The organism is Microbacterium sp. 16-032 (genome assembly GCF_041079455.1).
GTDB classification, from domain to species: Bacteria; Actinomycetota; Actinomycetes; order Actinomycetales; family Microbacteriaceae; genus Microbacterium; species Microbacterium testaceum_A.
On the sequence record NZ_JBFYGQ010000001.1, the window covers coordinates 682,266 to 738,857 of the forward strand.

At 70.2% G+C, this 56,592-nt stretch carries 53 protein-coding genes and 1 pseudogene (2 of these 54 running past the window's edge); 28 read left to right on the forward strand and 26 right to left on the reverse strand.

Annotated features, from left to right (window positions below):
• The 6 genes from AB6V31_RS03110 to AB6V31_RS03135 form a co-directional block, all read left to right on the forward strand.
• Positions 1–1,217, forward strand: the 3' portion of a protein-coding gene (locus AB6V31_RS03110) for a glycosyltransferase family 2 protein (RefSeq protein WP_103207194.1). It extends 136 nt beyond the left edge of the window; only the last 1,217 of its 1,353 coding nucleotides appear in the window; the start codon falls outside the window, past its left edge; the stop codon is at positions 1,215–1,217.
• A 17-nt stretch (positions 1,218–1,234) separates the two neighbouring features.
• Positions 1,235–1,936 (forward strand): hypothetical protein, encoded by a 702-nt coding sequence (locus AB6V31_RS03115; protein WP_369363979.1) that lies wholly within the window; start codon positions 1,235–1,237, stop codon positions 1,934–1,936.
• Positions 1,937–2,074: 138 nt separating this feature from the next.
• Complete coding sequence (locus tag AB6V31_RS03120; RefSeq protein ID WP_369364125.1) at positions 2,075–3,067, forward strand: Lrp/AsnC family transcriptional regulator; 993 nt, start codon at positions 2,075–2,077, stop codon at positions 3,065–3,067.
• 125 nt (positions 3,068–3,192) lie between these two features.
• The gene (gene wecB / locus AB6V31_RS03125; protein ID WP_369363981.1) at positions 3,193–4,362 is read left to right on the forward strand and encodes a non-hydrolyzing UDP-N-acetylglucosamine 2-epimerase; all 1,170 of its coding nucleotides are present in this window, start codon (positions 3,193–3,195) and stop codon (positions 4,360–4,362) included.
• A gap of 162 nt (positions 4,363–4,524) precedes the next feature.
• On the forward strand, positions 4,525–4,863 hold the full coding sequence (locus AB6V31_RS03130) for an ArsR/SmtB family transcription factor (RefSeq protein WP_369363983.1): 339 nt from the start codon (positions 4,525–4,527) through the stop codon (positions 4,861–4,863).
• A gap of 18 nt (positions 4,864–4,881) precedes the next feature.
• Positions 4,882–5,856, forward strand: coding sequence for an SRPBCC domain-containing protein (locus AB6V31_RS03135; RefSeq protein WP_369363985.1), 975 nt, complete (start codon positions 4,882–4,884; stop codon positions 5,854–5,856).
• Between the two features lie 192 nt (positions 5,857–6,048).
• Here AB6V31_RS03135 and AB6V31_RS03140 read toward each other — a convergent pair whose 3' ends face one another.
• From AB6V31_RS03140 to AB6V31_RS03150, 3 genes are all read right to left on the reverse strand, one after another.
• Positions 6,049–6,492 carry a hypothetical protein gene (locus AB6V31_RS03140; protein ID WP_056225365.1) on the reverse strand — a complete coding sequence of 148 codons (444 nt, stop codon included), beginning with the start codon at positions 6,490–6,492 and terminating at the stop codon, positions 6,049–6,051.
• Between the two features lie 141 nt (positions 6,493–6,633).
• Complete coding sequence (sufU, locus tag AB6V31_RS03145) at positions 6,634–7,089, reverse strand: Fe-S cluster assembly sulfur transfer protein SufU (RefSeq protein ID WP_369363987.1); 456 nt, start codon at positions 7,087–7,089, stop codon at positions 6,634–6,636.
• On the reverse strand, positions 7,086–8,327 hold the full coding sequence (locus AB6V31_RS03150) for an aminotransferase class V-fold PLP-dependent enzyme (RefSeq protein WP_369363989.1): 1,242 nt from the start codon (positions 8,325–8,327) through the stop codon (positions 7,086–7,088). The genes sufU and AB6V31_RS03150 overlap by 4 nt, the downstream gene beginning before the upstream one ends.
• 152 nt (positions 8,328–8,479) lie before the next feature.
• Between AB6V31_RS03150 and AB6V31_RS03155 the strand changes: the two genes are divergently transcribed.
• Positions 8,480–8,956 (forward strand): hypothetical protein, encoded by a 477-nt coding sequence (locus tag AB6V31_RS03155; RefSeq protein WP_369363991.1) that lies wholly within the window; start codon positions 8,480–8,482, stop codon positions 8,954–8,956.
• 262 nt (positions 8,957–9,218) lie between these two features.
• Here AB6V31_RS03155 and AB6V31_RS03160 read toward each other — a convergent pair whose 3' ends face one another.
• The 7 genes from AB6V31_RS03160 to AB6V31_RS03190 form a co-directional block, all read right to left on the reverse strand.
• A complete protein-coding gene (locus AB6V31_RS03160; protein WP_369363992.1) occupies positions 9,219–9,890 on the reverse strand; it encodes a response regulator in 672 nt (223 codons plus the stop codon).
• The gene (locus AB6V31_RS03165; protein ID WP_369363994.1) at positions 9,887–12,409 is read right to left on the reverse strand and encodes a DUF4118 domain-containing protein; all 2,523 of its coding nucleotides are present in this window, start codon (positions 12,407–12,409) and stop codon (positions 9,887–9,889) included. Before AB6V31_RS03165 ends, AB6V31_RS03160 begins: the two co-directional genes overlap by 4 nt.
• A gap of 119 nt (positions 12,410–12,528) precedes the next feature.
• Positions 12,529–13,119 carry a K(+)-transporting ATPase subunit C gene (gene kdpC, locus AB6V31_RS03170; RefSeq protein ID WP_369363996.1) on the reverse strand — a complete coding sequence of 197 codons (591 nt, stop codon included), beginning with the start codon at positions 13,117–13,119 and terminating at the stop codon, positions 12,529–12,531.
• 11 nt (positions 13,120–13,130) lie between these two features.
• A complete protein-coding gene (kdpB, locus tag AB6V31_RS03175) occupies positions 13,131–15,269 on the reverse strand; it encodes a potassium-transporting ATPase subunit KdpB (RefSeq protein WP_369363998.1) in 2,139 nt (712 codons plus the stop codon).
• On the reverse strand, positions 15,269–16,954 hold the full coding sequence (gene kdpA, locus AB6V31_RS03180) for a potassium-transporting ATPase subunit KdpA (protein ID WP_369364000.1): 1,686 nt from the start codon (positions 16,952–16,954) through the stop codon (positions 15,269–15,271). The genes kdpB and kdpA overlap by 1 nt, the downstream gene beginning before the upstream one ends.
• A 3-nt stretch (positions 16,955–16,957) precedes the next feature.
• Positions 16,958–17,047 carry a K(+)-transporting ATPase subunit F gene (gene kdpF, locus AB6V31_RS03185; protein ID WP_082450303.1) on the reverse strand — a complete coding sequence of 30 codons (90 nt, stop codon included), beginning with the start codon at positions 17,045–17,047 and terminating at the stop codon, positions 16,958–16,960.
• Positions 17,044–17,184, reverse strand: coding sequence for a hypothetical protein (locus tag AB6V31_RS03190; protein ID WP_200914118.1), 141 nt, complete (start codon positions 17,182–17,184; stop codon positions 17,044–17,046). The genes kdpF and AB6V31_RS03190 overlap by 4 nt, the downstream gene beginning before the upstream one ends.
• A 397-nt stretch (positions 17,185–17,581) precedes the next feature.
• Between AB6V31_RS03190 and arfB the strand changes: the two genes are divergently transcribed.
• Positions 17,582–18,019 (forward strand): alternative ribosome rescue aminoacyl-tRNA hydrolase ArfB, encoded by a 438-nt coding sequence (arfB, locus tag AB6V31_RS03195; RefSeq protein WP_056225390.1) that lies wholly within the window; start codon positions 17,582–17,584, stop codon positions 18,017–18,019.
• A gap of 104 nt (positions 18,020–18,123) precedes the next feature.
• On the opposite strand, the gene AB6V31_RS03200 is transcribed toward arfB, so the two are convergent.
• The 3 genes from AB6V31_RS03200 to AB6V31_RS03210 all read right to left on the reverse strand — a co-directional run bounded on the left by AB6V31_RS03200 (position 18,124) and on the right by AB6V31_RS03210 (position 21,746).
• Complete coding sequence (locus AB6V31_RS03200; protein WP_369364003.1) at positions 18,124–18,489, reverse strand: PLD nuclease N-terminal domain-containing protein; 366 nt, start codon at positions 18,487–18,489, stop codon at positions 18,124–18,126.
• Between the two features lie 203 nt (positions 18,490–18,692).
• Positions 18,693–20,786: an APC family permease gene (locus AB6V31_RS03205; protein WP_056225395.1), complete on the reverse strand. Its 2,094-nt coding sequence runs from the start codon at positions 20,784–20,786 to the stop codon at positions 18,693–18,695.
• A gap of 111 nt (positions 20,787–20,897) precedes the next feature.
• Entirely contained in the window at positions 20,898–21,746 is an 849-nt protein-coding gene (locus AB6V31_RS03210; RefSeq protein WP_369364005.1) for a serine hydrolase domain-containing protein, read from the reverse strand.
• Positions 21,747–21,790: 44 nt separating this feature from the next.
• Between AB6V31_RS03210 and AB6V31_RS03215 the strand changes: the two genes are divergently transcribed.
• The 4 genes and pseudogenes from AB6V31_RS03215 to AB6V31_RS03230 all read left to right on the forward strand — a co-directional run.
• Complete coding sequence (locus AB6V31_RS03215; protein ID WP_369364006.1) at positions 21,791–22,882, forward strand: VanZ family protein; 1,092 nt, start codon at positions 21,791–21,793, stop codon at positions 22,880–22,882.
• Between the two features lie 211 nt (positions 22,883–23,093).
• Entirely contained in the window at positions 23,094–23,444 is a 351-nt protein-coding gene (locus tag AB6V31_RS03220; RefSeq protein ID WP_369364008.1) for a DUF4190 domain-containing protein, read from the forward strand.
• 82 nt (positions 23,445–23,526) lie between these two features.
• The gene (locus tag AB6V31_RS03225) at positions 23,527–23,760 is read left to right on the forward strand and encodes a hypothetical protein (protein WP_056225407.1); all 234 of its coding nucleotides are present in this window, start codon (positions 23,527–23,529) and stop codon (positions 23,758–23,760) included.
• Between the two features lie 50 nt (positions 23,761–23,810).
• Positions 23,811–23,975: pseudogene (locus AB6V31_RS03230) on the forward strand (hypothetical protein); the annotation flags it as partial.
• A 32-nt stretch (positions 23,976–24,007) separates the two neighbouring features.
• Here AB6V31_RS03230 and AB6V31_RS03235 read toward each other — a convergent pair.
• The gene (locus AB6V31_RS03235) at positions 24,008–24,652 is read right to left on the reverse strand and encodes a GNAT family N-acetyltransferase (protein WP_369364009.1); all 645 of its coding nucleotides are present in this window, start codon (positions 24,650–24,652) and stop codon (positions 24,008–24,010) included.
• A 289-nt stretch (positions 24,653–24,941) separates the two neighbouring features.
• Here AB6V31_RS03235 and AB6V31_RS03240 point away from each other — a divergent pair, with 289 nt between their 5' ends.
• From AB6V31_RS03240 to AB6V31_RS03250, 3 genes are all read left to right on the forward strand, one after another.
• The gene (locus AB6V31_RS03240; RefSeq protein WP_369364011.1) at positions 24,942–25,532 is read left to right on the forward strand and encodes a hypothetical protein; all 591 of its coding nucleotides are present in this window, start codon (positions 24,942–24,944) and stop codon (positions 25,530–25,532) included.
• A gap of 67 nt (positions 25,533–25,599) precedes the next feature.
• On the forward strand, positions 25,600–26,343 hold the full coding sequence (locus tag AB6V31_RS03245) for a YcnI family protein (protein ID WP_369364012.1): 744 nt from the start codon (positions 25,600–25,602) through the stop codon (positions 26,341–26,343).
• A gap of 2 nt (positions 26,344–26,345) precedes the next feature.
• A complete protein-coding gene (locus AB6V31_RS03250) occupies positions 26,346–26,954 on the forward strand; it encodes a copper resistance protein CopC (protein ID WP_369364014.1) in 609 nt (202 codons plus the stop codon).
• A gap of 153 nt (positions 26,955–27,107) precedes the next feature.
• Here the strand turns inward: AB6V31_RS03250 and AB6V31_RS03255 are convergent, their stop codons facing one another.
• From AB6V31_RS03255 to AB6V31_RS03265, 3 genes are all read right to left on the reverse strand, one after another.
• Positions 27,108–27,980, reverse strand: coding sequence for a neutral zinc metallopeptidase (locus tag AB6V31_RS03255; RefSeq protein WP_369364016.1), 873 nt, complete (start codon positions 27,978–27,980; stop codon positions 27,108–27,110).
• Between the two features lie 127 nt (positions 27,981–28,107).
• A complete protein-coding gene (locus AB6V31_RS03260; RefSeq protein ID WP_369364018.1) occupies positions 28,108–28,608 on the reverse strand; it encodes a hypothetical protein in 501 nt (166 codons plus the stop codon).
• A gap of 97 nt (positions 28,609–28,705) precedes the next feature.
• A complete protein-coding gene (locus tag AB6V31_RS03265; RefSeq protein ID WP_074696260.1) occupies positions 28,706–29,920 on the reverse strand; it encodes an amidohydrolase in 1,215 nt (404 codons plus the stop codon).
• Positions 29,921–30,010: 90 nt separating this feature from the next.
• Here AB6V31_RS03265 and AB6V31_RS03270 point away from each other — a divergent pair, with 90 nt between their 5' ends.
• Positions 30,011–31,204, forward strand: coding sequence for an NAD(P)/FAD-dependent oxidoreductase (locus AB6V31_RS03270; RefSeq protein WP_369364020.1), 1,194 nt, complete (start codon positions 30,011–30,013; stop codon positions 31,202–31,204).
• A gap of 142 nt (positions 31,205–31,346) precedes the next feature.
• On the forward strand, positions 31,347–32,573 hold the full coding sequence (locus tag AB6V31_RS03275; protein ID WP_369364022.1) for a septum formation family protein: 1,227 nt from the start codon (positions 31,347–31,349) through the stop codon (positions 32,571–32,573).
• A 446-nt stretch (positions 32,574–33,019) separates the two neighbouring features.
• Here the strand turns inward: AB6V31_RS03275 and AB6V31_RS03280 are convergent, their stop codons facing one another.
• A complete protein-coding gene (locus tag AB6V31_RS03280) occupies positions 33,020–33,631 on the reverse strand; it encodes a response regulator (RefSeq protein WP_369364024.1) in 612 nt (203 codons plus the stop codon).
• Here AB6V31_RS03280 and AB6V31_RS03285 point away from each other — a divergent pair.
• Together AB6V31_RS03285 and AB6V31_RS03290 are read left to right on the forward strand one after the other, a co-directional pair.
• A complete protein-coding gene (locus tag AB6V31_RS03285; protein ID WP_369364026.1) occupies positions 33,512–35,029 on the forward strand; it encodes a sensor histidine kinase in 1,518 nt (505 codons plus the stop codon). The genes AB6V31_RS03280 and AB6V31_RS03285 overlap by 120 nt on opposite strands.
• A 190-nt stretch (positions 35,030–35,219) precedes the next feature.
• Complete coding sequence (locus AB6V31_RS03290; RefSeq protein WP_369364028.1) at positions 35,220–35,558, forward strand: Lsr2 family protein; 339 nt, start codon at positions 35,220–35,222, stop codon at positions 35,556–35,558.
• A 39-nt stretch (positions 35,559–35,597) separates the two neighbouring features.
• Here the strand turns inward: AB6V31_RS03290 and AB6V31_RS03295 are convergent, their stop codons facing one another.
• On the reverse strand, positions 35,598–35,741 hold the full coding sequence (locus tag AB6V31_RS03295) for a hypothetical protein (RefSeq protein ID WP_369364030.1): 144 nt from the start codon (positions 35,739–35,741) through the stop codon (positions 35,598–35,600).
• 335 nt (positions 35,742–36,076) lie between these two features.
• Positions 36,077–36,502 (reverse strand): hypothetical protein, encoded by a 426-nt coding sequence (locus tag AB6V31_RS03300; RefSeq protein ID WP_369364032.1) that lies wholly within the window; start codon positions 36,500–36,502, stop codon positions 36,077–36,079.
• Positions 36,503–36,637: 135 nt separating this feature from the next.
• Here AB6V31_RS03300 and AB6V31_RS03305 point away from each other — a divergent pair, with 135 nt between their 5' ends.
• From AB6V31_RS03305 to AB6V31_RS03320, 4 genes are all read left to right on the forward strand, one after another.
• A complete protein-coding gene (locus AB6V31_RS03305; protein ID WP_369364034.1) occupies positions 36,638–37,933 on the forward strand; it encodes an RNA polymerase sigma factor in 1,296 nt (431 codons plus the stop codon).
• Positions 37,934–38,036: 103 nt separating this feature from the next.
• The gene (locus tag AB6V31_RS03310) at positions 38,037–40,049 is read left to right on the forward strand and encodes a beta strand repeat-containing protein (RefSeq protein ID WP_369364036.1); all 2,013 of its coding nucleotides are present in this window, start codon (positions 38,037–38,039) and stop codon (positions 40,047–40,049) included.
• 97 nt (positions 40,050–40,146) lie between these two features.
• A complete protein-coding gene (locus tag AB6V31_RS03315; protein WP_369364038.1) occupies positions 40,147–42,231 on the forward strand; it encodes a hypothetical protein in 2,085 nt (694 codons plus the stop codon).
• A gap of 173 nt (positions 42,232–42,404) precedes the next feature.
• Positions 42,405–42,992, forward strand: a complete 588-nt coding sequence (locus tag AB6V31_RS03320) for a hypothetical protein (protein ID WP_369364040.1) — start codon at positions 42,405–42,407, stop codon at positions 42,990–42,992.
• Here AB6V31_RS03320 and AB6V31_RS03325 read toward each other — a convergent pair.
• Positions 42,982–44,043: a LacI family DNA-binding transcriptional regulator gene (locus AB6V31_RS03325; RefSeq protein ID WP_369364042.1), complete on the reverse strand. Its 1,062-nt coding sequence runs from the start codon at positions 44,041–44,043 to the stop codon at positions 42,982–42,984. The genes AB6V31_RS03320 and AB6V31_RS03325 overlap by 11 nt on opposite strands.
• A gap of 26 nt (positions 44,044–44,069) precedes the next feature.
• Positions 44,070–45,749 carry a glycoside hydrolase family 13 protein gene (locus tag AB6V31_RS03330; RefSeq protein WP_369364044.1) on the reverse strand — a complete coding sequence of 560 codons (1,680 nt, stop codon included), beginning with the start codon at positions 45,747–45,749 and terminating at the stop codon, positions 44,070–44,072.
• Positions 45,750–45,925: 176 nt separating this feature from the next.
• On the opposite strand from AB6V31_RS03330, the gene AB6V31_RS03335 reads away from it, so the two are divergent.
• The gene (locus AB6V31_RS03335; RefSeq protein WP_056225473.1) at positions 45,926–46,450 is read left to right on the forward strand and encodes an adenine phosphoribosyltransferase; all 525 of its coding nucleotides are present in this window, start codon (positions 45,926–45,928) and stop codon (positions 46,448–46,450) included.
• Between the two features lie 165 nt (positions 46,451–46,615).
• On the forward strand, positions 46,616–47,473 hold the full coding sequence (locus AB6V31_RS03340; protein ID WP_369364045.1) for a PhzF family phenazine biosynthesis protein: 858 nt from the start codon (positions 46,616–46,618) through the stop codon (positions 47,471–47,473).
• A 6-nt stretch (positions 47,474–47,479) separates the two neighbouring features.
• Here the strand turns inward: AB6V31_RS03340 and AB6V31_RS03345 are convergent, their stop codons facing one another.
• From AB6V31_RS03345 to AB6V31_RS03360, 4 genes are all read right to left on the reverse strand, one after another.
• Positions 47,480–48,196, reverse strand: coding sequence for a GNAT family N-acetyltransferase (locus tag AB6V31_RS03345; RefSeq protein ID WP_143017947.1), 717 nt, complete (start codon positions 48,194–48,196; stop codon positions 47,480–47,482).
• 67 nt (positions 48,197–48,263) lie between these two features.
• Entirely contained in the window at positions 48,264–50,141 is a 1,878-nt protein-coding gene (locus AB6V31_RS03350) for an FAD/NAD(P)-binding protein (protein WP_369364047.1), read from the reverse strand.
• Complete coding sequence (locus AB6V31_RS03355; RefSeq protein ID WP_369364049.1) at positions 50,138–51,490, reverse strand: NtaA/DmoA family FMN-dependent monooxygenase; 1,353 nt, start codon at positions 51,488–51,490, stop codon at positions 50,138–50,140. The genes AB6V31_RS03350 and AB6V31_RS03355 overlap by 4 nt, the downstream gene beginning before the upstream one ends.
• Positions 51,487–52,668: an LLM class flavin-dependent oxidoreductase gene (locus AB6V31_RS03360; protein ID WP_074696225.1), complete on the reverse strand. Its 1,182-nt coding sequence runs from the start codon at positions 52,666–52,668 to the stop codon at positions 51,487–51,489. Before AB6V31_RS03360 ends, AB6V31_RS03355 begins: the two co-directional genes overlap by 4 nt.
• Before the next feature lie 273 nt (positions 52,669–52,941).
• On the opposite strand from AB6V31_RS03360, the gene AB6V31_RS03365 reads away from it, so the two are divergent.
• The 3 genes in view from AB6V31_RS03365 to AB6V31_RS03375 are tightly spaced (at most 43 nt apart) and all read left to right on the forward strand, a layout consistent with a single transcriptional unit that may run on beyond the window.
• Entirely contained in the window at positions 52,942–54,357 is a 1,416-nt protein-coding gene (locus AB6V31_RS03365) for an FAD-binding oxidoreductase (RefSeq protein ID WP_369364051.1), read from the forward strand.
• A 27-nt stretch (positions 54,358–54,384) separates the two neighbouring features.
• Positions 54,385–56,037: an ABC transporter substrate-binding protein gene (locus AB6V31_RS03370; RefSeq protein ID WP_369364052.1), complete on the forward strand. Its 1,653-nt coding sequence runs from the start codon at positions 54,385–54,387 to the stop codon at positions 56,035–56,037.
• A gap of 43 nt (positions 56,038–56,080) precedes the next feature.
• Positions 56,081–56,592 carry the 5' portion of an ABC transporter permease gene (locus AB6V31_RS03375; protein WP_074696219.1) on the forward strand. Its footprint extends 505 nt past the window's final position, so the window shows 512 of its 1,017 coding nt (coding positions 1–512); the start codon lies at positions 56,081–56,083; the stop codon falls past the right edge of the window.

Below are 56,592 nucleotides of genomic sequence, written 5' to 3' on the forward strand. Positions count from 1 at the left end.
TCGTGCCGTGCCGCGACGAAGAGGCAGTGATCGCAACGACCATCCGTCGTCAGCGCGAGCGATTTCCCCACGCCCACCTCTGGGTCGTCGACGACGACAGCGACGATGAGACCGCATCGATCGTCCTCGATCATGCGGCGACCGACGACCATGTGCACCTGGTACGGCGATTCCGCCCGGACGCGCGTACCGGGAAAGGCGACGCTCTCAACAGCGCCTATGCCGCCCTCAACGACTGGATCACCCCCGGTGCGGACCGGGAGCGTGTGATCGTGTGCGTCGTGGATGCCGACGGGGAGATGGCATCCACCGCCCTCACCGCGGTCGCGTCGGACTCCTGTTTCGGCAACCCTCGAGTGGGCGCCGCGCAGATCACCGTGTGGATGAAGAACCGAGACGACCCCCGGCCGTACCCGCACAAGGGGCGCGCCGCGAATGCTCTGGCCAGATACCTCATCCGGATGCAGGACATCGAATTCCGTACGATCATCCCCGCGATGCAGTCGCTGCGCACACGCACCGGCACCGTCGGACTCGGCGGAAACGGGCAGTTCACGCGCCTGTCCGTCCTGGATGCCATCGCTGAGCAGTTCGGGCGACCCTGGCACGGCGCGTTGCTCGAAGACTACGAGCTCGGCCTGCACGTGCTCTTCGCCGGATATGAGAACCGGCACGTGCACTCGACATACGTGGCGCAAGAAGCCTTGCCGAGCTTGCGCCGACTCATCGTGCAGCGTTCGCGTTGGTCCCAAGGGAACATCCAGTGCGTCAAATACCTGGCCGAGATCATCCGCTCGCCTCACTTCGACTCCGGTGGAGTTCTGGAGAGCATCTACTATCTCTTCCTGCCGTTCATCCAACTGCTCGGTGTCGTCGTCTTCGGAGCACTCTGGGGCCTTCTCGTCACGTCGTTCGTCACGACGCCGGCCAGTTTCACGGTCGACTGGACGTTCCTCGGCCTGTCTATCGCCCTCTGGTTCGTCTTCGGCCTGTCGCCGTTCTTCATCTGGGCCGTGCTCTACAAGCTCCGCTGCGAGCCTGACTCGAGCTGGCCCGTGACGCTCGCGCGCGGCTTCGGGCTCTGGGTCTTCGTGCTGTACATCTTCGTCTCGACCGCGCGCGCCTTCTGGCGGGTCGTGCGAGGCAAGAACGGGTGGGCCAAGACCCGCCGCAACGCTGAGCTTCACGTCGTCGGACCGACGGCGAAAGACCACTGACCGAAACGGAGCCCCCGGTGACGATGTCCGACGCTGACACCACCCCGCCCGCAACCACATCGCGTGCGACCACACCCTCTCGAAACCACCGGAGCGGTCGAACGCTGCTCCGGCCGCGTCTCACGGTCGCCCTCCTCCATCTGCTCACGCTCGTCATCGATGTGACGATCGTCGGAGCCGGTGCCGCATTGCTCTGGCAATTCGCCGGAACGACGGTCGTCGACGGTCCGTTCTGGCTGCGGGTGTGCGTATTCCTTCTGCTGACCGCGCTCTTCGGAGTGCGATCCATCAGCCAACGTGCACTTCGCGATCGATTGAGCGACCGCTACCTCGCGCGCTTCCGCGCGGCGAGCGTGCAGTGGGTCACCCACACCGCGCTTCTCGTCGCCGGAGCGCTGATCTGGGCGCAGACGCACAACTACTTCATCGGCTGGGTGGTGTGCTTCGCGGCATCCGTCATGGCTGTCGGCTACTTCTGGATGCTGGTGTCGTGCCTGGCCGTCGAACAGACGTTGTCGATGATCGTCCAGCGCTTGATGGGGATGCTCGTCGGCGTCGTGGGATTGATCGTGACCGCTCCCGTTCACGCCTGGGCGAACGGGATCATCGAATCGATCGTGGTTCTGATCACCGGGGCGGTCCTCCTGGCGGCGATCACCCTCTTCTGGGGGACGGCCCTCGCTGAGGACACGGCGATCGAGAGGGAGGGCACGTCCTGACTCCCGTGATTCGGGGTGCCCGCCTGCACCTGACCCCGACGCGCGTCTCGAGGGGATGAGGCCCCGGGGCGTGTCGCCCCTGATGGACAGCCCCCACAGGACCCCCCGTTGAACCGCCCACCGATGCCGGAACCGATCATGCCCGACGAGATCGACCTCGCGATCTTCCACGCCCTTGAGATCTCTCCCCGAGCCTCATGGACCAGGGTGGGAGCCGCTGTGGGTATCGATCCTGCCACTGCTGCCCGGCGGTGGGAGGCGATGCGGGAGTCCGGCCGGGCCTATGTGACTTCCTATCCCCTGCTGACCCGGGAAACGAATGCCGCGTTCATTTCCGTGCGATGCGGCGCCGACCGTGTGCGTTCCGTGGCCACGGCGATCGCGGAAGACGCGCACGCGGTGTACGTGGACATCGTCAGCGGCGGGAGCGACATCCTTGTCCTCGCGGGCGCGGCGTCCTCCGCTGCGTTGGCGGCCTTCGTCCTGGACCGGCTCCCCGCCATCGCGGGGGTCGACGCGGTGGTCTCGCAACCGGTCGTCGCCGTCCACGTCGAGAGCGGCTTCGCCGCCCCCGGTGTGCTTCCGCGAGGTGCTCGAGAGCTTCTGAAGGGAGATCGCCGCGGAACCCTCAGGCCCTCGGTCGGACGCGTCGATGACCTCGATTGGCTCATCTGCCTCGAACTCTCCCGTGACGGCCGCGCCTCCGTCGCTGACATCGCGCGTGCGACAGGTGCCTCATCGTCCACGGTCGCGCGGCGATTGGGCAGGCTCGTCACCGAGGGCGCTCTCCGCGTGCGGGCGAAACTCGTGCCCTCGGCGAGACCTCGCAGTCCCGTCGTCTGGCTGGGCATGCGCGTTCCGCCCGCCGCCGTCTCTGAGACGGTCCGTGACATCGCTCGACTCACGGGTGTGAACAACGTGAGCCTGGTGGCCGGCGCGCACAACCTCCTGACGAAAGTCACCCTCCCGCATCTGGCGGCACTGGAGGCCTTCGAAGCCAAGATCCACCAGTCGAACCCGGACATCCTGGTCGCCAGCCGAAGGGTGGTCTTGGAGCAGGTGCGGCACCTCTCGCGGATCTTCGACGCTCGCGGAGATGTCGCCAAGATCGTGTCGATCGATCATCGGTAGTCGCACGTCGATCCGCGTCATGGCGGCGCTTCTTCAGGCTCCACTCTTCAGCGCCCCTTCCAGGCGCGTCATGACGAATCGGACGGAGACATGAGGATGATCAGGATCGAAACGGGAGTCGAGCAGTGAGCCTCGCGAGCAGAGTCGCGGTCGTCTACGGCACGCGCCCCGAGATCATCAAGCTGGCGCCCGTCATCACAGAGCTGGGCGACGACGCCCTCGTCATCGATTCCGGCCAGCACTACGACCACGAACTCTCCGGCCAATACCGCGAGGTGTTCGGCATCGGAGAACCCGACATCCGCGTGGACGGGGTCGGGGGGAAGTCGCGGGGAGAACAGATCTCCCGCATGCTGGGCGAGCTCACCGCGGTCTTCGAGGAGCGGCGGCCGGGGGCGGTCCTTGTCCAAGGAGACACGAACACCGTCTCGGCCGCGGCACAAGCGGCGAACTATCTCGGGATCCCCATCGGTCACGTCGAGGCCGGGCTCCGGTCCTACGACCGTGCGATGCCCGAGGAGATCAACCGACTCCTGGCCGGTGCCCTCTCCGACGTGCACTTCGCTCCCACGCGGCGCAGCGCGGTGAACCTCATCAACGAGGGTGTCGACAGGGAACGCGTCATGGTGACCGGGAACACCATCGTGGAAGCCACGCATCGGGCCGCTCGTCGTAGCGCCGCCCCGGTGGCTTCCTGGTTCCCGCGCGGGATCCTCCCGCCGGCCTTCGCCATCGCGACGATCCACCGCCCAGAGAACACGGACTCCGCTCCGGCGCTCGCCCGCGTCCTTCGTGGCCTGCACGGTCTCTCGATGCCGGTGCTGTTCTTCGTCCACCCCCGCACACGCGCTGCGATCGAGCGGTTCGGGCTCGAGCGTGAGACGAACGGTCTCATCCTGCACCCATCCCCTGCGTCGACGGACTTCCTGCACGTGCTCTCGGCCGCGGCCGTCGCGGTGTCCGACTCGGGCGGTGTGCAGGAGGAGGCGACGGTCTTGAAGGTGCCGGTCGCCGTCGTCCGCAACAGCACTGAGCGACCCGAGGCGGTTGAGGCGGGGTGGGCGACATTGATTCGCCCGGGAGTCGACATCGCCGCAGCCGTGGAGCACTTCCTGCGCTCCGAGCGGCCGGATCCCTCGCTCCCCACTCCATACGGAGACGGACAGGCCAGCGTCCGCATCGCGGCGGTGGCGAGAATGCTTGCGTCCGGACGCGCACCAGCGGAGGCGATCACGCTGGCGGCCCGGCACTCGTCGACACCCGGTACTTCGGTCGAGCTGGACGCCACACCCTGACCAGCGCCGGCATCCATTCGATATCGCCTCCGCGATGAACCGGGCGGGCCTGCGTCGCGGAAGGCGTCTTCCCGCTCACGCGAGACGCTCAGCGCGTCCTCACCCCCGGACGAGGAGCGCCGCTCTTGCCACCCCACCCCCGAACCGCTAACGTACAACCAAATGGTTGAACAAAAGAGCGACGCCGACATCGACCGGGTGTTCCACGCCCTCGCCGATGCCACGCGGCGCGACATCGTGCGGCGCACGCTCGTCTCCGAGCAATCGGTGTCGGACCTCGCCGCGGGATACGCGATGTCGTTCGCGGCGGTGTCGAAGCACATCGCCGTGCTCGCCGAGGCACGGCTGATCACCAAGCGTGCGGAGGGGAGGGTGCGACTCGTGCGTGCCGACCCCGCTGCCCTGGCCCGGGCGCAAGAGCTGCTGAGGTCGTACGAAGACCTCTGGCGCGGCCGTATCGACCGGCTCGACGCGATGCTCGCCGAACCCACCGAGAACTGAACCGACGAAGGAGCCGTCATGCCCGTCACATCCGTCGAGAGCGACGCCGAAGCGCTCACTATGACCCTGGTCGCCGACTTCCCCGTGGGCGCCGAACGGTTATGGACGGTCTTCACCGACCCGCGGCAGCTCGAACGCTTCTGGGGTCCCCCCGGATGGCCGGCGACGTTCGCATCGTTCGCCTTCGAGGTCAGCGGTCGCGCCCGATACTCGATGACCAGCGCGAGCGGCGAGATCGCACGCGGGAGCTGGGAGTTCCTCGGCATCGACGCTCCGCGCGGCTTCGAGGTCGTCGACTCGTTCGTCGACGAGGACGGCGAGGCGATCCCCGGCATGCCCGCGATGCGCATGACCTTCGCGTTCGACGAGACCGAGGGCGGCTCGCGGCTGACGAACGTGACGTACTTCGACTCCCTCGAGGGTCTCGAAACGGTGCTCGCCATGGGCGCCGTCGAGGGGTCGACCCTCGCCATCAACCAGCTCGACGCGGTGCTGCAGGGGCTACGGGAGTTCGCGCAGGGCAAGGGCACGCAGCTCGAGATCCTCGACAACCAGCACGTGCGCATCACGCGGCTCATCGACGGGCCGCGCGAGCTCGTCTGGCGGGCCCACGTCGACCCCGAGCTGATGCGGCAGTGGATGCTCGGGCCCGACGGATGGCGCATGACCCACCGCGAGGTCGACCGGCGCGAGGGCGGCGCGTACCGCATCGCGTGGGAGCCCGAACCCGGCACCGAGGGGGAGCCCTTCGGATTCGACGGTGAGATCGTGCTGCTCGACGAGCCGCGCCGCATGGTGCAGACCGAGCACATGACCGGCACCGACTACCCCTCGACGATCAACGACCTGTCCCTCTACGAAGAAGACGGGGCGACGCTGGTCACCCTGCTGATCGAGTATCCGGATGCCGAGACCCGCGACGCCGTGCTCGCCACGGGGATGGTCGAGGGGATGGAGCAGAGCTTCCGGCGGATGGAGCGGGTCCTCAGGTGAGGGGGCGGCTGGCGCGCGCGGAGCGGGGGGCCCACTCGTGGTCGGAGCGTCGCTCTGGGTTCCGGGCACGAGCGATGCATAACTCCTGCACCTGACGCCCTGCGCGAGCCGGAACATCGCTTTCGCGCGGGTTGTGCAGGAGCTGTGCGCAGCGGCGGGGTCGATGCGGGCGAGCAGCGGGCGCCATCGCGCTCAGGCGGCGGGCGCCGCCCGGCGCACGGCCTCGCGAATGCGCTGCTCGACCGCGTCCGTCACCTCGACGACCGCGAACGACACCGGCCACATGGGGCCGTCGTCGAGCTGCGCGCTGTCGTCGAAGCTCACCGTGCCGTAGCGCGTCTTGAACTTCGACGCCGGCTGGTAGAAGACGACGACCTTGCCGTCCTTCGCGTACGCCGGGAAGCCGTAGAAGGTCTTCGGGTTCAGGTGCGCGGCCTCTTCGAGCACGATGACGTGCAGGCGCTCGGCGACCGCGCGGTCGACGCCCTCGAGCTTGTCGATCGCTTCAAGGCAGGCCTCGTTCTCCTTCTCGAGCTTCGCCGCGCCCTTCAGGCCCTTCATGGCCTTGAGCTCTTCGGCGCGCTGCTTCATCGCCGCGCGTTCCTCGTCGCTGAATCCTGCTCCGCCGGTGGCCATGGCATCCGCCCTCTCATTCGTCTGACGGAAGGGTAGCGCGCGTCGTCCCGGTCGTATCCTCCGCGATCCGCACACCTTCAGCCAGAACCGGCGGATGCCGACTGAGCTTGCGCGTATCGCCGAGCTTGCGCGCCGAGGCGCTCAGGCCTGCCGCAGCCCCTCCTCGAGCGCGACCCAGGCGAGCATCGCGCACTTCACACGGGCGGTGTACTTCGAGACCCCCGAAAGGGCGGCGGCGTCGGCGAAGGTCTCCTCGTCGAGGGGGATCTTGCCGCGGGAGCGTAGCGCCTCCCGGAACTGCGCGATCAGCGCCTCAACGTCGGCCTTCGCCATGCCCTCGTCGCCGCCGTCTTCCTGCAGCAGGGCGACGAGCATCGACGCGGACGACTGCGAGATCGAGCAGCCCGCTCCCTCCCAGGTGACGGAGCTGACGCGGTCACCGTCGACGGAGACCCGCAGGGTGATCTCGTCGCCGCAGATGGGGTTGCGCTGGTGCACGGTGGCGCTGCGCGCGCCGGGGGCGGCCAGGCCGAAGCCGCGGCGGTTCTTCGCGTGGTCGAGGATGAGCTCCTGGTACAGCGACTCGAGCCCGCTCATGCGCCGGCACCGAAGAAGCCGCGCACGCCCGAGACGGCGTCGAGGAAGGTGTCGATCTCGTCCTCCGTGGTGTGGATCGCGGCGCTCGCGCGCACCGACGCCGTCATCCCGAGTCGGCGGTGCAGGGGCTGTGCGCAGTGGTGTCCGACGCGCACGGCGACGCCGCGCGAGTCGAGGAACTGGCCCACGTCGTGCGCGTGCACGCCCTGCACCTCGAAGGCCTGCAGAGCGACGCGCTCCGCGGCATCCGTGTCTCCGAGAACACGGATGCCGTCGATCGAGCGGAGACCCTCGCGCATGCGCTTCTCGAGCGCGGCTTCGTGCGCGTGCGCGGCATCGAGGTCGTGCTCGCCGAGCCAGCGGACGGCGGCAGCGAGGGCGACGGCCTGCGACACCGGCTGCGTGCCGGGCTCGAAGCGCTGCGGCGGGGGCAGGTAATCGGCCGTGTCGAGCGTGACGGTGGTGATCATCGACCCGCCCGTGGTGAAGGGCGGCAGCGCCTCGAGCACCTCGTCGCGGCCCCAGAGCGCTCCGATGCCGTAAGGTCCGTAGACCTTGTGGCCCGAGAAGACGGCGAGATCGACTCCGGATGCCGGCAGGTCGAGGCGCAGATGAGGTGCCGACTGGCACGCGTCGAGCACGGTCAGCGCGCCCACGCCGCGGGCGAGGGTGACGAGCTTCGCGACGGGGTTCACGATGCCGAGCACGTTCGACACGTGCGGGAAGGCGACGACCTTGGTGCGCTCGCCGATGAGGTCGGCTGCGGCGTGCAGGTCGAGCATGCCGTCGTCGAGCACGGGGATGTGGCGCAGGCGCGCCCCGGTGCGGGCGGCGAGCTCCTGCCAGGGGATGAGGTTCGCGTGGTGCTCGGCCTCGGTCACGACGATCTCGTCGCCCGCGCGGAGGCGCCCGGCGTAGCCGAGCGAACCCGCCACGAGGTTGAGGCCGGCCGTCGCGCCGCTTGTCCACACGAGCTGCTCGGGCTCGGCGCCCACGTACTCGGCGACGGTGACTCGCGCGTCTTCGAACAGCTCGGTGGCCTCGGCCGCGAGGGTGTGGGCACCGCGGTGCACGGCGGAGTTCGCCCGCTCGAGGAACTCACGTTCGGCGTCGAGCACGGCACGAGGCTTCTGGCTCGTCGCTCCGGAGTCGAGGTACACGAGGGGGCGACCGTCGATCTTGGTCTCGAGGATCGGGAAGTCGGCGCGCACGGCGGCGACGTCGAAGGGGAGGCTCACCCCTCCAGGCTACGTCGCGCCGGGTGGGTGGGTGCCGTGCGGTCTCGACGCGCCAGCCCCGTCGCGAGCGAAGAGTGAGGAAATCGCCCGCCCCTGTTCGCGAATCGTCAGGGCCGCGGATCCGCCGCCCGATGCCCCGTAGACCGGATGCCATGACCCTCACGGCCCTGCTCCCCACCCTCCGCGCCAGCATTCCGGCGCCCTTCGACGCCGCGGCGTGGCCCGCCGGCTCCGCGCCGACGCTCGACGACGTCACGGTGCGGGCGATGTCGGTCGGTCGCTACGCCGACCTCTGCGGCACGCCCTGCGTCTGCACGGGCCCCGCGGTGATCCCGGCGTCGGGTGGGATGGCATCCGCGACGCTGTCGACGACAGTGGTGATCGCGACGGTGACCGAGGCCACGCCCGACACCTTGCGCCTCGACGCCTGCGTCGCCGGACTCGAGGCCGTCTGGCGCGAGGCGCGGCTCATCGGCCGCGTCTCGCACGCGTACGACGAACCGTTCACCGTCGTCGACGCCCACGGGGAGGAGTCGTGCGCAACCGTCGTGCTCCCCGGTGACGTCCACGCGGGTGACCGCATCGCCTTCCCGTGCCCCGGATGCCACACGGTCGGGGAGGTCCGCTGATGCTGCTTCACTCGATCGTCTTCGCGTCGCGCTGCGCCCGCGTGCAGACGGAGTTCCTGGCGGCGGAGGCCGAGGATGAGCCGGCGGACGGCCGGGACGTACGAAACTCCTGACTTTCGGGGGCGTGCTCTCGTGCTCCCGGCGTCCCCGCGGGCACGCGGCCGGCGGGCAAGCCGAGGCCGTGCGAAATCGCAGGAGTTTCGCCCGCTCGCCCGCGGACCGTCGGGCCGCCGCGCCGGGGACTCTGCACGCCGAGCGCCGATCATACGACCAGCCGATACCCCATCCCCTGCTCTGTCAGCAGGTGCACGGGGTTCGACGGGTCCGCCTCGAGCTTCTTGCGCAGCTGCGACATGTACAGCCGCAGGTAGCCGCTGTCGGCGACCTGCTCGCTGGCCCAGATCTCCTTCAGCAGCGTCTGGCGCGTGACGAGCGAGCCGGGGTTGCGGGCGAGGAACTCGAGCATCCGCCACTCGGTCGGGGTGAGGTGCACGCGGGTGCCCGCGCGCAGTACCGCCTTGGCCGACAGGTCGACCTCGATCTCGCCGAAGCGCACGACGGCGTCACCCGCCGAGGGCACCGAACGGCGGGCGTGCACGCGCAGACGCGCGAGCAGCTCGTCGATCTGGAAGGGCTTGGTCACGAAGTCGTCGGCGCCGGCATCGAGCGCCTCGACCTTGTCGGCCGAGCCCGTGCGGCCCGAGACGACGATGATCGGCGCGGTCGTCCACCCGCGCAACGCGTGGATCACTTGCACGCCGTCGAGGTGCGGCATCCCGAGATCCAGCAGCACGATGTCGGGGTGCGCGTGGGCGGCGAGCGTGATCGCTGCGGCGCCGTCGGCCGCGGCCACCACGTCGTAGCCGTGGGCGGCGAGCGTGATCCGCAGAGCGCGGACGAGCTGCGGGTCGTCGTCGGCGATGAGTACCTTCACGGCGTCCTCCTGGAGATTCCGGATGCCACGGCATCCGCGCCCGCGACGGGAAGCGCCACGACCATGGTGAGCCCGCCGCCGGGGGTGTCTTCGGGGGTGAGAGTGCCGCCCATGCCCTCGGCGAAGCCGCGCGAGAGCGCGAGCCCGAGGCCGAGACCAGCGGTGTTGTCGGTGTCGCCGAGGCGTTGGAATGGCGAGAACATGTCTTCGCGACGCTCGGCGGCGATGCCCGGCCCGTGGTCGATCACGCGGATCTCGGCGGTGCCGCCGAGGCGGCTCGTGGCGATGCGCACGCGCTCGCCGTCGGGTGTGTACCGCTGGGCGTTGGTGAGCACGTTGACGAGCACGCGCTGCAGCAGCACCGGGTCGGCGTTGAGCATCGGCAGGTCGGGGTCGAGGGCGAGCTCGACGTCGTCCGGCCCCAGGTCGAGCTCGTCGAGGGCCATGAGCACGACGCCCGCGGCATCGGTCGGCGTGAGCGAGACGGCGAGCACCCCCGCCTGCACGCGGCTCACGTCGAGCAGGTCGGTGACGAGCACCGACAGGGTCGCGAGGCTCTCGTCGGCGGTCTCGAGCAGCTCGCGGCGGTCATCGTCGGAGAGCTGGTCGCCCGCGGCGCGAAGGCCCCCGAGCGAGGCGACGGCGGCGGCCAAGGGACGGCGCAGGTCGTGGCTGACCGCCGAGAGCAGGGCGCTGCGCACCTGGTCGGTCTCGGCGAGGGCTCCGGCCTCGGCGGCCGTCTCGGCGAGATCGGTGCGCTCGAGGGCGGCCGCGAGCTGCGCGACGACGACGTCGAGCAGGCGACGCTCGGAGGCGTCGAGATCGCCGCCGTGCAGCTCGAGGGTCGCGCGACCGTCGCCGACCGGGACCGAGACCGAGCGACCGTCGCGCACGGGCTCGCCGTCGGTGGCGAGAACCGCGCCGTCCGCGGCGACGAGACGCACCCCGGCCAGGCCGAAGGCCTCTCGGGCACGGGTGACCAGGGCGGGCACCGTGCTCTCGCCGCGGAGCACGCTGCCCGCGACCGTGGCGAGCAGCTCGGCCTCGGCCGTGGCGCGGCGGGCGGAGCGGGCCCGACGAGCTGCCTGGTCGACGACGGTGCTCACGAGCATCGCGATGACCACGTACAACACCAGCGCGATCGTGTTCGCGGGGTTGCTGATGGTCACGGTGTACAGCGGTTCGATGAAGAGGAAGTTGAGCGTGAAGCCCGACAGCACCGCAGCGAACAGGGCCGGCCAGATCCCACCGATCAGCGCCACGACTACGACGAGCAGCTGGTACACGAGCACGTCGGCGGCGATCGAGTCGTCGGAGCCCGTCGAGATCAGCAGCAGCGAGATCAGCGGTCCCCCGAGGACGGCGACGACGAAGCCCAGGAGGCGGCGCTTCGCGCTCAGCGCGGGGCCGCTGAGGCGAGGGAGGGCGAAGCGCCCGCCCGCGCGCGCGTGGCTGACGATGTGCACGTCGATATCGCCCGAGAGGCGGATGACGGTCGCGCCGATGCCGGGACCGGTGAGGGCGGCGGCGAGACGGCCGCGACGGCTCACGCCGATGACCAGTTGCGAGGCGTTGACCGATCGCGCGAAGTCGACGAGGGCGGTGGCGGGATCGTCGCCCACCACCTGGTGGTACGACCCGCCCAGCGACTCGACGAGGGCGCGCTGCTCGGCGAGGGTGGCCGGGGCGCTCGTGCGCAGGCCGTCCTGGCTCGACACGTGCACGGCGAGCAGCTCGCCGCCGGCCGAGCGGGCCGCGATCCGGGCTCCGCGGCGCAGGAGCGTCTCGCCCTCGGGGCCGCCGGTGAGGGCCACGACCACGCGCTCGCGCGCCTGCCACGAACCCTCGATGCCGTGCTCGGTGCGGTAGCGCTGCAGGGCCGAGTCGACCTCGTCGGCCAGCCACAGCAGAGCGAGTTCGCGCAGCGCCGTCAGGTTGCCGAGGCGGAAGTAGTTCGACAGGGCGGCGTCGATGCGCTCGGCGGGGTACACCGAACCTGCGGCGAGGCGATCGCGCAGAGACTGCGGTGCCAGGTCGACGACCTCGATCTGATCGGCGGCGCGGACGACGGCATCCGGAACCGTCTCCCGCTGAACGACCCCCGTGATCTTCTCGACCACGTCGTTGAGAGATTCGATGTGCTGGACGTTCACGGTCGTGATCACGTCGATGCCGGCGTCGAGCAACTCTTCGACATCGGTCCAGCGCTTCTGGTTGCGCGAGCCCGGGACGTTCGTGTGCGCCAGTTCATCGACGAGGGCGATGCGCGGATGCCGTTCGAGCACCGCATCGAGGTCCATCTCGTCGAGCGCGACCCCGCGGTGGGCGACGGCGCGGCGGGGGATCACCTCGAGGCCCTCGGCTTGCGCTGCGGTCGCGACGCGGCCGTGGGTCTCGACGATCGCGATGACGACGTCCTGGCCCTCGTCGCGCAGGCGCCGGCCCTCTTCGAGCATCTCGTACGTCTTGCCGACACCGGGTGCCATGCCCAGCAGCACGCGCAGGCGTCCGCGCTTCACGAGGCGCTCCTCGGGACCGCTCGCGTCTCAGCGACCGCTCGCTCGAACGCACGGCGCCGCCGCCGCGCGAGAGGCGCGACGGCGGCGGGTGACAGAGGCATGTCCCTGATTCTCGTCTCTCAGAAGGCGTCGAGCGCGCGATTGAGTTCGACCACGTTCACGCGCGGGTCGCCGAGGTATCCCAGGTCGCGCGGGATCGTGTGCGCGCTGACGAGGGATTCGACCTCGGATGCCGAGAGGCCGCGGGCCTCGGCGACGCGGGCGACCTGTCGTTCGGCATTGGCGACCGAGATGTCGGGGTCGAGTCCGGAGGCCGAGGCGGTCAGGGCATCGGCGGGGATCTGTCCCGGCCCGTCGAGCTCGACCGAGGCGGCCTTTCGCTCCTCGATCGCGGCGATGAGGTCTTCGTTCTCAGGCCCCCAGTTCGACCCGCTCGAGGCGGTCGAGTCGTAGCCGTCGCCCGCGGCCGAGGGGCGGGACTGGAAGTACTGCGGGAGGGCGTTGCCATCGGCATCCGTGAAGGACTGCCCAATCAGCTGCGAGCCCGAAACCCGTCCGTCGGCGGTCGTGATGAGCGAACCGTTCGCCGGGAACGGCAGGGCGACCTGGCCGACCGCGGTGATCAGCAGCATGTAGGCCACGCCGAGGAGCAGGGTGAAGACGACCATCGCGCGGACGGCGACGGCGGTGGTACGCAGGGTGGTGCGCATGACGGGGCCTTTCAGAAACCGGGGAGCAGGCTCACGACGAGGTCGATGAGCTTGATGCCGATGAAGGGGACGATGACGCCGCCGAGCCCGTAGACGAGCAGGTTGCGGCTGAGGATGCTCGACGCGCTCGCGGCGCGGTACTTCACACCGCGCAGCGCGAGGGGGATGAGCACGATGATCACGATCGCGTTGAAGATGATCGCGCTCGTGACGGCGGACGCCGGGGAGTGCAGACCCATGATGTTCAGCGCGGCGAGGCCCGGGAACACGCCCATGAACATCGCCGGGATGATCGCGAAGTACTTCGCGATGTCGTTGGCGAGCGAGAACGTGGTCAGGGCGCCGCGCGTGATGAGCAGCTGCTTTCCGATGCGGACGATGTCGATGAGCTTGGTCGGGTCGGAATCGAGGTCGACCATGTTGCCGGCCTCTTTCGCGGCCGAGGTGCCCGTGTTCATCGCGACACCCACGTCGGCCTGCGCCAGAGCGGGGGCGTCGTTCGTGCCGTCACCGGTCATCGCGACGAGGTTGCCGCCCTCCTGCTCGCGCTGGATGAGAGCGAGCTTGTCTTCGGGCGTGGCCTCGGCGAGGAAGTCGTCGACGCCCGCCTCGGCCGCGATCGCCTTCGCGGTGAGCGGGTTGTCGCCCGTGATCATCACGGTGCGGATGCCCATCGCGCGCAGCTCGCCGAAGCGCTCGCGCAGTCCGTCTTTCACGACGTCCTTGAGGTGGATGACGCCGAGCACCTGGCCCGCACCCTTCGACAGGGTCGCGACCACCAGGGGCGTGCCGCCGGACTGGGCGATGGCATCCGTCTCGCTCATCAGCTGCGCGCGCAGCGCCGGGGCGACCGGACTGCCCGAGGCCTCGAGCCACGCGAGCACGGCCGAGCTCGCGCCCTTGCGCACCTGCGTGCCGTCGACGAGGTCGAGGCCGCTCATGCGGGTCTGGGCGGTGAACGGCACGGGCTCGGCGCCGCGGGGCATGTCGGCGACGATGCCCTGGGCCGCGGCCAGCTCGACCACCGAGACGCCCTCGGGCGTGGGGTCGGCCTGCGACGACAGCGAGGCGTACTCGGCGAGCTCGGGGCTGCCGATGCCCTTCATCGGTACGAAGGCCGAGGCGCGACGGTTGCCGTAGGTGATGGTGCCGGTCTTGTCGAGCAGCAGGGTGGTGACGTCGCCCGCGGCCTCGACCGCGCGGCCCGACATCGCGAGCACGTTGCGCTGCACGAGGCGGTCCATGCCCGCGATGCCGATCGCGCTCAGCAGTGCACCGATGGTCGTGGGGATCAGGCAGACGAGAAGCGCCACGAGCACCGGGATCGACACGGGCGACGCCGCGTACGAGGCGATCGGGTTCAGCACGAGCACCACGATGACGAAGACGATCGACAGGCTCGCGAGCAGGATGTTCAGCGCGATCTCGTTGGGCGTGCGCTGACGCGACGCGCCCTCGACCAGGGCGATCATGCGGTCGACGAAGGTCTCACCCGGCTTCGAGGTGATCCTCACCACGATGCGGTCGCTGAGCACGCGCGTGCCGCCGGTGACCGCGCTGCGGTCACCCCCGGATTCGCGCACCACCGGGGCGGACTCGCCCGTGATGGCCGACTCGTCGACCGTCGCGATACCCGACACGATGTCGCCGTCGCCGGGGATGAGCTCTCCGGTCTCGACCAGCACGATGTCGCCGACGCGGAGGTCGCCCGAGGGGACGTCTTCGGTGGCGGCACCGGATGCCGAGGGGTCGGCCTTCTCGTCGTACGAGACGACGCGGCGGGCCGAGGTCGTCGTGCGCGTCTTGCGCAGGGTCGCGGCCTGGGCCTTGCCGCGGCCCTCGGCGACCGACTCGGCGATGTTCGCGAAGAACACGGTGAGCCACAGCCAGACGGCGATGCCCCAGGTGAAGCCGAAGGGGAGGCTGTCGTCGCTGCCGCCGAGGAACGGCTCGGCGATCGCGATGAGGGTCGTCAGCGCGGCGCCCACCCAGACGAGGAACATCACGGGGTTGCGCCACTGCGCGGCGGGGTTGAGCTTCTTGGCCGCGCCCGGCAGGGCGGCCACGACCTGCGCGGCGCTGAATGCGCGGCGCGGGGCGGTCGCCGCCGGTTCGGCTTCGGGGGCCGGGGCGTGGGTGAGGGTGGACATCAGCGGGTCAGTCCTTCAGCGAGGGGTCCGAGGGTGAGGACCGGGAAATAGGTGAGAGCCGTCACGATCACAGCCACGCCGCCCAGAAGGCCGGCGAACTGCGGGCGGTGCGTCGGCAGGGTGCCGGCGGTGGAGGGCACGGCATCCTGCGTCGCCAGAGAACCGGCGAGGGCCAGCACGAACACGATCGGCAGGAACCGGCCGAGCAGCATCGCCACACCGAGCGCGGTGTTGAGCCACGGGGTGTTGGCGGTGAGGCCCGCGAACGCCGAACCGTTGTTGTTCGCGGCCGAGGTGAAGGCGTAGAGCACTTCGCTCAGGCCGTGGACGCCCGGATTCCAGATCGAGGTGGTCTCGACGTCGGAGCGGATCGCGGGGACGCCGAAGCTCAGCGCGGTCCCGGCCAGCACGAGGGTCGGGGTGACGAGGATGTACAGGCTCGCGAGCTTGATCTCCTTCGGCCCGATCTTCTTGCCGAGGTACTCGGGCGTGCGGCCGATCAGCAGACCACCGACGAAGACCGCGATCACGGCGAGGATCAGCATGCCGTAGAGGCCCGATCCGACACCGCCGGGGGCGATCTCGCCGAGCATCATGTTGATCATCGGCATCATGCCGCCGAGAGCGGTGTAGCTGTCGTGCATCGAGTTGACGGCACCGGTCGAGGTCAGCGTGCTGGTGGTGCCGAAGAGGGTCGAACCGAAGATGCCGAAGCGCACCTCTTTGCCCTCCATCGCGCCGCCCGCAAGCATCGGGGCCGTGCCGTTCCCGGCCATCTCGGCCCAGGTGAGCAGGGCGGTGGATGCCACGAAGATGGCCCCCATCACGCCGAGGATCGTGTAGCCCTGGCGGTTATCACCGACGATCCGGCCGAAGGCGCGGGGGAGCGAGAACGGGATCACCAGCATGAGGAAGATCTCGAAGAGGTTCGTCCACGGCGTGGGGTTCTCGAACGGGTGAGCCGAGTTCGTGTTGAAGAACCCGCCGCCGTTGGTGCCGAGCAGCTTGATGGCCTCCTGCGAGGCGACCGGGCCGCCGGGGATCGACTGGGCCGCTCCCGCGACGGTCGCGGCATCCGTGAAGCCGGTGAGGTTCTGGACGACACCGCCCGCGAGCAGCACGACCGCGGCGACGATCGCGAAGGGCAGCAGCAGACGGTAGGTGCCGCGTACGAGGTCGACCCAGAAGTTGCCGATCACGCCGCTGCGACGGTACGCGAAGCCGCGCACGAGGGCCACGGCGACGGCGATGCCGACGGCGGCCGACACGAAGTTCTGCACCGTGAGGGCGGCGAACTGCACGGTGTAGCCGAGCGTGGCCTCACCCGAGTACGACTGCCAGTTGGTGTTCGTCACGAACGACACCGCCGTGTTGAACGACAGGGCCTCGCCGGGCGAGTCGAAGCCGAGCGACAGCGGGAGCACCGCCTGGAGGCGCATGATCGCGTACACGAACACGACGCCGACGAACGAGAACAGCAGCACCGAGCGCAGGTACGCCTGCCAGGTCTGGGCGCTGCGGGGGTCGACGCCGATCAGGCGGTAGGTGCCGCGCTCGACGGCGAGGTCGCGCTGGCCGGTGTAGATGCGGGCGATGTAGTCACCGAGGGGGCGATACGCCAGGCCCAGGGCGACGAGGAGGGTGAGGCTGGTCAGGACGATCGACCAGATGCTTCCGCTGTCCATGACTCAGAACTTCTCCGGTCGGACGAGCGCGATCACGAGGTACACCACGGCGGCGACCGCGAGCACGGCGGCCAGGATCGAGAAGAAGATCACGAGCGCTCACCGCCTCGACCGGTGGGGCGGGCGGACGAGGGGCGGGCCTCGGGGCCCATCTTCTCGACCCCCTTGGCGACGAGCGCGACCAGCGCGAAGATCGCGACGGTCACGGCGAGGAAGACGACATCGAGCACGACGACTCCAGATTCGGGTCTGACCGCGGGCGGGCCGCGGGCGCCGCGGGGCGGCACGTCTGTCGATACAACTCCTCGAGCCCGCGGCATCCCGGCGTCCTAACGCTTTCCCTACGGGTCCCTGACGGACGCATACGGGGTGCTTACGGGGTGGCTGGGAGCGGCCGGCGATGCATGACTCCTGCAGATCGGGCACTCCCCGGTCCCGGACCGCGCGGCGAGGTCGGATCTGCAGGAGTCGTGCCGTGGGGCGGGCCTACGCGACGCGGTGCCGGCGAGACAAGCGGGTTCACGGCCGGCCGTGCACAACTCCTGAGGGATGTAACCGCGGGGGGAGCGCAGACCGTCGGAACACCGATTTTGCAGGAGTTGTGCGCCGACCGCGCATGATGGAGGCATGCTCTCCTCCGACGGATCCGACGTGCGCGTCAGCGCTGCGCTCGTGATCCCGGCGGCGGAGCTGTCATGGCGGTTCTCGCGCTCGTCGGGCCCGGGCGGTCAGGGCGTGAACACCGCCGACTCCCGGGTGGAGGTGATGTGGGATGCCACGGCATCCGCCGTTCTCTCACGGGTTCAGCGTGAGCGCGTGCTCGAGCGGCTCGGCGACCGGCTGGTCGACGGGGTGCTGACGATCGCGGCCTCGGAGCATCGGGCGCAGCTGCGCAATCGCGACGCCGCTCGCGCCCGGCTCGCGGCCCTCGTCGCCGAGGCGGTGCGCCCGCCCGCCCCACCCCGCCGCGCGACGAAACCCACGCGCGGGTCGAAGGAGCGCCGCCTGCAGGCCAAGCAGCGCCGCACCGACGTGAAGAAGATGCGCCGCCGCCCGACCGACTGACGCGGTTTCGTCCTGTCCCCGTCATCCCGTGTCGAGCGTCCAGAACACCCGGACGCTTCCGAAAATCGTCCGGGTGTCTTGGACACTCAAGGGGGCGACCGGAGTCAGCTGGTCGCGCCGCCCTCGGCCCGGCGGCGGCGCACCTGCTCCTCGAGATCGGCGAGGTGCATCTCGCGCTCGAGGTCGGCGATCTGCTGCTCGGTGGTGCGGCTTTCGCGCGAGGCGGGCGGGGGAGCGGGCTGCGCGTCCTTCTGCCAGCGCCGCGGGTCGCCGAACGACATCGCCGTCGACCGTGCCTCGTACTCGCGACCGAGGGCGAACCACAGGATCGAGCCGATCAGCGGCAGCAGCACGATGAAGAAGATCCACGCGAATTTCGGCAGGTGCTTCACCTGGTCCTCGCGGCGGGTGATGGCGTCGATGAGGGCGATCACCATCACGACGAGGGTCAGCAGGGCGAGGACGGGCATGGCATCCACCCTGGCGGAGACTCCCGGTGGCGTCCACCGCCGCTTCGCGAGCGGGCCGAACTCCGGACTTTTCGCGCGCGCGGCGTCTGCGGGGCTGATTCCACCGGCCGCGGCTCGCGTTTCTCAGGAGTTCTGCCCGGTGCCAGTCGCGCGGCGAAACGCCGAACGCCCCCGCCGGAGGGGCGGGGGCGTTCGAGAGGGGCTCAGGATGCCGAGTCGGTGGGCGTCTTCCGCGCCTTGTGCGCCGGGGCCTCGGCCACGGGCTGACCACCGCGCTGCTGACCGGGGAGCGGACGCGACCGGCGGCCGTAGATGACCTCGGACGAGTCGAGCAGCCACGGCACGAGGGTGATCGAGACGCCGTGCACGAGCATCAGCTGGTGCGCGAGGCGGCGCGAGCGGCGGTTGTGCAAGATCGACTCCCACCAGTGTCCGACGATGAACTGGGGGAGGTACACGGTCACGACGGCGGAGCCGTTGTTCTCGCGGTACTTCTTGATGAAGGCCGACACCGGCGAGGTGTAGGTGCGGTACGGCGAGTCGATGATGACCAGCGGAATGGGCATCTCGTGGTCGGCCCATTCCTTCTGCAGTCTCGCCGCGTCTTCGTCGGTGATGGCGACATGGACCGCGAGGGTCTTCTGATGGTTGGCCGCGAGGGCGTAATCGATCGCCTTCATGACGGGCTTCTGCAGGCGGTTCACGAGGACGATCGCGACGTCTCCCGACGAGCCGAAGTGCACGGTGTCGTCCATGCGGATCTCGTGCTCGACGTCGCGGTAGTAGCGGTTCACGCCGATCATGAGCACTGCGAGGATCGGGATCGCGATGAACACGAGCCACGCGCCGTGGGTGAACTTCGTGATCGTGACGATCAACAGCACGAGGACGGTCATCGCCGCGCCGACGGAGTTGATCCACAGGCCCGAGATCGCCGAGCGGCGCTCGATCGCGGCCGACTGCTGCTTCGCCGCCTCGGGCGGCAGGTCCTTCAGCCCGCGCAGTGCGCGGCGCCAGTGCCTGACCATGCCGATCTGACCGAGCGAGAACGAGACGAACACACCGATGATGTAGAGCTGGATCAGCGTCGTGAGGTTGGCCTGGTAGACGATCAGCACGCCGATGGCGACGATGCCGAGGATGATCATGCCGTTCGAGTAGACCAGCCGATCGCCGCGGGTGTTGAGCGCCTTGGGGGCGTAGCCGTCGCGGGCGAGCACGGCACCCAGCAGGGGGAAGCCGTTGAAGGCGGTGTTGGCGGCCAGCAGCAGCACGCACGCGGTGGCGGCCTGGATGATGAAGAACGGGATGCTTCCCATGCCGAAGGTGGCGGCGGCGACCTGGGCCATGAGGCTCGGCTGCGGGTTGTTGGCGCAGTCGAAGCCGATCAGGTGGCAGGGGTTCTCGGCGTAATGCACGCCCGAGATGAGGGCCAGGATCGTCAGCCCGGCGAACAGCACGATGGCGATGCCGCCCATCATGGTGAGCGTCGTCTGCGCGTTGCGGATCTTCGGCATGCGGAAAGCGGGCACGCCGTTCGACACGGCCTCGACGCCCGTGAGGGCCGAGCAGCCGCTCGAGAAGGCGCGCAGCACGAGGAGGATGAGCGCCGCTTGCGTGAGCGACTCGGCCTGCACGGCGTACTGGGCGCTCTCGGCGACGGGGGCATCGCCGAGGAGCGTGCGCCCGAGACCCACGACGATCATGACGCCGACCGAGCCGATGAAGAGGTACGTCGGGATCGCGAAGACGCTCGAGGCCTCGCGCACACCGCGGAGGTTGACGATCACGATGAGGATGACGAATCCGACCGCGATCTCGACGCGGAAAGGATTCAATTCGGGCAATGCCGAAATGATGTTGTCGACTCCGGATGCCACGGACACGGCGACCGTGAGCACGTAGTCCACCAGGAGAGCTGCGGCGACGACCACCCCGGGCACCTCGCCCAGGTTCTTGCTCGCGACCTCGTAGTCACCGCCGCCCGAGGGGTACGCCTTGATGAGCTGGCGGTAGCTCAGCACGACCACGACCAGGAGTGTCACGACCGCGACCGCGACCCACGGGCTGAGGGTCAGCAGGGCCGTTCCGCCGATGAGCAGGATCATCAGCAGCTCCTGCGGGGCGTAGGCCACGGAGGAGAGCGCGTCGGAGGCGAAGATCGGCAGCGCCATCTTCTTCGGGAGGAGCTGCTCGTCGAGTTTCTCCGACGTGAGGGGCTCGCCGATCAGGATGCGTTTCGCGATCGGCGTCTCTTCGCCGTCAACGCGACTTTCGTCAGTCACGGCGCGCGACATTACGCGCACTGGACGCCATGCGCAATCTGACGCGCACACCGTTCAACGCATGGTCGCCGGACCGTGACCTGGTGATGGCGGGGGAAATGATTCCTGCACAGCACGAAACGCTCACGTCGCGGCGATATTCCCGATGAATTCCGCGACGGCGTCGGCCCCACTGTGATCGTGCGCGGTCACCGTCACGACGGCGTCGCCGATGAAGACGATGAGCTGACCGTGGGCACCGTGCAAGCGCCACGCGCCTCCCGGTCCGTCCCACCCCGATAAGGCGTAGCGGCGGTACCCGTCGCCGACGCTGCCCGTCTCGATCCAGCCCGAGTGCATGGCATCCACGATTCTCGGCGACACCACGCGGCGACCATCGACGACGCCGCGGTCGCGGATGAGCAGCCCGAGCTGAGCCAGCTCGTCTGTGCGCAGCTCGAGGCCCTCTCCGCCGAGGACGCGGCCGCTCGGGGAGCGCCGCCACGAGACGTCGGCCCACCCCAGCGGGGCGAACAGCCGGGGGCGGAGGAATTCTTCGATGTCACCGGTCCGCTGCGACAACGCGGCCATGGCCGTGTACGTGCTCGCATTCGAGTACTGGAAGATCCGACCGCGCGAGGGGCGCGACAGGAATTCGGCGGCGAGGTCGGGCCAGTCGGTCATCATCGTCTCGGACCAGGGCAGGTCGATGCCGCTCGACATCGAGAGCAGGTCCCGGAGGGTCACCGGAGTCGCGGCGGGGAGCGCCGGGCGGACCGGCTCGTCGAGCGACATCAGCCCCTCGTCGACGGCGATGCCCGCGGCGAGCACGGCCACAGCCTTCGCGACGGAGTGGATCTCCTCCCGCTTATCGGGCGTCCACCGGTGCGTCGCGACATCGTCGCCCACGCGCACGTGGAGGCCGTGCGCGCCGAAGCCGGTGTCGTCGATGCGAGCGACGAGCGCGTCGCGGAGGGCGGCTGCGCGGGTCATCCGCCCAGGCTACGTCGCCCGCCAATCCTGCCTAGGCTCGCGGGGTGGACAACATCGTGCGCTCGGGGCTGTTGGCCGTCCTCGCGGGGGCGGTGGTCGCCGTCCTCGCCTTCGTGCCGTTCGTCGCGGTCAGCTACCGGCGCCGCGGCCGGCTCACGCTGGGACGCGCCCTGCTGTGGGCGGCGGCGGCCGTGTACTTCTGGGCGATCTGGACGTACACGCTCATCCCGCTCCCCGACTCCGAGGTCTACCGCTGCGCGGGCGTCAACCTCCACCCCTTCGCCTTCGTCGACGAGGTCCGCTCCGCGGTCGCCGTGTCGGGCCGGTATCTCACCGACCCGGTGGTGCTGCAGGTGGCGCTGAACGTGCTGTTGTTCGCTCCTCTCGGCTTCTTCCTGCGCGTGCTCGGAGGTCGCGGCATCCTGATCGCGGGTCTCGTCGGCTTCGCGACCTCGGGGATCATCGAGACCACGCAATTGACCGGTGTGTGGGGGATCTTCCCCTGCGCGTACCGCGTCTTCGACGTCGACGACCTTTTCGCGAACACGGGCGGTGCGCTGCTCGGGTCGATCCTCGCGTTCGTCGTCCCGGCGCAGCACCGCGGGGTGGACAGGGCTCCGGATGCCGAGACCCCGCGCCCCGTGACCCGTCGCCGCCGTCTGCTGGGGCTGGTGTGCGACGTCGTGGGCGTCTGGCTGGTCGGCGTCGCCGTCGCCGTGGTGGTGCAGGCCGTGCTCGTCCTGCGGGGAGGCGACGCGTCGTCGTTCTCGACCGATGACGTGGCGTCGCTGTCGGGGACGGTCGCGGCGGCGGGGCTGTGGCTCGGAATGGTCCTGGCGACGGGTCGCTCGATCGGCGACCTCGCGACGCGCGTGCGGTTCACGAACGGTGTGCTGCCGGCCTGGGTCGCGCGCCCCCTGCGCTTCGCGACCGGGGCGGGGGCGTACGCGATCCTCGAGGCGCTGCCGACGCCGTGGTCGCTGCTCGCGCTCGTCTTGGCGCTGGTGACCGCTGCGCTGCTGATCGTGTGGCCCGACGGCCGCGGACTGACCGGATGGATCGGCCGGCGCCGTCTGGTCGACGACCGTGCGGGAGTGGTCAGCCCGACGGTGGACCGGCGCGCTCGGGCCCGCTGACAAGTTCGGACAGAGGGAGCGATCTTCGCTCGTGGCCACGAGCCGAGTGAGCCGCGGGCGTTCGCGGGTGAGCAGGTCGACTCGCAAAGTCCACTCTGGGTGTCATCATCGCAATCGGGCCCTCGCTACGGTGGAGCTGAGCCAACCGCCGACCCAGGAAGACTCCCATAGATCGGGGATCGTCGTCTCGGTCATCGAAAGGGACACCGTCATGACCAACCCGCAGCAGCCGTACCGCGACCACGCCCCCGTGCAGCCGTACGGGCCTCCGGCTCCACAGGTGTACGTCCGGTATCAGCCGGCTCCCCCGCGCGGGCTCAGCATCGCCAGCATGGTCCTCGGCATCGCGTCGATCTTCTTCGGCTTCACCTTCATCGTCCCCATCACCGGTCTCATCCTCGGGTTCGTCGGTTTCCGAAAGGAGCCCGCCGGACACGGCATGGCCATCGCGGGCATCATCCTGAACGGTCTCGTGCTCGTCGGCGCCATCGCCATCGGCCTCTTCCTTCTCCTCAGCTTCGCCGGCGTCCTCGGCACCGGACTTCTCTACAGCGGCCGCTGACCTCCGCAGCCCGCGCCCGACCGGTGCGCCGGGGCGCTCCGACTCGATGACAAGGTTTGCCATCGACGCGGAGGCTTCTCTCATGGCCACGATGAACATCTCCCTCCCGGATGAGCTGCGTGCGTTCGCCGACGAGCAGGTGAGCTCGCACCTCTACGCGTCGAGCAGGGAATACGTACGCGAACTCATCCGCCGCGACCGCGACAACGTGCGCCTCCGCGATGCCGTCCTCGACGGCGTCCGTTCGGGCGACGGTTCGGAAATGGATGCCGCCTACTTCGATCGACTGCGGGCGCGCGGCACCGAATCCCGGTGACGCGCCGCGTCGTCTCCTCTCACGCCACCGACGATGACCTCACCGGCGCCGTGGAGGTCTACCGACCGACCGCCGACGCGGCGACGGCCGAGCGGTTCTTCGACGCGATCGAACAGTGCGTTCGCCGCAGCGCGGCCTTCCCCTCGGTGGGGTCGATGTCGGCCGAAGCCCTCACCGGAATCCCGGGACTCCGCAGTCTGGCGGTCGAGAGGTTCCCGTATACGAACGATGACGATGTCGTCCGGGTTCACCGCGTGCTGCACGCGCGCCGCGATGTGGGGCGCGCCTTCGCCGACTGGGGTGCCGGCCAGCCCGCGCGGAACTCCTCGGCGAGCACGCCCATGAGGACCTCGTCATGGAATCGCCCGCCGTGGAACGCCACCGCGCGTCTCGCGCCCTCGCGCACGAATCCCGCCTTCTCGTAGGCCCGGATGGCGCGATCGTTGAAGGCCCACACGCGGAGCTCGACCTTGTGCACCCCGAGCTCGTCGAAGGCGAACCGCAGCATGGTGCGCGTGGCATCCGCGCCGTATCCGCGGCCGACGGCGTCGGGGCCGAGGATGATCGCGAAAGTCGCGACGCGGACCGGGAGGGCGGCTCCCCACATCGTGGCGTGACCGATGAGCTGCCCGGTCTCGTCGTCGATGCTGAAGCCCGCCCCGCCGGGGGAGTCATTGCGGCTCCACGCCTGGAACATCTCGCGAACGGATGCCGCCGGGCGCGGGCTCACGCTGTTCTGCTGCAGCACGGCGCTATCGCTCCGCAGCCACCAGTCGACGAGCCGGTCGAGGTCGGCGTCGGTCAGCGCGCGGAGCCGCAAGCGCTCGCCGCGCAGCAGGGCGGAACCGTATGCCAGGGCGGTGTCGGTGTCGTGGATCGCGTCGTCGGCCATGTCCCGACGCTACCCAACCGGTCGGACACCGTGCCGTCCGGGCCTCGGGCGCGTGCACAACGGCGGGACCCTGGGCCGACACCCCGGCGGCGTCGACCGAGAAGCGGCGTGTCGAGCGAACGACCCGCCGTTGTGCTCGCACGTGTCCCGCGGTCGGGCCGCGAGCCCCCGCGGTTGTGCTCGCGGACGCCCCGCATGTGCTCGCGCACGACCCACGGGTGTCTCGACGGCGGACCACCCCTCGCCGCCCTCGGCGGCCCCGCCGCCTAGGCTGGACGCGAGGAGTGAGATGTCGTCGAGAGCAGGGCGCGCGCAGCGGGCGGGGCGCGGCATGGCCGCGGCCGCGGTCGCGACGTTCGTGGCGACCCTCTCGCACTCGGCCGTCTCGGCTGAGCGGCCGCCCCTCGTCAACATCGTGCTGGCCCTGTGCCTCGCGGCTCCCGTCTGCGTCATGCTCGCGGGTCGCGCACTGTCGTGGACGCGTCTGTCGCTCGCGGTCGTGCTCAGCCAGGCGCTGTTCCACGCGCTGCTCGTGCTCGATCTGCAGGGCGGGTTCGTCCCGGCCGCTCACCACGGCGCGGCATCCATCCTCAGCGCGGCCGGAGCGCACAGTGCGTCGGCTCACGGCGCGGAGTCGCCGTGGATGTGGACGGCGCACGCCGTCGCCGCTCTGGTGACGGTGGTCGCCCTCGGTCGTGGCGAGCGGGCGGTGCAGGCGATCGCCCGGTTCTTCGTCGCGGTGCTCTCTGTGCTGCGCCCCGTGCGGGGTCTTCCTCCGCGGACGGATGCCGTTCTCTCGGCGCCCGAGCCGCTGCTGCTGACGACGGCGATGACCGTGCTGTCGTCGATGAGGCACCGGGGTCCGCCGCTCGCGGCCTGATCCCGCCCTCATCCTTCGCGCGAAAGAAGCGCCTCATCGGCGTGCGCATTTCTCAGAAAGCAGCACCATGTCTCGAAAGACCACTCTTCGTCGTACCCTCGTCGGCCTCGCCGCCGGCGCGGCCCTGGCGATCGCCGTGCCCCTCGCGGCGTCGGCTCACGTCACCGTCAACCCCAACACCGCCACGGCCGGAAGCTACGCCACGGTGAACTTCCGCGTCCCCACCGAGTCGAAGACCGCGTCGACCGTCAAGGTCGAAGTGACTCTGCCGACCGACACCCCGCTGACCTCGGTCCTCGTCGAGCCCGTCCCGGGCTGGACCGCCACCGTCGAGAAGGGGGCGCTGCCCGCCCCCGTCGAGGTCGACGGCAACACCATCTCGGACGGCCCGCTCAAGATCGTGTGGCAGGCCGACCCCGGTGCGGGCATCGGGCAGGACCAGTTCCAGATCTTCTCGGCGGTCCTCGGGCCGATCCCCGACACGGGTCACCTCGTGCTCCCCGCCGTGCAGACGTACTCGGACGGCTCGGTCGTCGACTGGACGAACACCCCCGAGCAGGTCGCGGCAGACGACACGCTCGAGCCCGCGCCCGTGCTGTACATCAACGACACCCCGCCCGCGAGCGGCCACGGCGGTCACGGCGGGGCATCGGCCGCGCCGACGATGGACGACCACTCGATGGAGACCGCGGCTCAGACGAGCGACTCCTCGGGACTGTCGCTGGGTCTCAGCATCGCCGCTCTCGTGATCGCGATCGCCGGTGCCGTCCTCGGCGCCATCGCCGTGTCGCGTCGCCCGAAGCGCAGCTGAGCATGGGCTCCCGGAACGCTCTGCGCCGAGCCCTGGTCGGGGCGGTGGTCGTCGCTGCGGCGATGACCGCCGCTCTCGGCGGGTCGTCGACGGCCTCTGCGCACGACAGCCTCGTGTCGTCGACGCCCGCCGAGGGTGAAAGCGTCTCGTCGCTGTCGGAGGTCACCCTCGATTTCAGCGCCAATCTGCTCGGCTACGACGGCGGCAACATCGTCATCGTGATCGGGCCCGACGGCAAGCACTACGAGAGCGAGTGCGTGGCCCTCGCGGGGCCGACCCTCACCCTCCCGGTCGCTCTCGGAGCGCCCGGTGGGTACACGGTGGAGTGGCGAGCGGTCTCGTCCGACGGGCATCCCGTCTCGGGCGAGATCCCGTTCACGTACACCGGTGAGAGCGTGTCGGCCGGTGCCGACGCCTCCCCGTGCGCGAGCGCTCAGGGCGCCGCCCCGGCGGAGACCCCGGTGGCCGCACCCTCCACCTCGGGCGGGATGTCGGGCCTGACCGTGGGCCTGCTCGTGGGCGGTGGAGCGGTCGTGCTCGTCGGCGTGATCGTCGTCGTCATCCTCAGCCGCCGTCCCCGCGAGGAGCAGGAGTCGTCCGACACCGAGTGATTCCGGATGCCATGACCCGGCGCGTCCACCCCGAGTCCCGTTCCGAGGGGTCGAGGGGGGTGCGCCGGGTTTCGGCATCCCGAGCCGAACGGGGAGTCCTGGGAGGCGGGGGACGACGCTGATCGACTCTCGCGAGGCGGCGCCGGCGGAGGCCTAGAGGCTGCCGCCGGGCACCGAGAACGTGTCGCAGGCGTTGACGCCGCCCTGGCGGCCCTCGTCGAACCACCGGGTGCGCTGTGCGCTCGATCCGTGCGTGAAGCTGTCGGGGTTCGAGATCTGACCCGCCTCGGCCTGGATGTGGTCGTCGCCCACGGCGGACGCGGCCGACAGGGCGTCGAGGATCTGCTGCTCGGTCGGAGGCTGCAGGTAGGGGGTGCCGTTCTCGTCCACCTGCTCGGAGGCCGCGGCGACCCAGGCCCCCGCGAAGCAGTCCGCCTGCAATTCGGTGCGGACGCCGTTGCTGTCGGCGCCGGTGCCGTTGTTCGGGTACTGCTCCATCACGCCGGTGAGGTTCTGGACGTGGTGGCCGTACTCGTGCGCGAGCACGTAGAGCTGGGCGAGGGGGCCCGCGGTGGTGTCGTACTGCGCGCGAAGGATGGAGAAGAAGGTCGGGTCGACGAACACCGTCTCGTCGGGCGGGCAGTAGAACGGACCGGTCGCGTTCGAGGCTGTGCCGCACGAGCTCCCCGTCTGCTGGTCGACGATGACGAGCTGGGGCTTGCGGTAGCCGTCGAGGCGTTCCGCCCAGAACTGGTCGATATCGAGCGATGCCGCGGCCAAGCGGCAGGCGTCGTCGCTGTTGGCATCCCGGCCCGTCTCGCAGCTCGCGACCTGTTCGCCGCCGCTGCCGGGGGCCGCGCCGCCACCCGAGCCGAGCAGGCCGGTGAGGTCGGTCCCGGTGAACATCGAGATGAGCAGCACCACCACGGCGCCGAGGCCCACGGCCCCACCGCCGACGGCCGCCACGGTTCCTTCTCGGCGCTTGGCCGAGTTGCCGCCGACGCGGGCATTGTCGTTGAACGTCACGGCGGTCACGCTACGCGCCGACCGGACCGTCGCCGAGGGGCTGGACTTCGCGTGCGGGAGCCGTTCGCGTCGGCGTCGTCCGTCGGCACACCCCGCGGTGTGACTCTGCTCCGTGTCCCGTCCCCGGTTACCGCTGTGTGATCGGCCACGTCTCGATGTCGAACTGCCCGAACGGCAACGGCGAGTACAGCGAGAACGAGCTCCAGTCGTCGACGTGCACCGTCATGATCGCGATCCAGCCGACGGCCAGGGCCACCGGCGTGAGGACGACGATCGCCATCCGCGCGTTGTTCAGCATGCGGAACGCGTGATCTTCGTCACCGGCTCGGCGGAGGATGCGGGTGATCGTTCCGATCACGACCACCGCGAGGAGGGCGAAAAGGAGTGGGCTCGGACCCAACTCGATCGACCCGCACCGCGGCTCGATGGCGGTCGGAGCGCCGCCGGCATCGATGAACCCCTGTCCGTTCGCGGCGAGGCCGCCCGAGCAGCTCTGGTGCGTGCCGCGGAGGAACATCGCCGACACGGCCGACGCGACGATGGCCCAGACGAGCAGGGAGCGGATGCCGACGAGGAGCGCCGACCCCGGCAGGAGCGGTGTCGTGTTCTCGGTGGGAGTCGTGGTCACAGCGTCCTCCGGCGGAAGGGGGCGAGATCCCACCCTCACACGAATCGCGGCGCGACGCGAGGGCCCCGGCCTCGCGGCTGGGCCGGAGCAGGACACCTCAGCCGAGGAACTCCCGCGCCGCCACGACGAGATTCTCTACGCCGCGGTCGATCGTCGGCTGCATCACCGGGGCGAAGTACGGCGAGTGGTTCGTCGGGATGTCGCGCTCGATGGTGCCTCCCGCGAAGGCCTTCTGGAACGTCTCGGGATCGACACCGCCCCAGAACCAGAACACTAGGGGGGCGCCCGACTCGCGCGCGAACCACGACACGTCCTCGCTCCCGGTGAACATGCCGGGGTCGACGACCGAGCCCTCACCGAACGAGCGCTGGAACGCCGCGGTGAGGCGGGCCGTGGCATCCGTGTCGTTGATGGTCGGCGGCAGGGTGTGATCGGTGGTGATGGTGGGCGTCTGCTCGGCCCCCGATGCCTCGGCCTCGGCGCGGATGATGCGCTCGACCTTCGTCATCACGCGCTCGCGCGCGGCGTCGTCGGGGTAGCGCAGGCTCAGCTCGAGCTTGGCCTCGGCGGGGATGATGTTGTTCTTCAGTCCGGCGTGGATCGATCCGACGGTCACGACGGCGACGTCGCGGGGGTCGACCTCGCGCGAGACGACGGTCTGCAGGCGCATGACGGTGGCGGCGGCCATGACGACGGGGTCGATCGTGGAGTGCGGGCGCGAACCGTGACCCCCGCGGCCGTGGAGCACGACGGTGAGGCCGTCGGATGCCGCCATCTGCGTGCCCGGTCGCACGCCGATCATGCCGGCGGGAAGGGGCGTGACGTGCTGGCCGAGCACGATGTCGGGTTTCGGGTACCGGTCGAGCACGCCGTCGGCGATCATCGCCTTCGAGCCCGCCCCGTACTCCTCGGCGGGCTGGAAGACGGCGACGACCGTCCCCGCCCACTCGTCGCGAGTGGCGACGAGGCGCTCGAGGGCACCGATCAGGGCGGTGACGTGCATGTCGTGGCCGCACGCGTGCATCACGGGGACGGCGTTGCCGGCCGGGTCGGTGCCGCGCGCGGTGCTGGCGTACGCGAGGCCCGTCTGCTCCTCGACGGGAAGGCCGTCCATGTCGGCGCGCACCCACACGACGGGACCCTCACCGTTGGCGATGGTCGTGACGAGGCCGGTGCGGCCGACTCCCTCTTCGACGTCGAGCCCGAGATCCGCGAGGTGGCGGGCGATGACACCCGCCGTCCGCGTCTCCTGGAACGACAGCTCGGGGTGGGCGTGCAGGTCGGTGTAGAGGCTTTCGAGGTCGACGCTCATGCCCCGAGCCTAGTCAGCGAGGCGCTACCGGATGCCGCTCACCCCCGCAACCCATCCGCTTCGGTCAGGTTGAGCGGCGACGCTGACGCCATGACCACCACACACTTCGACTACCTCATCGTCGGCGGCGGAATGGTCGCCGACACCGCCGCCCGCGGCATCCGCGAGATCGACGCCGACGGATCCATCGGGATCCTGAGCGACGACGTCGACGAGCCGTACACGCGCCCCGCCCTGAGCAAGAAGCTGTGGACCGATGACGAGTTCACGTGGGAGAAGGTGCCCCTCGGCACCGCCGACGACACCGGCGCCGACATCCGGCTGCGCACGCGCGCCACGGCGATCCGCCCCGGCGAGCACGAAGTGGATGCCGGAGACCAGACGTTCTCGTACGGCAAGCTCCTGCTCGCCACCGGCGGCAAGCCCGTCCCCCTCCCCGTCGACGACCGCTCGAACGGAGAGCGCGCACTGACCTTCCGCACGGCCGGGGACTACCGCCGCCTGCGCGCCCTCTCGAAGGACGTCGACCGCATCGCCGTGGTCGGCGGCGGATACATCGGCTCGGAGCTTGCCGCAGCCCTCGTGCAGAACGACGTCGAGACCGTGCTGATCCACACCGGTGCGGTGCTCGGTGACGCGGTGTTCCCGCCGGCGCTCGCGGAGCGGTTCGAGAAGCTCTTCCGCGATGCCGGCGTCGAGATCGTCGCCGGTTCGAAGGTCTCGGGAGGAGAAGTGGATGCCGCGGGCGCCCGCCTCGACCTCGAGAACGGTGACGAGGTCCGCGCGGATGCCGTCGTGAGCGGTCTCGGTATCGAGGTCGCCACCGACCTGGCGGAGGACGCCGGGCTGACGGTGGACGACGGCGTGCACGTCGACGCGCAGCTGCGGTCGTCGGCCGACGAGGTGTACGCCGCGGGCGACGTCGCCAGCTACCCCGACCGCCTGCTCGGGCGCCGCCGCGTCGAGCACGTCGACAACGCCAACGAGCAGGGCAAGGCGGCCGGACGCAATCTCGCTGGCGCCGCCGAGCCCTACACGCACACGCCGTACTACTACTCGGCGGTCTTCGGCATCCGGTACGAAGCGGTCGGAACTCTCGACTCGTCTCTCGAGACGATCGAGGACTGGATCGACACCGAGCGCGGCGTCGTCTACTACCTCGACGACGATCGGGTCGTCGGCGTCCTTCTCTGGAACGTCGAAGAGGCGCGGGATGCCGCCCGCTCGGTGCTCGCCGGGGCCGACACCCTGACGCGCGACGACCTCGTCGGGCGAATCCGCTGACGATGCGGGCGAGGGCGCGAGGTGCGGACGGCCTCGCCCCTCGCCGTGCGCCGGGCTCCGCGCTCGTGCGGAGGGCCCCGCGGCACTAACCTGGACGCGCGCTGACAGTCTTCGGCGCGAGAGACCCCCCCAGGAGCGCCCGATGGCCACCGCTGAACTCCGATTGTCCGTCCCCGTCGATCGAGCCCGCGACGCGGTCGGCTACGCCCTCGCCGAGCAGGGCTTCTCGGTGCAACCGACGGCATCCGGCTCCCTCGACGTCTCGCGCGGCAGCATGGGCACCACCCTCGTCGCCGGAGCCTTCGCGGGTCAGGACATGCACGTCCGCTTCGACGTGCACTTCTCTCAGGCTACCGAGGGGACGCTCGCGTCGTTCGAGCACTCCGCGGTCGGCGGGTTTTTCAAGGGCGGCGCGATCGGCGCGGCCAAGGCCGGCGATGTCGTGCGACAGGCGGCTCATCTCACCGGTGAGCGCCTGGCTCAGCAGGGCCTGCTCGTCGGCGGCGTGCCGGCGGCCCCGTCCGATGCGGGCGCCGCGCAGCAGCCGGTCGCGACCGACGGCACGTGGGCACCTCCGGTTCCGCCGGCGCCGCCCGGGTACCCGGGCGCGGCCGCTCCCGCCTACGGTGCGACGCCGGAGTACCCCCAGGCGGGTGCACCCGCGTACGGCGCCTCTCCCTACGGCACCGCTCCCGCCGCTTCGGGGAAGACGAACGGCATCTCGATCCTCGCGATCATCCTCGGCTTCGTGTTCCCCGTCGGCGGCATCATCGCGGGTGCCGTGGCCCTCGCCCAGATCAAGCGCACCGGCGAGAAGGGACGCGGCCTCGCCATCACCGGCATCGTCGCGGGCGCCGTCATCAGCGTCCTGGCGATCATCGCCGTGATCGGTCTCGTGATCTTCTCGATCGCGGTCGGTTCGCAGGCGTCCTCGTCGGACCCCTTCGACATCCCGGACTACCCGCAGGACGGTGGCGTCACCGTGGGCCCGAGCGAGGCGGCCCCGGGCGACGGCGACACGTACACGCTGCCCGTCGGCGCGTGCCTCGACAACGTCCCGGGCGGCTTCATCAGCTCGTCCAACCTCGTCGACTGCGCGGTCCCGCACACGTACGAGGTGTTCAGCAGCTTCCTCCTGCCCGAGGGGACGTTCCCGGGCGACGACGCGATCGCGACCGCGGCCCAGGAGGGCTGCGACGCTGCGTTCCCGTCCTTCGTCGGCATCCCCTTCGACCAGTCGGCGCTGAACTATCAGTTCGTCGCTCCCACCGAAGACACCTGGGCCGGCGGCGACCGCGAGATCTCGTGCCTGCTGTACGACCCGGCCGTCGAGGAGACCACCGGTTCGCTGGCGGGCTCGGCGCGCTGACGCCGGGCGCGAACGGCGTCCATGCGAGGCGCTGCTCGGCGCGCGGGGCGGGAGGTGCCTCGCGCCGGGTGCGACGGTGGTGAGTTCGCCGATGGCGCCATGAGAGTCGTCTGTGTCCTGACAGTGGGCTCGTGCCCACCGGCGGAGGAACACACGGAGGGGTGAGCGGGGAGACGCAGAGTGGGCCGCGTTCCCCCGCCCGACGCCGAATCGGGTACATTCGGCGCTTGAGCAACCGGGGGAGTCTCTAGGGGGAGAACAGGTTGCTCAAGTCGAAGGTGGGATGAGGCGGGCGTGAATCTCGAACTTCCACACCCGCCCCGAGCGGCCCACCACAGGCTCTGACCACGCGAGGAGCTATCTCGCGCGGACAACATCCTGACCGTGTGCCCGCCCGCCAGGAGGGCTGAGCGCGAATTTGTCCACTTCAGGTGACGCTCGCGCAGTTATGGCGTATCCACCCGATCACCGAGCAGATGCGACTCGGCGAGCCCGTGAAACCAATTGGACAATTGGACTCTGTTCGTGGTGTCGGTTTTGTCCATCGCGCGAGACACGTACGTCTTGACCGTGTTCTGACTCAAATGCAGGGCCGCGGAGATCTCTTCGTTGCTCGCCCCCATCGCCAGCAATTCGACGACTTGGATCTCTCTGTCGGAGAGCACGGTGGTGCTGGTCTTCGATGAGGAGTCTGCGCCGACGAGCGCCGTGATGAAGTCGGCTGCGGGAGCCGTCTTGGCGACGAAGGCGTTGACACCGACGTTGCGTGCGTCCGCATACAGCGCCGGGTTGTCGATCGACGACATGAGGACCATGCGCAGGTCCGGGTATACGAGACGGACTCGGCGCGCGACGGAGAGACCTGATTCCTCGGGCATGAAGAGGTCCATGAGAAGAACGTCGGGTTGCAGGTCTTTCACGGCCTCCAGGAGCCCCCGATGGCCGGCGAACTCACCCACGATCGAGACGCTCGTATTCCCGCGCAACAGGAGCCTGATGCCGGTGCGCACCAGCGGATCGTCATCGATCACCAGCACGCGAGCCGGCTTGCTAGACACGTTCATCGAATTCTCCCTCGCGAGCACCCCCAGGCGCCGGAGACGAAACGTATCACCCGACCTCCGCCCTCCCCGGGCGAGATGCAGCCCAACCATCAACATCGGTTGACACGGAGCATCCCGACAGTGCGCGGTATCCGGTACTGTCGGTCTCCAATCCGTCGGAAGACGGAAAACGCACTCACGTTGCACCCGATCAGCGTGAGGCGGACTACTCGTCGTGCCGCGATGCAGCGCCCGACCCGTGCGGAGGACGCATTGGTGAAAGACAACCTCGACTACTTCAGGTCGTATCAGCGAAACGCACTACTCGCTGCGGGTGCGGGAGCGATCGGGTTGGCGCTTTTCGCCTTAGCCGCCCCGCCTCTTCAATTGTGGAATCTGCTCGTCACCCTCGCGATCGGGTCCATCGGCGTGACCGCTCTCCTCTGGAATCACAAGCGAACGCGTCTCGTGGCCGGGATCGTCCTCGCCACCGCCGCCCTGACACCCATCGCCGCCCCCGCCGGGTGGGCGATGATGTTCCTCCTCGGGCTCCGGTACACCCCACGGGTGACCATCTGCTTCGTCATCGCGGGGATGACATCGAGCGCCGGTCTTTTCGTGCTGTATCTCATTCGCTGGGCGAATACCTCCAACGCCGGCCTTGCCGCTCTCATCGCGGTGTTCTCGATCCTCACCACCGCCGGCGCCGGCTTCGCGGGAATCGTTGCCGGCCACCAGCGTCGGCGGAACGCCGAGGTGACCGACCTCTTCCTCGACGCGATGAAGCAGGCGCCTCGTATCTCCGAGCAGGCGACGCAGGCGGAGCGCTCACGCATCGCCCGCCTGCTCCACGACGAACTCGGTCACAATCTGGCGCTCATCAACCTTTTCGTCAGCAGCATCGAGACCGCTCGGCTGACCGACAGCGAGATCAGAGAAGCGCTCAGCACCATCCGCGATCAGAACCGGGCGGCTGCGCGGGCGCTCGCGAACACCGTCACCGACCTCACGTCCACGTCGAGCAGGGCTGTGCTGGAAGACAGGCTCGCCGATATCGTCCGCGAAGTCGAGCGCGCGGGGCTCGCCGTGTCGATCGACGTCGTCGACGACCTCCCGCTCAGTGGTGCTCATTCCGACTTCGTCGTACGCACCGTCCGCGAGGGACTGACGAACGCCGTGAAATACGCGCGGCCTGCTCGGGCGGACGTCACTTCCGCGTTCGACGAGCGATCAGCGACGGTGACCTTCACCATCGCGAGTCCACGCGCAGAAGAACATGAGGCGGGACACCCGATCTCGAGCGGGAATGGCATTCGAAGCCTCCAGACAGATGCCGTTCCCGTCGGGGGAGTGGTGACCTTCGCAACAGACGACGCCCGTGCGTACTTGACTCTCATGTTGCCCATCGATTGAGAAGAAGTCGGTGGTCACCAAATGACGGACGGAGCCCACCGGTCGGGACATTCCGGGGAATAGCGCGCGCTCTCGTGGCCGAAAGTTGATCTCCCACCGGGATTGCTTCGCACCCGTGTCAGCGGGTCGTTAGATTCGCACGCATTGCGGCGTCTGTCGCCGCATCCGGAGAAGACGAAAGGCCTCCCACGTGGCGCAGCGGAAAATCATCCAGATGGTCGACGACCTCGACGGGGCAGTCATCGAGGACGGCGAGACCGTCCACTTCTCGATCGACGGTCGTGTGTACGAGGTGGATCTCTCGAGGCGGAACGCCCAGGCCCTTCGTGACATTCTCGCCCCTTACATGGCCGCCGGCCGCCGCTCCGGCGGTCCCGCCCGCACGCGACGCGCGGCGTCGACCCGTGACGTCGAGGCCATTCGGAGATGGGCGACCGCGAACGGCTTCGCGGTCAGTGACAAGGGCAGGATGTCGAATACCGTCCTCGAGGCCTACCGGGCGGCGAATCACTCCTCATCCCGGGACTGAGCGTTCCTCCGCCCGACGACAGGCGCGCTCGCCGTTCGCCTACCGCGAGAGGGCGAGGGCCACGACGGCAATCACACCGCCCCACACGGGGATGACGAGAAGAGCGGCGATGAGAGCCCCTCGGAAGAACGACAGCGACTCGGCCCGGCCCGCGTCGCGGCCGTTGGCACTCTCCGACGTCATCGTCGGGTCGCCGGGCGGGTCGTCCGATCGCAGCGGGTGAGGGTGTGCTCCGGCGGAGCGTTGAGACGCGCGGAGCGCGGCGGGGGCAGAGAATGTCGGCATCGCGATCACCTCGGGATCAGGTCGCCGGGCCCGGGATGCCCGGTGATCGCATCACTGTAGGAACGCCCACCTCGGCCCCGGCGAGCGCCGACGCCGTTTGTCAACTTCTGACCACCGATCGCACCCTGCGTCGCGCCCCAGGCACTCTCCGAAGGAGAGGGGCGGGCTCGTCCGCCGCTCACCAGATCCAGCGCGGGCTCGGCCGCGCCGGCGAGGAACAAGCGGGCATCGGCCTAGTGAGAGGAACCGCCATGATGCGGGAGAGCGAGGTGATGTGCTCCGCTGGTCGCGGCCGCGAGCTGGGCGATCTCGGGGTGGAACCGCCAGGTGATGATGACGCGCTGAGTGTCGTTTCGCGCGACGCGCGATGCCTCCGCCAGCACGTCCCACAGGTCGATCAGGGCGACATCGTCAGCGAACACCACACCGGACGGCATCAGATCCAGTGCCGTGCGGACGGCGGTCGCTGTCGGGGCCGTCAGTCGTATCCACTCGGACGTCTGCTCCACGGCATCCGCGACGATGGTCGATCGCAGGCGTTTCGTCGCTCCCGTGATGATCACGACACGGTGCGGCCCGGTGAGAGCGTCGTTCACCGCGCGCCGCAGGGGTTGCACGGCCGGCCCTCTGTCGCCGGGAGTGGAGGGGGAGATGTTCATCGGGACTCCTTCATGTGCGGGCCCCGCGCATCAGACAGCGCGGGAAACGAAACTCCTTCCGTCGGTTGACGTCCGGGGCGGAGGAATCTATCGCCGACCCGTGCGCGCGAATTCTGACAAATCGAGGGGACACCGATGAGAGCTGAGGAGAGTAGGACGGCGGGGGACGCGGACCGCCTCGCCGCTCGTGCCGCCGCCGGAGACCGAGCCGCGGCGGCCCGGTACTTGCAGAGTGTGCTTCCCTACCTGAGACGGATGGCGAACCATGTCACCTCGGCGCCCCTCGACCCCGACGACGTCCTCAGCGAAGCCCTTTCCCGGCTTCTGCAGAAGTGGAACAAGGGCACCGGACCCCGATCGCACGCACACACGTATGTCATCCGAACGATGCGGAACATCGTCGTCGACGAATACCGTGCGTCGCGTTCCCGAGATGTTCCCCTCGGCCTCGAGGGGATGCCCACGGACGAATCGGTCGACGATTCGTTGCGCGAAATCGAGCTGGATGGCGAGTTCACGCTCATCCGGGAAGCCTTCCACAGCCTCCCCGAGGACCAGCGGAAGGTTCTCGCCGCCGTCACCGTTCATGGACGGAAGCCCTCCGAGCTCACCAGCGAGCTCGGTCGAAACGCCGCCGCCGTCTCGAATCTGCTCCGACGAGCCAAACTCGCCCTCCGCCGCGCCACTCTCGTCTCGACACTGCGCCGGGGGCACGCCGACTGCGCCGCCAACGCCGCGCATATTCCGCGGACTCCGCAGCCGGAGTGGCAGGCGCACGAACCCGCTGCACCGGGGCTGGCGCACATCGGCGGCTGCCGCACGTGCCAAGACAACTGGCGGCGATGGGCGACCCTGACGTCGGCGCTCGGCGTCACGACCGTCCTCGTCGTGTCATCCGTGAGCGAGCCCCCTACTGCCGTCGCTCTCTCGCCCCCTCGGCGCGGGAGTCGTCACCGGGTGGTGGAGCGCGGGAGGAGCGTGATCTCGCGGGCGCTCCCGTGGCTCACGCCGGGCGCGCTGTCCGTCGCTGCCGGCTCGACCTTGGCCGCGGTCGGACTCGTCACGCTCTTCCTCACCTCTGCCACCGAACCCCCCGCGCACTTCACCGCCGAGGCGATCTCATCGACCACCCTGTCGCTCTCGTTCGCCGTCGACGCGGAGACCTGGCGGGCCGACTCGATCGCCCTCACGATCGAGGGCGGGCGCCTCGGCGAGGTGCCTCCCGCATGGAGGTGCGAGACGCGCGCCGACACTGTGGTGTGCGACCCCGGCCCGGGACCGATCGACGTCGTCCTCACCGTCGTCTCCGACGGCACGACGGCCGCGCCCGCCTACCGCGTCGTCGTCCACGCGCGGGCGAGCCAGTTCGATTTCGAGGGGACCGCCACCGGGTATCTTCCGCACGGCGACGCATTTGTCACCGGAAGTTGACAACCGTTGCCTGGGGTGAGGCATGTGTATGTGTCCCCCTCTACCTTCCAAAGAACGTCCCGGCCCGGGGGCGGTCTCTGTGCGCCCTTGGGGGGACCACGACATGTCTTCGACCCGTTCCATCGCTCGACGCGCCGCATCATCGAATCGTTCATCGGCCCGCCGCTGGTCGGCACAGGTCCTCGGTGCCGCGCTGCTGGCTGGTGCGCTCGTGATGGCGCCTGCGCTGCAGGCGTCGGCGGTCTCCTCACCCCCTGTGGTGGTCGACCAGTTCACCACCACGAATGGCGCCTTCCTCCTTCTGAAGCCGAGCGCGGGCAACGTCCTCTACTCGGCCAACGGCGGCGCCGGCAATCTCAACGTCACCGACTTGTCAACGACGCCGCCGTCCACCACGCAGCGGGTGCTGCGCACCGGTCAGTACGGGGTCAATCTCGAGCTCGACGGGAACACGGACGGGTCACGTCTCTTCGTGACATCGACCACGGGCATCGACGTCTTCGACGTGCTGAACCCGTCTGCCCCGTCGGTCTTCTGGCCCGCCCCGAGCGGCACTCGCTACAACTCGACGGCGTACAACCCGGCCACGGGGCGCTTGCTCGTGTCTGTGACGGACGGTGCAGCGAACTCGATCATCGATCTCGACCCTGCTTCGGGAGCCGTCGGGCAGCACCCGACGGCAGGTCTGCAGTACGCGCAGCTGGCCGTCGACGCCACCCGCGGGCTTCTCTATGGGATCACCAATGGAGCCCTGACCGCCATCCGCACCTCTGACTTCACCATTGCCGCTACCGCAGCAGTGCCGGGCATCGGAAGTAACAATGTCAACGGAGTAGCAGTTGACAGTGCACGGGGCCGAGTCTTCGCCACAACCGATGCGCAGACCACCTCGGCATCGGTGTCAGCTTTCGACGCGTCCACGCTGGCGCCGGTGAACACCTATCCGCTCTCGTCGGCGTCCGCGGGCGCGCTGTCGTACATCGCCGGCTCCAACTACCTCGTCGTGGGCTTCATGGGTCCGAGCAAGCCCCGCCTGATCGACCTCAACACGGGCACCGTGACCCAGATCACCGCCGCCCCCACCGGTCTGAACCGTGGCCTCGCCGTGGACCAGACGAACGGGTACATCTACAACGCCGGAACCACCAACAGCCAGGTCACCGTCCTCGCCACCGCCGTGGACATCCTCACCACCACCGTGCCGAACGCAGCGGCGGGCACCGCCTACACCGCCTCCATCGACGCCGCCGGCTCCCTGCCACGAAGCTTCGCCGTCTCCAACGGCGCCCTCCCGCAGGGCCTGACGCTCGACAGCGCCACCGGCATCATCGCGGGAACGCCCACGACGGGAGGGACCTTCACCTTCACCGTGACCGCGACGAACGTCGCAGGAACGGACTCGCAGGCGTACACGCTCTACGTCGCGCAGCCGCCCGTCATCACGACCACGACCGTCCCGGACGGCGTGAGCGGAACGGCGTACACCACCGCGATCGCCGCCACCGGCAACGGCCCCATCTCATACGCCATCAGCTCCGGGGCGCTGCCGGTGGGCCTGGCCCTCGACGCGGCCACCGGTGTGATCAGCGGCACCCCGACCGCCGCGGGGTCGTCTTCTTTCCAGGTCACGGCGACGAACTCCGACGGAACGGACACGGCCGACTACTCGATGCAGGTCCTCGCGGCACCGGTCATCACCTCCCCGACGCCCCCGGCGGCGAGTGCCGGCGCGGCCTATTCGCACACCGTCACCGCATCGGGCTCCGGGCCGATCACCTTCACCGTCAGCTCCGGTGCGCTTCCCGCCGGTCTGACGCTCGACGCCTCCACCGGGGTCATCTCCGGAACACCGACGGTCTCGGGTTCCTTCACCTTCACGATCACCGCGACCAATGCCGCCGGGTCCGACGCGCGCGCCTACACGCTGACGGTCGCAGCCGCACCGGTGACCCCGGCACCGTCTTCGACGCCGACGGCGGCGGGAACGGGGACCAGCAAGCTCGCCGTCACCGGCAGCGACGGCGCACTCGCGGCGTCCCTCGCGGGCGGAGGGCTGGTGCTGCTCGCCGTCGGGGCCGGCATCCTGATCCGGCTGCGCAGACGCCATCTGTCCTGATCCGACCCCACTTCACCTGGCCCGGTCGGCGTCGGCGCTCACCATTCCTCGCCATCGGAACCCGTTCGCCGACCGCAGGCCCGTCATTGGAGAAACCATGACTCCGAACTCCCTCTCTGCGGGGCGCGCTCTTCGCGCCGAAGCTTCGCCACCTCGCGCTGACAAGCGTCCAGGCGGTTTCGCGCGCTCCATCGGGATCCTCGCGGCAGCCGTTCTGGCGGGGCTGTTGGGGCTCGTCGTCCCCGCGGTGGCGGCGCCCGCCGCTCAGGCGGCCACGGTGTGCGCCGCCGGCAGCATCTACGCCAACGTGGGGTCCGGTCGGCTCGCGCTGAACGAGTATTCGACAACGGGGGCGCTCCTCAACTCCGTGCCCCTCACCCGGGACTACTACGACATCGCCTTCCTCAGCGACGGCACCACGCTGTACGGCGTGCGCGTCAACGTCCTCTGGCGTATCGACCCGACGACGGGGCAAGAGGTGGCGGGCACGCCCATCACGGGCCTTCCTGCGAATTATGAGGCGAACGCCTTGAGCGCCCTCCCCAACGGCGACCTTCTCACCGGGACGAGCAACTCCACGGAGATCTTCCAGATCAACCCGACGACGGGCGTCGCCACGCCGTTTCGCGCGTCCTTCCCTCCGGGCTTCGGGTCGGCCGGCGACTTCCTCAGCCTGAACGACGGTGACATCCTCGCCGTCGGCACCGGCACGAACGTGAGCACGTTGTTCCGCATCAAGCCCGACAACTCGGTCATCGAGGTGGGCACGGTCCCCACCACGTATGGCGCGGCTCAATCGGGCAACGTCATCTACCTGCCCAGCGGCGGCGGAGAGATCTACGCCGTCAGGAACTTGCCCACCACCGCGTCCACCGCACCCATCCCCGTCGACACCGTCGCATCCACCGGCCTGGTCTTCTACGGGGCGACCTCCCCTCAAGACAGCGGTCTGTGCGCCGGTCTGACCCTCGAGAAGACGGTGGCGCCCGCGACGGCGGCCCCTTATGCCGCGGGGCAGGCCGTCACCTTCTCGTTCCGCGTCACCAACTCCGGAAACACCCCCGTCCGTGATGTGGCCATCGACGAAACGGCGTTCACCGGCACCGGCCAACTCGGTCCGATCAGCCCGAGCACCTCCGGCTCGCTCGCGCCCGGGGCATCGACGACGTTCACCGCGAGCTACGTCCTCACTCAGGCGGACGTCGACGCCGGGGTCGTCACGAACACCGCGGAAGCGACCGCGACATACTTCCAGCGGTCGACGATCACCTCTCAGCCATCGACCGCGGCGCTTCCCATTCAGGCGGCCGGCTCTCTCTCCCTGCAGAAGAGCGCATCTCCCGCCGGACTGAGCGCCTACACGGTCGGCCAGAACATCACCTACACCTTCGATGTGCGCAACACGGGGAACGTCACCGTGAAGGACGTCGCGATCCGCGAGGACGCGTTCACGGGGAGTGGCGTCATGAGCGCCCCCACTCCCGCCACGGTCGCGGCACTCGCACCCGGCGAAGCAACGGTGTTCACCGCGACCTACACGCTCACCCAGGGCGACATCGATCGGGGCACCACGTCGAACACCGCCACGGCCACCGGCACCGCACGGGGCATCCCCGTGACCTCGGCGGCGTCGCGGGCGCTTCTGTCCGGGACGGCCGCCCCGTCCCTCGCTCTCGACAAGACCGCCGCCCCCGCACCCGGCGGCGCGTTCCACGTCGGCGACCAGATCTCGTACCGCTTCACCGTCACCAACACCGGCAACGTGACGGTGACCGGCGTCGGGGTGACCGAGGGCGCGTTCACGGGCACGGGCACGATGGGGGCTGTCTCTCGGTCCGGGACGACGACGCTCGCCCCCGGTGAGAGCACCGTCTTCACCGCCACGTACACCGCCACGAGTGAGGACGCGACGAGAGGTTCTGTGTCGAACACGGCGACGGCGTCGGGCACCGCGCCGGGGAACGTCCAGACGGTTTCGGCCCCCTCCACCGCCGCGGCGCGCATCGCGGCGCTCCCCGTTCCTCAGCCCTCCGCGTCTCCGACTCCGGCGTCAGCTGGTCGTGCCAACCTCGCGGTCACCGGCGGCAACGGCGCGATGGCTCCCGTCCTCATCGGCGCTGCGCTTCTGCTCGTCGTCGCCGGCTCGGGGGCCCTGGTGCGCGCACGGCGGCGTCGACTCTAGGGTCGTCTCATCATGTCCGGTTCGGTCCGTCCCCTCCCTCGGTGCGGGCGGACCGAACCCGACGTGTCGCGCCCCGCGCGTGAATGCGGATGACGCAGGGGAGATCCCCCTGCGTCATCGGGGTCGGAACACTGCGACTCAGAAGGGATCCGTCTGAAGTGTCCCGTGCGCGATTGCGAGCAGTCATCGCCGTCCTGGTGATCGCCGGGGGAGTCCCGGTCGCGCTGCTCGCGTGGATCGGCGGGGTCGTGCTCGCCGATCGGCTCGGGCTTGCGGTGTCGTCGGAGCAGATCTTCACGGGGCTTCTCGCCCTCCTCATCGGAACCGTCGTGTGGCCCCTCGCTCTCCGCCGGCTCCGGCGCGAGTTGTGGCGCCGCGAGAATTCGGCTCCGGCACCGGCGCCGACGCGCGGAGACGGCCTTCTGCGAGTGCTCATCGTGATCTGTGGAAGCGTCGGGATCCTGGTTCTGTGCGCTCCGCGCGACGTCGTCGCAGCAGTGACCGGCATCTGGGCCGCGGTGTCCGCGGGCCCGCGAGAGGACGGCATCCTGCTCCAGCTCGTCCTCACCCTCGTGAGCCTGCTCCTGGCCGCTCCCGCGCTCTTCGTGACGGGATACGCCCTCCGGCGCCTGGACGGTCAGGACCCGCGGCGTCTCCGCTGGCAGGAGCGGCGGAACTGGTACACCGCGGCCGCCGTCGCGTGGGCGGTCTCGCTGGGCCTCGGCCTCGTTCTCTCCGTGGCGGCCCTGCTCACTCTCTAGAGCGACCCGTGACCGATGCGGCGGGGGTGCCCTCGAACGGCCTGCGGACCCGAGGGTCCGGAGCCGCGGTCGAACCGCGGTCGACCACCTCGAACGGCAGGGTGCCGAGGCCCCGCCCCGGCTCGGCGCCGTCGAGAGCGGCGAGAACGGCCTCGGCTGCCCGCGCCCCCTGACCCCGCGCGAACTGGTCGATGGTGGTCAACGAGAACCATCGGCCGAGCTCGTGTCCGTCGACCCCGATGATCGAGACGTCGTCGGGAACCCGCAGGCCGAGCTCCCGGGCGGCGAGGATCGCACCGATCGCCATCTCGTCCGACGCGGCGAACAGCGCGGTCGGACGGTGTTCTGCCGTGAGCAGCCGGGTCGCCGCCGCCGAGCCTCCCTCGATCGTGAAGTCGGCCGGTTCCACCACGGCATCCGCGATGCCCGCCGCCGCCAGCTGCTCCAGGAAGCCCCGACGGCGCAGCCCCGGCACCGTCGAGCCCGCGGCGGTCGCAGCGTCCGCTCCGATGTGAGCCAGGCGGCGGTGGCCGAGCTCCAGCAGATGCTCGGTGGCGGCGCGGCCCACGGCGAGATCATCTACCGTCAGAGTCGTCAACAGCGGGTTCGGGCCGGCGATCGCCACGATGGGAACGTCGAGGCCGCGCAGGGACGTCGACTCCTCGGCATCCAATTCGAGGGCGACCGTGATGACGGCGTCGATGCGGCGGCGGCGCAGGTGGTCGTCGAACACGCGGCGGCGCTCGGTCGGGTCGGCACTGACGCTGTAGAGCGTGATGTCGTAGCCCTCGCGGACGAGGGCGTCGGAGATGCCGGCGAGGACCGTGCTGAAGAACCACCGGTCGAGGAACGGCACGACCACGCCCACCGCGCGCGCCCGCCCGGTTGCCAGACTCGATGCCGCCGCCGAGACGACGTAGCCGAGCCGGTCGGCCGCGGCCAGCACCCGGTCGCGGGTGGCGGTCGAGACGGGTCCGCGCCCGCTCAACGCGCGCGAGACCGTGGCCGTCGACACACCCGCCGCGCGCGCGACGTCGTCGATACCGGCCACGGTCTCGCGATTCAGGATGCCGCGGCTCAGGCCGCCGCGATCCACACGGTCGTGTCGGTCGGCAGGCGCTCGCCGTCGAGCGGGCCGCTCGCGATGAGCACCTCGCCCGCGGGCAGCTCGACCGCGCCGTCGCCGAAGTTGGCGATCACCAGCAGCGAGCCGTTGCGGAACGCAACCACGTCGTCACCGTAGCCGTCGAGCCACTCGAGCTCTCCCGCGCCCAGGTTGCGTGCGCGGCGCTCGGCGAGAAGCGACCGGTACAGCGTCAGCGTCGACGAGGGGTCGTCGACCTGCACGTCGCGGGCGAGGTCGGCCCACTCCGCGGGTTGCGGCAGCCACGACTCACCCGTGGTGTTGAAGCCGTACGCGGGGGCGTCGGCGGTCCACGGGATGGGCACGCGGCAGCCGTCGCGCCCGTAGCGCTCGCCGTTCGTGCGGAACCAGGTCGGGTCTTGACGTGCGTCGTCGGGCAGGTCGATGACTTCGGGGAGGCCCAGCTCCTCGCCCTGGTACAGGTACGACGAGCCCGGCAGGGCCAGCATGAGCGAGGTCGCGGCGCGGGCGCGGTGCAGACCCTTCACGGGGTCGGGCTTGCCGGGCGTCTTCGGGCCGATGCCCGCACCCTGCGGGTTCTCGGCCGTCAGTGCGAGGCGCGAGGCGTGGCGCACGACGTCGTGGTTCGACAGCACCCAGGTGCTCGGGGCGCCGACGGCGGCGTACTCGGCGAGCGACTCGCCGATCACGTCGCGGAGGGCAGCGGCATCCCAGGCGGTCTCGAGGTAGTGGAAGTTGAACGCCTGGTGCATCTCGTCGGGCCGCACCCACAGGGCGGTCTGCGCGACGGTGGGCAGCCACGCCTCGGCGCAGAGGGCGCGGTCGCCGTCGTACGCGGCGAGCACCTCGTGCCACTCGCGCCACACCTCGTGCACACCGGGCTGACCCCAGTACGGGACCTCGTCGGCGTCGCCACCCATCGAGCCGCCATCGGGGTCGGGCGTGAAGTCGGGCAGACCCTCGGCCTTGATGAGGCCGTGGGCCACGTCGACACGGAACCCGTCGACCCCGCGGTCGAGCCAGAAGCGCAGGATGTCGCGGAACTCCGCGCGCACCTCGTCGTTGGTCCAGTCGAAATCGGGCTGGGTCTCGTCGAAGATGTGCAGGTACCACTGGCCGGGCGTGCCGTCGGCCTCGGTGACACGCTTCCACATGCCGCCGCCGAAGACGCTCTCCCAGTTGTTCGGGGGCAGCTCGCCGTTCTCGCCCGTGCCGTCGCGGAAGATGTAGCGCGCGCGCTCGGGGCTGCCGGGGGCAGCCTTCAGCGCCTCCTGGAACCACACGTGCTGGTCGCTGGAGTGGTTGGGCACGAGGTCGACGATGACCCGGATGCCGCGCTCGTGCGCACCCGCGAGCATCGCGTCGAAGTCGGCGAGGGTGCCGAAGATCGGGTCGACGTCGCGGTAGTCGGCGACGTCGTAACCCGCATCCTTCTGCGGCGACCGCTGGAAGGGGCTCAGCCAGATGGCATCCACCCCCAGGTCCTTGAGGTCGTCGAGGTGGGCGGTCACGCCCGGCAGGTCGCCGAGGCCGTCGCCCGAGGCGTCGGCGAACGAGCGGGGGTAGATCTGGTAGATGACGGCGGTGCGCCACCACTCCGAGCCGGGAGCGGCGACGAGATCGGCGCGCGCGTCTTCCTGCGTGAAAGTCATGGCGTCGACCTTACTGCAAGCGCTTGCAGGGTGGAGCATGCGGGCCTTGAGACCCATCGAGTGTCCACGACACCCGGACGAGATCTCGACGGGTCCGCGCGCCTCGGACACTCGACGTCCCGGCTGGCCATCCGCCGCGCGCCCCGCCTCGCGAGCGCCGCGATTAGGCTGGGTCGGTGCCCGACGCCTCCGCCCTCGCCCGCGCTGAATCGCTCATCACGAGCATCCCCGACTACCCCAAGCCCGGGATCGTGTTCCGCGACATCACGCCGCTGCTCGCCGACGCCGCGGCGCTCCGCGACGTGGTCGAGGCGCTGATCGAACCGTTCGCCGGTCGTTTCGACGCCGTCGCCGGAGTCGAGGCGCGCGGCTTCCTGCTCGCCGGAGCCGCTGCCATCGTCGCGAACGTGGGACTCATGCCGATCCGCAAGGCCGGCAAACTTCCCCGCCCCGCGGCCACCGTCTCGTACGACCTCGAGTACGGCTCGGCGCAGATCGAGATGCACGACGACGCCGCGGACGGCGCCCGCGTGCTGCTGCTCGACGACGTCCTCGCCACCGGCGGAACCCTCGGCGCGGGTCGCGAGCTGCTCGAGGCCGTGGGCAGCGAGGTCGTGGGCATCGCGACGCTGCTCGAGATCGACGGCCTGGGTGGCCGCGAGGCGCTCGGCGGCGACCTGCACTCCGTCTTCCACGTCTGACGCGGCGTCCGCGAGAGCCCTGGCGGCGCGGCGCGTGCGAAACTCCTGAGCTCTCGGTCGAGAACGGGCGCGTGCCGGCTGTTTCGGAGCCCCGCCGCCCGATTGCTCAGGAGTTCGGCACGGCCCTGCGTCCGGGCCGCCTCCGCCGTCGACCAGAATCGACGCATGACCTCGCGCCCCGACATCCTGCACCTGCTCGCCTTCGCCGCGGAGCCCGGCGGCGGGAACCCGGCGGGAGTCGTGCTGGATGCCACGGGCCTCGACGAGCCGCGCATGCAGCAGATCGCGACCGACCTCGCCTACCCCGAGACGGCCTTCGTCACCGCGCGCGACGATCGGCGCGCGCGGGTGCGGTACTTCTCGCCCGGCGCCGAGGTGCCGTTCTGCGGGCACGCGACGATCGCCACCGCCGTGGCCCTGGCCGAGGCGGAGGGCCCCGGTCCCTTCATCTTCGACACCGCGGCCGGCGAGATCGCCCTCGAAACCGCCGTCGACGCCGACGGTCGCGTGACGGCCGGCTTCACGAGCGTCGACCCCGTGCAGAGCGAGCTCGATGCCGAGGTGGGGCGGCGGCTGCTCGGCATCCTGAATCTCGCCGTGGGCGATCTCGACGTGCGGCTGCCGCTGGCGCAGTCTTTCGCGGGCAACACGCACCCGGTCGTCGCGGTGGCCTCGCGCGAGCGCTTCGACTCGTTCGACTTCGACCCTGCGACCCTGCGGGCACTGATGGACGAACGCGGATGGGCGGGCACCGTGATGGTCGTGCATGCGAAGAGCCAGGATGCCGAGGTGTTCGAGGCCCGCAACCTGTTCCCCGTGGGCGACATCACCGAGGACCCGGCGACGGGGTCGGCGGCGGCCTCGCTCGGGGCGTACCTCCGCGACCGCGTGGGACGCACGGCGCCTTTCTCGTTCACCGTCCGTCAGGGGCGGCACGTGGGGCGGCCGAGCGAACTGCGCGTCGACGTCCCGGCGGGCGGCGGCGTGCGCGTCAGCGGGACGGCGACGCCGCTCGAGCACTGACGTCGATCACGCCGGCGTGCGCACCGCCGCGAAGCGGTTGCGCCGACGCAGGGCGAAGCCCAGACGCTCGTACGCGGCGATCGCACCGACGTTGCTCGCGGCGGCGTGCATCATCGCGCGGTCTCCGCGTTGCTGGATGTGGAACGCGACGTCGAGGACGAGCCGCGAGGCGAGTCCCTGGCGGCGGTGGTCGGCGTCGACGGCGACCGCGCTGATCTCGGTCCAGCCGGCGGGGTGCAGGCGCTCGCCCGCCATCGCGACGAGACGACCCTCGCGGCGGATGCCGATGTAGCGGCCGAGCTCGTAGGTGCGGGGCCGAAAGGGGCCGGGCTGGTTCCGCGCGACGATGTCGATCATCTCGGCGGCGTCGTCGGCTCCCAGCTCGATGGCCTCGTCGTCGGGACGGGTGCGGAGGGCGTCCGTCTCGACGAGCTGTACGCCCTCGCCGCCACCGACCCACTCCCAGGAGGTCGGGATCTCGCCCTCGAAGCCCGAGAGGCCCACGTCAGCGCCGGGCCCGACGAGGTCGCGCAAGGCCTCCCACACGTCCGGATCGTCCCAGGTGCGCACCGCCACGAAGGGGGCGACGTCTTCGGGATAGCGCTTGACGAGATCTCCGCCGATCGCGAAGTGCGCGTGCGGGCCGGCGAGGGCATGCCACGCGGCGTTGTCGAGCACGGTGGCGTCGGCGTGCGGAACGGGCAGGGCGGAGGTGGTGGTCATGGGCATCCGTTCTGGGGGGAGGTGCACGTAAGACAACAGCGTCAGGCGCTGCGCATTCCACGGGGCCTCAGCGCACCCCGGCGGGGGCCCGCGCGGCGAGGGCGGCGGCGACGGCCCCGGCGATCCGGTCGGTCTGTCGCAGCGACAGCGAGTCGGAACGCGGGCGGGTGAAAGCCCCGGCCTCCATCGACGAGGTGAAGGGCCCGATCGCGAACATCGCCGCGCGCGCGTGCCCGTCCCGTGCGACGACGCGGCCGTCGGCGTCGACGTCGATGCGCCCCAGTGAGCCGGTGAACGTCTCGTCCGACACGTGCACCTCGCGGCCGTGGCGGCTCGCGAGTTCGCGGAGCGCCGGGTTCTCGCTCGCCGAGGCGGTGGCCGCGGGCAGCCACGCGTCGATCAGTCCGCGCGCGCTCACCTCACCCGCGGTCCGCGGTGACGACGCGACGAAGCCCCGGTCCGCGTCGACGTGCACGGTGATGTCGGGCCCGAGGAAGCGCACGATCCCGGCCTCGGCGAGAGCGAGGAACTCTTCCAGCCGGTGCGCGGGCGGCCCCGAGGCGACGTAACTGAAGAAGGCGTGCCAGGTCACCGGGAGGTCGACCGCGCGGGAGCGCGCACTCCACCGCTCCGTCGGGATGTCCGACAGGCCCAGGAAGGACGTCAGGATCGTCAGGAACAGCGCCTGCGCGGTGCTGCGCTCCTGGCTTGTGCGCAGGTGCAGGTCGTCGACGATGTGCCGACGCACCCGCTCGTGCACGTCCGCGGCACGGGCGAAGGTCTCCTCGCCCAGCGGCACGTCGAGCGTGCGCACGTCGAAGCGGTCGAGGGGATCGGGCACTACCGCGGCCGCGGCGCGGCGGAGGGCCGCGGTGTCGGCATCCACCTCTCGAAGGGTTTCGCGGAACACCTCCCAGGTCGTGGCGACGCGCTCGGGGTGGCCGGTGAACAGCTCCCGGTAGTGGCCCCACACGAGCTCGCGCGCGATGAGCGGCCATACGTCGTCGAGGAAGTCGATACTGCCGGGCCGCGCGAGCAGATCGGCGACCGCGGCGGGGGTCAGCACCTCGCGCACGGGCGGGCCGCCCTGCAGCTGCGACGACACCTTCGAGCGATAGGGCACGCCGCGGCGGGATCCGAGGTGAAGTCGCGGCTCGAGTCCTGACGGTTCGTAGTGCAGCCGTCCGTCCCCGATCCGGGTGAAGACCCCGCCCCGGCCGGCGGTGAGCAACACTACGGCGTCGACCGCGGCCAATCCCATTCCACGGACGATCACGTCGTCGCCGGGGGCGAAGACGGAGAGGTCGGCGTCGGCGGTGAACGCCGGCGGGACGTAGGTCAGCCCCGCGCCCACGGCGGCGTCCCGCAGAGCGACCACCGCGTCCTCGGGCTCGCGCGCGTTGTGGCCCATCGCGTACACGAGCACGTCGGCGGGCAGGCGGATGCCGTCGGCGAGGGCGACCTCGTACCCATCGAGGGTGTCATCGACCCACTGCACGGTTCCCTCGTGCCACCGTACCTCGACCCCGGGCGGGGCGATCGCGACCGTACGACGCCAGAACCAGTCGAGGTACGCGCTCTGCAGTCGTCGCGTGGGGAAGGAGTCGGGGCGGAGGCTGCGCAGCTCGGCATCCACCTCCGGATCGTCGATCGCGACGTCGGGGAGGGTGCCCGCGCGCACCCGCTCGGCCCACTCGATGAGCGACGGCCCCGAACGGATCGGCCCGGCGATCGTGCAGGACTCGTCGGTGAAGACCGTCACGTCGCGCGCCATCGAGTTCAGCTTCAACAGGGGCGACTGCTCGCGCCGCCAGATGCGCCCCGCCCCCGGGGGGAACGGATCGACGAGGGTGATGCGCAGCGGAGCGGGCGCTCGCCGCGCGAGCAGGCGCTCGACGAGCATGACCGCGCGCGGTCCCGCCCCGACGATCACGAGCTCGGTCATCGCACCCCGGCGTTCGCGGGGACCGGGGGCAGCCCGAGCAGATCGTGCAGCGTGGCGCCCTCGTCGTATGAACGGCGGAACGACCCGCGCTCCTGCAGCAGCGGCACGACCCTGTCGGCGAACTCGTCGAGGCCGTGCGGGGTCACGTGTCCGACCACGGTGAACCCGTCGGTGGCGCGTTCCTGCACGTAGCGGTCGATCTCGGATGCCACGTGCTCCGGTGTCCCGACGAAGGTGTGCGTCGCGGTCAGGCGGATGACGAGCTCGCGGATGCTGAGGCCCTCGGCCGCGGCCTGCTCGCGCAGTTTGCCGACGCGGGCACGGATCGCAGCGTGACGACCGGCGAAGCCCTGCGCCGTCTCGACGCCCGTGTCGGGCTCGAGGTCGGGGAGCGGGCCGTCGGGGTCGTAGCCGCTGAGGTCGCGGTTCCAGATCTGCTCGAGGTAGGTGATCGCCGTCTGCGGCCGCACCTGGGCCAGGGCGATCTCCCGCGAGCGCTCGCGGGCCTCGTCGGCGGTGTCGCCGAGCACGAAGGTCGCGGCCGGCAGGATCTTGAGCGAGTCCTCGTCGCGACCGTTCGCGGCGAGCCGGCCCTTCACGTCGCGGTAGAACTGCTGCGCGTCGTCGAACGCGGTGTGCAGCGAGAAGATCACGTCGGCGTGCTGCGTGGCGAAGTCCCGGCCGTCGGGGGAGTCGCCCGCCTGCACGATGACCGGTCGCCCCTGCGGCGACCGCGGCACGTCGAACACCGCGTCGACGTCGAACAACCGCGACTCGTGCCGGACGCGCTCGATGGCGTCCGCGCGCAGGAACTCACCCGTCTCGGCATCCGCCTCGATCGCGTCGTCGCGCCACGACGACCACAGCGCCTTCGACAGGGCCGCGAACTCCGCGGCCCGCACGTACCGGTCGGCGTGATCGAGGTAGCCGCCGCGGCGGAAGTTCGCGCCGTGGAACGCGTCCGAACTGGTCACGGCGTTCCACCCCGCGCGGCCGTTCGACAAGAGGTCGAGCGTGCCGAGCTGCCGAGCCAGCTCGTACGGCTCGTTGAAGGTCGTGTTGAGCGTGCCGACCAGGCCGATGTGCTCGGTGACGGCGGCCAGGGCCGTGAGGATCGCGAGGGTGTTCGGGCGTCCCGCGACGTCGAGGTCGTGCAGCTGCCCGCGGTGCTCGCGCAGGCGCAACCCCTCGGCGAGGAAGAGGTAGTCGAAGAAGCCGCGCTCGGCCGTGCGCGCGAAGTGCTCGAACGACGAGAAGTCGATCTGGCTGCCCGCGCTCGGGTCGGTCCACACGGTCGTGTTGTTCACACCCGGGAAGTGGGCGGCGAGGTGGATCTGCCGACGGGTCATGCGCCGACCTCCTGACGGGCATAGCGACTGGCGAGACGGGGGAGTCCGAGACGTTCGCGGAGCGTGGGCGCCCCATCGTCGGGGAGGAGGATGCCGGCGGCCGCCGCCGCGGGGACGACCCGGTCGGCGATCGCGTCGAGGTCGGCCGGAAGACGGGCGGGTCGTAGGCGGACCCCGTCGACGCCGGCCGCGGCGAGGGCCCTGACCTCGTCCACCACGTCGGCGGAGGTTCCCACCACCACCCGGGCGTCGGTCGTGAGCGGTGCGCGCTCCTGCAGGCGGGCCCACACGGCTTCGGCCTCGGTGCGCGAGTCCTCGACGAGCACGAGCAGGTCGGCGAACACGCGCAAGTCGTCGCCCCCGTCGAGGTCGCCGAGGATGCCCCCCACCGCGGTCGCATCGGCGGGAGTGACGAACACGAGGTCGGCGTGTTCCGCCGCGAAACGGTAGGGGACCGTCTGGTGCGCGAGAGCGGTGATGAGGGGTTGTCCCTGCGGCGACCGCGGCACGATCGACGCGCCCGTGATCGAGAAGAACTCCCCCTCGAACTCGACGTTGTGCACCCGCTCGCGGTCGAGGAACTTCCCCGACTCGAGGTCGCGGACGATCGCGTCGTCCTCCCACGAGTCGGCCAGACGCCGGATGACGTCGGCGACCTCCCCCGCCTCGCGGAAGGCGGCGAGAAGCGCGGGGTCGTCTTCGACGCGACCGGATGCCGGCAACCCGGCCGGTCCGTCGGTGCGGCGCCCGAAGTTCCGGCGCTCCTGCGCGGTCGAGCCCGCGACGAGTCGGACACCCGCGCGGCCCCGGCTCACGTGATCGAGCGTCTGCAAACCCGTCGCCAGGTGGAACGGCTCGGGGTGGGTCGTCGTCGCGGTGGGGACGAGACCGATCCGGCGTGTGGCCGGGGCGAGGAACGACGCCAGCAGCACCGCATCGAGACGCCCGCGCGCGCGATCGCGGCGGGTCTCGGCATCCGGCTCGAACGATCGTCCGCCCAGGCTCAGCGCGTCTTCGATCGTCGCGAGGACGAGTCCCGCTCCGTCGGCCGTGCGGGCCAGGGCGCGCCAGTAGGCGGCCGAGGTCAGCTCGGTGGGCCGGGCCGTGGGCTCGCGCCACGCGGCCGGGTGCCAGCCGGCCCCGTCCAGGGCGACGGCGAGGTGGATGCGGTCGGGCATCGGGGCTCCTTCGGTCAGGCGAGTGCTGCTCACTGTCGCCCGGACCGCGACACGGCTCAATGCGTGACGTAACGAAACGCCTCGAAGCGTCATGAACCGACGACGGGGGCGGAACATACCGGCCGCGCCTCACCGATCGTTCGACTGTGACGCCGCGCGACACACGATGTCGGTCGGTGACGTCTCGCGACGGACGGTGTCGCTCGGGATGAGCGTGCGTCCCCTTCCGCCTAGCTTCGGCTGCACTCCCGTCCCGTTCTGAAAGGTGCTGCCATGAGCGTTTCCACCGCGATCGCCCCGTTCACGGGCGTGCTCGCCCTGCTCGACGATCTGCGTGACGAGGCGCCCGGCATCGAGGTGCGCCCGCCCTCCGCGGCGACGGTGGAGTTCTCGTTCGACGCCGGCACCGCTCCGCGAACGGGCGCCCCCGTGACGAACGGCCCCGCGGTGGCGTTTCCCACCTCGGTGACCGAGGTCCGGCAACTCGTGCGCCTCGCCGGTCGTCACGGTGTCAGCATCGTGCCGCGCGGGGCCGGCACGGGTCTCTCCGGCGGCGCGACAGCCCTCTCCGAGCAGCTCGTCGTCTCGACCGAACGGCTGAACCGCATCGTCGAGGTGTCGCCCGCCGACGAGGTCGCCGTCGTCGAACCCGGCGTTCTCAACGCCTCGCTCAACGAGCGACTGGCCCCCCTCGGCCTGTTCTACGCCCCCGACCCGGCGAGCTGGCGCATCTCGACCATCGGCGGCAACATCGCCACCAACGCCGGGGGCCTGCGGTGCGCCAAGTACGGCGTCACGCGCGAGTCGGTGCTCGCCCTCGACGTCGTGCTCGCCGACGGCAGCCTGGTCTCGGTCGGACACCGCTCGATCAAGGGCGTCACGGGGCTCGACCTCGTCTCACTTTTCGTCGGGTCGGAGGGCGTGCTCGGCATCGTGGTGGGGGCGACCGTGCGCATCCGCCCCCTCCCGGTGGCGCGCCGAACGCTTACGGCGTTCTTCGATTCCACGGCCGCGGGCGCCGCGGCCATCGGGGCCATCACGGCCTCGCGCGTTCGTCCGAGCGTCATCGAGTTCCTCGATGAGATCACCCTCGACGGGATCGATGCCGCGCAGGACTCGGGCCTGCGTGCCCGGGGCGCCGCCCTCCTGCTGATCGAACTCGACGGCTTCGGCATCGACGAGCAGACCGCCGAGCTGACCGCTGCGCTCGTCGCGGCGGACGCACGGGTCGAGGTCGAGAGCGAGACGGATGCCGAGACCCTCTGGGAACTGCGACGCTCGGGCCGACGTTTCGACGCGGACACGTGGTTCGCCGGGGGTGACGTCGCCGTGCCCAAGTCGCGCATCGCGGAGGTGTTCGCGGATTTCCCCGCGATCGCCGACCGGTTCGGGGTCGGCGTGAGCGCCGTCGCGCACGCGGGCGACGGCAACCTCCACCCGGTCATCTCGCTGCCCATCCCCGCGGGCGTCGATCCCACCGCCGTACCGGCCGCCGTCCACGACGCCGCCGACGCGGTCGTGCGCGCGGCGCTCGCCGTCGGCGGCACCGTGAGCGGTGAGCACGGCATCGGCACCGTCAAGCGCGCCCTCGCCGCGGAGGAGCTCTCCGTGCGCGTGCGCGAGGCGCAGCTCGCCGTCAAGAACGCGCTCGATCCCGCCGGTCTGTTCAACCCCGGCAAAGCCCTGTAACCCCGTCCCCACAGCCCGAGGATTCCCATGACCTTCGCCCGCCGTCCCCGCCGACGCCTTCTCGGCCTCGCCTCCGCCCTCGCCGTCGGCGCCCTCCTGCTCAGCGGGTGCGGTGCCGCGTCGACCGCCGCTCCCGCCGACGCCGAGCCGAAGACCGGCGGCGATCTCGTCTTCCTCATCGACTCGCTCGGCGCCACCTGGATCCCGAACAACAGCTCGATCTCGAGCTACCAGGGCCAGATCTGGGGCAACGTCACCGACAAGCTCATCTACGTCGACGCCGAGGGGAACCTCAGCCCGTGGATCGCCGAGAGCTGGGACGAGAACGCCGACAAGACGCAGTTCACCCTCCACCTGAAGTCGGGCGTCACCTTTTCGGACGGCACGCCGCTGGACGCGGCCGCTGTGGTGGCGAACATCGACATCTGGGCCAAGGGCCGCCCCGACGAGGGCATCAACCGCATCGGCCTGTTCCCCTCCGCCAACTACCAGGGCGCGCAGGCGGTGGATGCCACGACGGTCACGGTCTCGTTCTCCGCACCGACCCTCAGCTTCATCCCCACGCTGGCGTACCACGGCTCGATCCTGCTCTCGCCCGAGACCCTGGCGCTCCCCGCCGACCAGCAGGCGGATCTCACCAAGGACGTCGGCAGCGGTCCGTTCGTCGTCGAGAAGGTCGCCGAGGGCGACAGCGTCGTGCTCACGCGACGGGACGACTACGACTGGGGCCCGCAGGCGGTGGGCCACGAGGGCGCCGCCTACCTCGACACCATCACCTACAAGCAGGTCGCCGAGCCGACGCTGCGCACCGCCTCGGTCGAGTCCGGACAGGCGCAGGTGGCCTACAACGCCAGCCCGCAAGACCTCGACGCCCTGAAGCAGGAGGGCCTCACCGTCGAGACGCCCCGCTACCTCGGATTCGTCAACGGCTACGCCCTGAACACCTCCGTCGCCCCGTTCGACGACATCAAGGTGCGGCAAGCGGTGCAGCACGGCATCGATCGCGACGAGATCCTCTCGACCGTCTACACCTCGGACTGGCACGCGGCGGAGTCGTTCTTCCAGAGCACCGTGCCCGAGGCGACCGACCACACCGCCGACTTCGCGCACGACCCCGACGAAGCGGCATCCCTCCTCGATGGGGCGGGCTGGGTGAAGGGCGCCGACGGCGTGCGGACCAAGGACGGGAAGAAGCTGTCGCTCACGCTTTACCCCAATCCTTACCTGCAGGCCTCGCAGTCGGTCGACGAGCTCGTCGACCAGCAGCTCACCGCCCTGGGTTTCGAGGTGAACCTCGAGACCTACGACGTCCCCACCTACGGCCAGAAGGTCATCGGCAACACGACGGTGCCCGCGACCGAGATCACCCGCAGCTTCGTCGACGTCGGAACAGTCGCCGGCATCCTCACCTCGCAGAAGAAGGGCGACGAGGACTGGTTCCGACTCGGCACCTCGGACGCGACGCTGAACGACCTCTCCACCCGCATCGCCACCGCGACCGATCGAGAGGCCCGCGCGAAGGTCGCCGACGAGCTGCAGGGATACGTCCTCGATCGGGCGTACTTCGTTCCGCTGACGCAGATCGTGCAGCGGGTGTACGTCCAGGCTCCCGAGGTGAGCGGTGTCACCTACAACGGCCTCGCGTACGCGTCCTACCTGAACGCGTGGCTCAACGGCTGACGCGGCCCGTCACCGGAAGAGAACGACAAGAGAGGAGGAGGACATGCTGCGCACCTACGGCCGCTTCGCCGTGCGGCGAACGGGACAGGCGATCGTCGTCGTGCTGCTGGCGTACCTGTTCACGTTCGTCGTGATCAGCATCCTGCCCGGCGACCCCGTCACGAGCACGCTGCGCAATCCCGACAACGGTTTCACCGAAGACGACATCGCGCGCATCGTGGCGTACTACGGGCTCGACCAGCCGTGGTGGGTGCAGCTGGGGTCTTCGCTCGGGCGGTTCGTCGTCGGAGACCTGGGCGTCTCACTCCGCTCGAACCTGCCCGTCAGCGGGCTGGTGCTCGACGCACTCGGGTCGACACTGAGCCTGGCCGCGGCGGCCCTCCTGGTCGCCGTGGTGCTAGCCGTGGCCATCGCGTACGGCACGCAGTTCCTGCCCCCGCGCTGGGGCCAGGGGGTGCTGCGCTCGCTGCCGTCGCTGTTCCTGTCGGTGCCGAACTTCGTGATCGGACTGCTGCTGATCCACGTCTTCGCGTTCGGTCTCGGGCTGTTCAGCAT

What these genes read in the sequence shown, in the direction of transcription:
- AB6V31_RS03135 (WP_369363985.1), top strand. Translation starts at nt 4,882, where the DNA reads ATGCCCGTCACATCCGTCGAGAGCGACGCCGAAGCGCTCACTATGACC.
- arfB (WP_056225390.1), top strand. Translation starts at nt 17,582, where the DNA reads ATGCTCTCCTCCGACGGATCCGACGTGCGCGTCAGCGCTGCGCTCGTG.
- AB6V31_RS03360 (WP_074696225.1), bottom strand. Translation starts at nt 52,668, where the DNA reads ATGCCCGACCGCATCCACCTCGCCGTCGCCCTGGACGGGGCCGGCTGG.
- AB6V31_RS03355 (WP_369364049.1), bottom strand. Translation starts at nt 51,490, where the DNA reads ATGACCCGTCGGCAGATCCACCTCGCCGCCCACTTCCCGGGTGTGAAC.
- AB6V31_RS03275 (WP_369364022.1), top strand. Translation starts at nt 31,347, where the DNA reads ATGGCCACCGCTGAACTCCGATTGTCCGTCCCCGTCGATCGAGCCCGC.
- AB6V31_RS03300 (WP_369364032.1), bottom strand. Translation starts at nt 36,502, where the DNA reads ATGAACATCTCCCCCTCCACTCCCGGCGACAGAGGGCCGGCCGTGCAA.
- AB6V31_RS03205 (WP_056225395.1), bottom strand. Translation starts at nt 20,786, where the DNA reads ATGTCGCGCGCCGTGACTGACGAAAGTCGCGTTGACGGCGAAGAGACG.
- AB6V31_RS03305 (WP_369364034.1), top strand. Translation starts at nt 36,638, where the DNA reads ATGAGAGCTGAGGAGAGTAGGACGGCGGGGGACGCGGACCGCCTCGCC.
- AB6V31_RS03330 (WP_369364044.1), bottom strand. Translation starts at nt 45,749, where the DNA reads ATGACTTTCACGCAGGAAGACGCGCGCGCCGATCTCGTCGCCGCTCCC.
- AB6V31_RS03140 (WP_056225365.1), bottom strand. Translation starts at nt 6,492, where the DNA reads ATGGCCACCGGCGGAGCAGGATTCAGCGACGAGGAACGCGCGGCGATG.
- AB6V31_RS03340 (WP_369364045.1), top strand. Translation starts at nt 46,616, where the DNA reads ATGACCTCGCGCCCCGACATCCTGCACCTGCTCGCCTTCGCCGCGGAG.
- kdpA (WP_369364000.1), bottom strand. Translation starts at nt 16,954, where the DNA reads ATGGACAGCGGAAGCATCTGGTCGATCGTCCTGACCAGCCTCACCCTC.
- AB6V31_RS03155 (WP_369363991.1), top strand. Translation starts at nt 8,480, where the DNA reads ATGACCCTCACGGCCCTGCTCCCCACCCTCCGCGCCAGCATTCCGGCG.
- AB6V31_RS03265 (WP_074696260.1), bottom strand. Translation starts at nt 29,920, where the DNA reads ATGAGCGTCGACCTCGAAAGCCTCTACACCGACCTGCACGCCCACCCC.
- AB6V31_RS03210 (WP_369364005.1), bottom strand. Translation starts at nt 21,746, where the DNA reads ATGACCCGCGCAGCCGCCCTCCGCGACGCGCTCGTCGCTCGCATCGAC.
- AB6V31_RS03220 (WP_369364008.1), top strand. Translation starts at nt 23,094, where the DNA reads ATGACCAACCCGCAGCAGCCGTACCGCGACCACGCCCCCGTGCAGCCG.
- AB6V31_RS03245 (WP_369364012.1), top strand. Translation starts at nt 25,600, where the DNA reads ATGTCTCGAAAGACCACTCTTCGTCGTACCCTCGTCGGCCTCGCCGCC.
- AB6V31_RS03225 (WP_056225407.1), top strand. Translation starts at nt 23,527, where the DNA reads ATGGCCACGATGAACATCTCCCTCCCGGATGAGCTGCGTGCGTTCGCC.
- AB6V31_RS03295 (WP_369364030.1), bottom strand. Translation starts at nt 35,741, where the DNA reads ATGACGTCGGAGAGTGCCAACGGCCGCGACGCGGGCCGGGCCGAGTCG.
- AB6V31_RS03315 (WP_369364038.1), top strand. Translation starts at nt 40,147, where the DNA reads ATGACTCCGAACTCCCTCTCTGCGGGGCGCGCTCTTCGCGCCGAAGCT.
- AB6V31_RS03200 (WP_369364003.1), bottom strand. Translation starts at nt 18,489, where the DNA reads ATGCCCGTCCTCGCCCTGCTGACCCTCGTCGTGATGGTGATCGCCCTC.
- AB6V31_RS03285 (WP_369364026.1), top strand. Translation starts at nt 33,512, where the DNA reads ATGGCCGGCGAACTCACCCACGATCGAGACGCTCGTATTCCCGCGCAA.
- sufU (WP_369363987.1), bottom strand. Translation starts at nt 7,089, where the DNA reads ATGAGCGGGCTCGAGTCGCTGTACCAGGAGCTCATCCTCGACCACGCG.
- AB6V31_RS03270 (WP_369364020.1), top strand. Translation starts at nt 30,011, where the DNA reads ATGACCACCACACACTTCGACTACCTCATCGTCGGCGGCGGAATGGTC.
- AB6V31_RS03235 (WP_369364009.1), bottom strand. Translation starts at nt 24,652, where the DNA reads ATGGCCGACGACGCGATCCACGACACCGACACCGCCCTGGCATACGGT.
- AB6V31_RS03250 (WP_369364014.1), top strand. Translation starts at nt 26,346, where the DNA reads ATGGGCTCCCGGAACGCTCTGCGCCGAGCCCTGGTCGGGGCGGTGGTC.
- AB6V31_RS03130 (WP_369363983.1), top strand. Translation starts at nt 4,525, where the DNA reads ATGGTTGAACAAAAGAGCGACGCCGACATCGACCGGGTGTTCCACGCC.
- kdpC (WP_369363996.1), bottom strand. Translation starts at nt 13,119, where the DNA reads ATGCGCACCACCCTGCGTACCACCGCCGTCGCCGTCCGCGCGATGGTC.
- AB6V31_RS03365 (WP_369364051.1), top strand. Translation starts at nt 52,942, where the DNA reads ATGAGCGTTTCCACCGCGATCGCCCCGTTCACGGGCGTGCTCGCCCTG.
- AB6V31_RS03310 (WP_369364036.1), top strand. Translation starts at nt 38,037, where the DNA reads ATGTCTTCGACCCGTTCCATCGCTCGACGCGCCGCATCATCGAATCGT.
- AB6V31_RS03345 (WP_143017947.1), bottom strand. Translation starts at nt 48,196, where the DNA reads ATGACCACCACCTCCGCCCTGCCCGTTCCGCACGCCGACGCCACCGTG.
- AB6V31_RS03120 (WP_369364125.1), top strand. Translation starts at nt 2,075, where the DNA reads ATGCCCGACGAGATCGACCTCGCGATCTTCCACGCCCTTGAGATCTCT.
- kdpB (WP_369363998.1), bottom strand. Translation starts at nt 15,269, where the DNA reads ATGTCCACCCTCACCCACGCCCCGGCCCCCGAAGCCGAACCGGCGGCG.
- AB6V31_RS03370 (WP_369364052.1), top strand. Translation starts at nt 54,385, where the DNA reads ATGACCTTCGCCCGCCGTCCCCGCCGACGCCTTCTCGGCCTCGCCTCC.
- AB6V31_RS03350 (WP_369364047.1), bottom strand. Translation starts at nt 50,141, where the DNA reads ATGACCGAGCTCGTGATCGTCGGGGCGGGACCGCGCGCGGTCATGCTC.
- AB6V31_RS03240 (WP_369364011.1), top strand. Translation starts at nt 24,942, where the DNA reads ATGTCGTCGAGAGCAGGGCGCGCGCAGCGGGCGGGGCGCGGCATGGCC.